The organism is Microbacterium testaceum, from assembly GCF_020781835.1.
Classification (GTDB): Bacteria; Actinomycetota; Actinomycetes; order Actinomycetales; family Microbacteriaceae; genus Microbacterium; species Microbacterium testaceum_H.
The window spans coordinates 111833-168258 of the sequence record NZ_JAJGNJ010000007.1; the positions used below are offsets into that span (position 1 = coordinate 111833).

54 protein-coding genes (2 of these 54 running past the window's edge) are annotated in these 56426 nt (G+C 69.8%); 24 read left to right on the plus strand and 30 right to left on the minus strand.

Annotated features, from left to right (window positions below; all coding sequences use genetic code 11):
- Together LL239_RS11695 and hrpA are read left to right on the plus strand one after the other, a co-directional pair.
- Positions 1-906 carry the 3' portion of a glycoside hydrolase family 3 N-terminal domain-containing protein gene (locus LL239_RS11695; protein WP_228163611.1) on the plus strand. 258 nt of this gene lie to the left of the window's left edge, so only the last 906 of its 1164 coding nucleotides appear in the window; the start codon falls outside the window, past its left edge; it ends in the stop codon at positions 904-906.
- A 23-nt stretch (positions 907-929) separates the two neighbouring features.
- Entirely contained in the window at positions 930-5033 is a 4104-nt protein-coding gene (hrpA, locus tag LL239_RS11700) for an ATP-dependent RNA helicase HrpA (RefSeq protein WP_228163612.1), read from the plus strand.
- 3 nt (positions 5034-5036) lie between these two features.
- Here the strand turns inward: hrpA and LL239_RS11705 are convergent, their stop codons facing one another.
- Positions 5037-5531, minus strand: a complete 495-nt coding sequence (locus LL239_RS11705) for a MarR family winged helix-turn-helix transcriptional regulator (protein WP_228163613.1) — start codon at positions 5529-5531, stop codon at positions 5037-5039.
- Between the two features lie 40 nt (positions 5532-5571).
- On the opposite strand from LL239_RS11705, the gene LL239_RS11710 reads away from it, so the two are divergent.
- The gene (locus LL239_RS11710) at positions 5572-6435 is read left to right on the plus strand and encodes an EamA family transporter (protein ID WP_228163614.1); all 864 of its coding nucleotides are present in this window, start codon (positions 5572-5574) and stop codon (positions 6433-6435) included.
- Positions 6436-6502: 67 nt separating this feature from the next.
- Here LL239_RS11710 and LL239_RS11715 read toward each other — a convergent pair whose 3' ends face one another.
- The 9 genes from LL239_RS11715 to LL239_RS11755 form a co-directional block, all read right to left on the minus strand.
- Positions 6503-7324: a hypothetical protein gene (locus LL239_RS11715; protein WP_228163615.1), complete on the minus strand. Its 822-nt coding sequence runs from the start codon at positions 7322-7324 to the stop codon at positions 6503-6505.
- Complete coding sequence (locus tag LL239_RS11720; RefSeq protein WP_228163616.1) at positions 7321-7986, minus strand: LuxR C-terminal-related transcriptional regulator; 666 nt, start codon at positions 7984-7986, stop codon at positions 7321-7323. The genes LL239_RS11715 and LL239_RS11720 overlap by 4 nt, the downstream gene beginning before the upstream one ends.
- On the minus strand, positions 7974-9281 hold the full coding sequence (locus LL239_RS11725; RefSeq protein WP_228163617.1) for a sensor histidine kinase: 1308 nt from the start codon (positions 9279-9281) through the stop codon (positions 7974-7976). Before LL239_RS11725 ends, LL239_RS11720 begins: the two co-directional genes overlap by 13 nt.
- A gap of 85 nt (positions 9282-9366) precedes the next feature.
- Positions 9367-10461, minus strand: coding sequence for a substrate-binding domain-containing protein (locus tag LL239_RS11730; protein WP_228163618.1), 1095 nt, complete (start codon positions 10459-10461; stop codon positions 9367-9369).
- A 71-nt stretch (positions 10462-10532) separates the two neighbouring features.
- On the minus strand, positions 10533-11798 hold the full coding sequence (gene mmsB, locus LL239_RS11735) for a multiple monosaccharide ABC transporter permease (protein ID WP_228163619.1): 1266 nt from the start codon (positions 11796-11798) through the stop codon (positions 10533-10535).
- A complete protein-coding gene (gene mmsA, locus LL239_RS11740) occupies positions 11785-13311 on the minus strand; it encodes a multiple monosaccharide ABC transporter ATP-binding protein (RefSeq protein ID WP_228163713.1) in 1527 nt (508 codons plus the stop codon). The genes mmsB and mmsA overlap by 14 nt, the downstream gene beginning before the upstream one ends.
- A gap of 142 nt (positions 13312-13453) precedes the next feature.
- Positions 13454-14557: a multiple monosaccharide ABC transporter substrate-binding protein gene (gene chvE, locus LL239_RS11745; RefSeq protein ID WP_228163714.1), complete on the minus strand. Its 1104-nt coding sequence runs from the start codon at positions 14555-14557 to the stop codon at positions 13454-13456.
- A gap of 313 nt (positions 14558-14870) precedes the next feature.
- Positions 14871-15905, minus strand: coding sequence for a LacI family DNA-binding transcriptional regulator (locus tag LL239_RS11750; protein WP_228163620.1), 1035 nt, complete (start codon positions 15903-15905; stop codon positions 14871-14873).
- Positions 15906-16091: 186 nt separating this feature from the next.
- Entirely contained in the window at positions 16092-17414 is a 1323-nt protein-coding gene (locus LL239_RS11755) for a M20/M25/M40 family metallo-hydrolase (protein ID WP_228163621.1), read from the minus strand.
- A 93-nt stretch (positions 17415-17507) separates the two neighbouring features.
- Here LL239_RS11755 and LL239_RS11760 point away from each other — a divergent pair, with 93 nt between their 5' ends.
- Positions 17508-18491 (plus strand): Gfo/Idh/MocA family protein, encoded by a 984-nt coding sequence (locus LL239_RS11760; RefSeq protein ID WP_228163622.1) that lies wholly within the window; start codon positions 17508-17510, stop codon positions 18489-18491.
- A gap of 41 nt (positions 18492-18532) precedes the next feature.
- The gene (locus tag LL239_RS11765; protein ID WP_228163623.1) at positions 18533-19396 is read left to right on the plus strand and encodes an NYN domain-containing protein; all 864 of its coding nucleotides are present in this window, start codon (positions 18533-18535) and stop codon (positions 19394-19396) included.
- 43 nt (positions 19397-19439) lie between these two features.
- Here the strand turns inward: LL239_RS11765 and LL239_RS11770 are convergent, their stop codons facing one another.
- Positions 19440-20066, minus strand: coding sequence for a hypothetical protein (locus LL239_RS11770; protein ID WP_228163624.1), 627 nt, complete (start codon positions 20064-20066; stop codon positions 19440-19442).
- Positions 20067-20070: 4 nt separating this feature from the next.
- Positions 20071-21618: an ATP-dependent DNA ligase gene (locus LL239_RS11775; protein WP_228163715.1), complete on the minus strand. Its 1548-nt coding sequence runs from the start codon at positions 21616-21618 to the stop codon at positions 20071-20073.
- Positions 21619-21794: 176 nt separating this feature from the next.
- Between LL239_RS11775 and LL239_RS11780 the strand changes: the two genes are divergently transcribed.
- Complete coding sequence (locus LL239_RS11780; protein ID WP_228163625.1) at positions 21795-23456, plus strand: RecQ family ATP-dependent DNA helicase; 1662 nt, start codon at positions 21795-21797, stop codon at positions 23454-23456.
- 36 nt (positions 23457-23492) lie between these two features.
- Here the strand turns inward: LL239_RS11780 and LL239_RS11785 are convergent, their stop codons facing one another.
- From LL239_RS11785 to LL239_RS11805, 5 genes are all read right to left on the minus strand, one after another.
- A complete protein-coding gene (locus LL239_RS11785) occupies positions 23493-23897 on the minus strand; it encodes a DoxX family protein (RefSeq protein WP_228163626.1) in 405 nt (134 codons plus the stop codon).
- A gap of 48 nt (positions 23898-23945) precedes the next feature.
- Positions 23946-24722 carry an LLM class flavin-dependent oxidoreductase gene (locus LL239_RS11790; protein WP_228163627.1) on the minus strand — a complete coding sequence of 259 codons (777 nt, stop codon included), beginning with the start codon at positions 24720-24722 and terminating at the stop codon, positions 23946-23948.
- Positions 24719-25600 carry an LLM class flavin-dependent oxidoreductase gene (locus tag LL239_RS11795; protein ID WP_228163628.1) on the minus strand — a complete coding sequence of 294 codons (882 nt, stop codon included), beginning with the start codon at positions 25598-25600 and terminating at the stop codon, positions 24719-24721. Before LL239_RS11795 ends, LL239_RS11790 begins: the two co-directional genes overlap by 4 nt.
- 233 nt (positions 25601-25833) lie before the next feature.
- Positions 25834-28362: an ATP-dependent Clp protease ATP-binding subunit gene (locus LL239_RS11800; protein WP_228163629.1), complete on the minus strand. Its 2529-nt coding sequence runs from the start codon at positions 28360-28362 to the stop codon at positions 25834-25836.
- Between the two features lie 107 nt (positions 28363-28469).
- Positions 28470-29303, minus strand: coding sequence for a hypothetical protein (locus tag LL239_RS11805; protein ID WP_228163630.1), 834 nt, complete (start codon positions 29301-29303; stop codon positions 28470-28472).
- A 59-nt stretch (positions 29304-29362) separates the two neighbouring features.
- On the opposite strand from LL239_RS11805, the gene LL239_RS11810 reads away from it, so the two are divergent.
- From LL239_RS11810 to LL239_RS11820, 3 genes are read left to right on the plus strand one after another with little or no spacing between them, the layout of a single operon-like run.
- On the plus strand, positions 29363-30127 hold the full coding sequence (locus LL239_RS11810) for an EI24 domain-containing protein (protein ID WP_228163631.1): 765 nt from the start codon (positions 29363-29365) through the stop codon (positions 30125-30127).
- A gap of 24 nt (positions 30128-30151) precedes the next feature.
- Positions 30152-30301, plus strand: coding sequence for a hypothetical protein (locus LL239_RS11815; protein ID WP_166671746.1), 150 nt, complete (start codon positions 30152-30154; stop codon positions 30299-30301).
- Between the two features lie 11 nt (positions 30302-30312).
- Entirely contained in the window at positions 30313-31413 is a 1101-nt protein-coding gene (locus LL239_RS11820) for a class I SAM-dependent methyltransferase (protein WP_228163632.1), read from the plus strand.
- Between the two features lie 471 nt (positions 31414-31884).
- Here the strand turns inward: LL239_RS11820 and LL239_RS11825 are convergent, their stop codons facing one another.
- On the minus strand, positions 31885-32349 hold the full coding sequence (locus LL239_RS11825; RefSeq protein WP_228163633.1) for a DUF3817 domain-containing protein: 465 nt from the start codon (positions 32347-32349) through the stop codon (positions 31885-31887).
- Between the two features lie 284 nt (positions 32350-32633).
- Here LL239_RS11825 and LL239_RS18050 point away from each other — a divergent pair, with 284 nt between their 5' ends.
- The 4 genes from LL239_RS18050 (at position 32634) to LL239_RS11845 (ending at position 35694) form a co-directional block, all read left to right on the plus strand.
- A complete protein-coding gene (locus tag LL239_RS18050; protein WP_228163634.1) occupies positions 32634-33656 on the plus strand; it encodes an FUSC family protein in 1023 nt (340 codons plus the stop codon).
- Positions 33657-33674: 18 nt separating this feature from the next.
- Positions 33675-34520 carry a PfkB family carbohydrate kinase gene (locus LL239_RS11835; protein WP_228163635.1) on the plus strand — a complete coding sequence of 282 codons (846 nt, stop codon included), beginning with the start codon at positions 33675-33677 and terminating at the stop codon, positions 34518-34520.
- Positions 34517-35443: a nucleoside hydrolase gene (locus LL239_RS11840; protein ID WP_228163636.1), complete on the plus strand. Its 927-nt coding sequence runs from the start codon at positions 34517-34519 to the stop codon at positions 35441-35443. The genes LL239_RS11835 and LL239_RS11840 overlap by 4 nt, the downstream gene beginning before the upstream one ends.
- Positions 35444-35517: 74 nt before the next feature.
- Entirely contained in the window at positions 35518-35694 is a 177-nt protein-coding gene (locus LL239_RS11845) for a YegP family protein (RefSeq protein WP_228163637.1), read from the plus strand.
- Positions 35695-35840: 146 nt separating this feature from the next.
- Here the strand turns inward: LL239_RS11845 and LL239_RS11850 are convergent, their stop codons facing one another.
- A complete protein-coding gene (locus tag LL239_RS11850; RefSeq protein ID WP_228163638.1) occupies positions 35841-36584 on the minus strand; it encodes a hypothetical protein in 744 nt (247 codons plus the stop codon).
- On the minus strand, positions 36578-37621 hold the full coding sequence (locus tag LL239_RS11855; RefSeq protein WP_228163639.1) for a ComEC/Rec2 family competence protein: 1044 nt from the start codon (positions 37619-37621) through the stop codon (positions 36578-36580). Before LL239_RS11855 ends, LL239_RS11850 begins: the two co-directional genes overlap by 7 nt.
- Before the next feature lie 336 nt (positions 37622-37957).
- Here LL239_RS11855 and LL239_RS11860 point away from each other — a divergent pair, with 336 nt between their 5' ends.
- Positions 37958-39247, plus strand: coding sequence for an AAA family ATPase (locus tag LL239_RS11860; protein WP_228163640.1), 1290 nt, complete (start codon positions 37958-37960; stop codon positions 39245-39247).
- A 71-nt stretch (positions 39248-39318) separates the two neighbouring features.
- A complete protein-coding gene (locus LL239_RS11865) occupies positions 39319-39921 on the plus strand; it encodes an RloB family protein (protein ID WP_228163641.1) in 603 nt (200 codons plus the stop codon).
- A 230-nt stretch (positions 39922-40151) separates the two neighbouring features.
- On the opposite strand, the gene nrdF is transcribed toward LL239_RS11865, so the two are convergent.
- Genes nrdF through nrdH form a run of 4 tightly spaced genes read right to left on the minus strand, consistent with a single transcriptional unit; the run spans position 40152 to position 43996 of the window.
- Positions 40152-41126 (minus strand): class 1b ribonucleoside-diphosphate reductase subunit beta, encoded by a 975-nt coding sequence (gene nrdF, locus LL239_RS11870; protein ID WP_228163642.1) that lies wholly within the window; start codon positions 41124-41126, stop codon positions 40152-40154.
- 32 nt (positions 41127-41158) lie between these two features.
- Positions 41159-43291, minus strand: coding sequence for a class 1b ribonucleoside-diphosphate reductase subunit alpha (gene nrdE / locus LL239_RS11875; RefSeq protein WP_374197632.1), 2133 nt, complete (start codon positions 43289-43291; stop codon positions 41159-41161).
- Positions 43292-43302: 11 nt separating this feature from the next.
- Positions 43303-43725: a class Ib ribonucleoside-diphosphate reductase assembly flavoprotein NrdI gene (gene nrdI, locus LL239_RS11880; protein ID WP_267189206.1), complete on the minus strand. Its 423-nt coding sequence runs from the start codon at positions 43723-43725 to the stop codon at positions 43303-43305.
- Positions 43726-43762: 37 nt separating this feature from the next.
- Positions 43763-43996 carry a glutaredoxin-like protein NrdH gene (gene nrdH / locus LL239_RS11885; protein WP_228163645.1) on the minus strand — a complete coding sequence of 78 codons (234 nt, stop codon included), beginning with the start codon at positions 43994-43996 and terminating at the stop codon, positions 43763-43765.
- A gap of 386 nt (positions 43997-44382) precedes the next feature.
- On the opposite strand from nrdH, the gene LL239_RS11890 reads away from it, so the two are divergent.
- Entirely contained in the window at positions 44383-45588 is a 1206-nt protein-coding gene (locus tag LL239_RS11890; RefSeq protein WP_228163646.1) for an MFS transporter, read from the plus strand.
- A 24-nt stretch (positions 45589-45612) separates the two neighbouring features.
- Here LL239_RS11890 and LL239_RS11895 read toward each other — a convergent pair whose 3' ends face one another.
- Positions 45613-46017: a pilus assembly protein CpaE gene (locus LL239_RS11895; RefSeq protein ID WP_228163647.1), complete on the minus strand. Its 405-nt coding sequence runs from the start codon at positions 46015-46017 to the stop codon at positions 45613-45615.
- A 93-nt stretch (positions 46018-46110) separates the two neighbouring features.
- Between LL239_RS11895 and LL239_RS11900 the strand changes: the two genes are divergently transcribed.
- The 6 genes from LL239_RS11900 to adhP all read left to right on the plus strand — a co-directional run bounded on the left by LL239_RS11900 (position 46111) and on the right by adhP (position 51711).
- Entirely contained in the window at positions 46111-46863 is a 753-nt protein-coding gene (locus LL239_RS11900; RefSeq protein ID WP_228163648.1) for an alpha/beta fold hydrolase, read from the plus strand.
- 57 nt (positions 46864-46920) lie between these two features.
- Positions 46921-48084: an acyl-CoA dehydrogenase family protein gene (locus LL239_RS11905; RefSeq protein ID WP_228163649.1), complete on the plus strand. Its 1164-nt coding sequence runs from the start codon at positions 46921-46923 to the stop codon at positions 48082-48084.
- The gene (locus LL239_RS11910) at positions 48084-49358 is read left to right on the plus strand and encodes a DUF445 domain-containing protein (RefSeq protein WP_228163650.1); all 1275 of its coding nucleotides are present in this window, start codon (positions 48084-48086) and stop codon (positions 49356-49358) included. Before LL239_RS11905 ends, LL239_RS11910 begins: the two co-directional genes overlap by 1 nt.
- Positions 49359-49418: 60 nt before the next feature.
- The gene (locus tag LL239_RS11915; protein WP_228163651.1) at positions 49419-49769 is read left to right on the plus strand and encodes a gamma-glutamylcyclotransferase family protein; all 351 of its coding nucleotides are present in this window, start codon (positions 49419-49421) and stop codon (positions 49767-49769) included.
- 133 nt (positions 49770-49902) lie between these two features.
- Entirely contained in the window at positions 49903-50367 is a 465-nt protein-coding gene (locus LL239_RS11920) for a SixA phosphatase family protein (protein ID WP_228163652.1), read from the plus strand.
- A 333-nt stretch (positions 50368-50700) separates the two neighbouring features.
- Positions 50701-51711, plus strand: a complete 1011-nt coding sequence (gene adhP, locus LL239_RS11925) for an alcohol dehydrogenase AdhP (protein WP_228163716.1) — start codon at positions 50701-50703, stop codon at positions 51709-51711.
- Between the two features lie 107 nt (positions 51712-51818).
- On the opposite strand, the gene LL239_RS11930 is transcribed toward adhP, so the two are convergent.
- Positions 51819-52295, minus strand: coding sequence for a YbaK/EbsC family protein (locus LL239_RS11930; protein WP_228163653.1), 477 nt, complete (start codon positions 52293-52295; stop codon positions 51819-51821).
- A 118-nt stretch (positions 52296-52413) separates the two neighbouring features.
- On the opposite strand from LL239_RS11930, the gene LL239_RS11935 reads away from it, so the two are divergent.
- The gene (locus LL239_RS11935; RefSeq protein ID WP_228163717.1) at positions 52414-53487 is read left to right on the plus strand and encodes a Glu/Leu/Phe/Val dehydrogenase family protein; all 1074 of its coding nucleotides are present in this window, start codon (positions 52414-52416) and stop codon (positions 53485-53487) included.
- Between the two features lie 56 nt (positions 53488-53543).
- Here the strand turns inward: LL239_RS11935 and LL239_RS11940 are convergent, their stop codons facing one another.
- The 4 genes from LL239_RS11940 to LL239_RS11955 form a co-directional block, all read right to left on the minus strand.
- Positions 53544-53882, minus strand: coding sequence for a histone-like nucleoid-structuring protein Lsr2 (locus LL239_RS11940; protein ID WP_228163654.1), 339 nt, complete (start codon positions 53880-53882; stop codon positions 53544-53546).
- A gap of 88 nt (positions 53883-53970) precedes the next feature.
- The gene (gene budA, locus LL239_RS11945; RefSeq protein WP_228163655.1) at positions 53971-54726 is read right to left on the minus strand and encodes an acetolactate decarboxylase; all 756 of its coding nucleotides are present in this window, start codon (positions 54724-54726) and stop codon (positions 53971-53973) included.
- 10 nt (positions 54727-54736) lie between these two features.
- Positions 54737-55267 (minus strand): histone-like nucleoid-structuring protein Lsr2, encoded by a 531-nt coding sequence (locus tag LL239_RS11950; protein ID WP_308218579.1) that lies wholly within the window; start codon positions 55265-55267, stop codon positions 54737-54739.
- Between the two features lie 129 nt (positions 55268-55396).
- Positions 55397-56242 carry a helix-turn-helix transcriptional regulator gene (locus LL239_RS11955; RefSeq protein WP_228163656.1) on the minus strand — a complete coding sequence of 282 codons (846 nt, stop codon included), beginning with the start codon at positions 56240-56242 and terminating at the stop codon, positions 55397-55399.
- 100 nt (positions 56243-56342) lie between these two features.
- On the opposite strand from LL239_RS11955, the gene LL239_RS11960 reads away from it, so the two are divergent.
- Positions 56343-56426, plus strand: partial view of an SDR family oxidoreductase gene (locus LL239_RS11960; protein WP_228163657.1) — the 5' end (the start) only. 675 nt of this gene lie beyond the right edge of the window; the window shows 84 of its 759 coding nt (coding positions 1-84); the start codon lies at positions 56343-56345; its stop codon lies off the right edge, out of view.

The following is a 56426-nucleotide window of genomic DNA, read 5'->3' on the forward strand; positions in this document are numbered from 1 at the left end:
ATCGGGGGGATCTTCCTCCACGGACGGTCGGATGCCGGCACCGAGGCGACCGCGGCCCTGGTGGGCGGGTTCACCTCGGTGGTCGCCGCCGGCCAGCCCGAGCTCTGGGTCGCCACCGACCAGGAGGGCGGCACCGTGCAGGTGCTCTCGGGGCCCGGATTCGATCGCATCCCCTCCGCCGTCGACCAGGGGCGACAGGACGACGGCACCCTCCGCGGCAACGCCGCGACGTGGGGCCGCCAGCTCGCCCAGGCGGGCGTGAACATGAACCTCGCCCCCGTCGCCGACGTCGTCACGAGCCCGGACACCGCGCAGAGCAACCCGCCGATCGGCGAACTCGCGCGCGAGTACGGCTACGACGGCGCCACCGTCGCCGCCAAGGCCGGTGCGTTCGCGCAGGGGATGCGCGACGGCGGCATCCTGCCCACCTTCAAGCACTTCCCCGGCCTCGGGCACGTGGGAGAGAACACCGACACGAACTCGGGCGTCACCGACGTCGTCGTCACCGCCGACGGTCCCGATGTCGCCGTGTACTCCCGCGTCCTGCCGCAGGGCCCGGCGGTGGTGATGCTCTCCACCGCGATCTATGCCGAGATCGACCCGACCTCGCCCGCGGCGTTCTCCCCGACGGTCGTCGGCGTCCTGCGCGACACGGTCGGCTTCGACGGCGTCGTGACCACCGATGATCTCTCGGCCGCGCGGCAGGTGCAGCCGTGGTCTCCCGCCGATCGGGCGACGCTCGCCGTGGACGCGGGGATCGACCTGCTGCTCGTCTCGGCCGACTCGTCGGTCTACCCCGCGATGCGTCAGGCCGTGCTCGCCAAGGCCCAGGGTGACCCGGTGTTCGCGGCGAAGGTGGATGCCGCGGCCCGCCGCATCATCACCGCCAAGGCCGCGATGCCCTGACGGGAGCGATACGCTGGAAGGCTGTGTCTGCCGAACCCGTCATCGTCTACCCGCCCGAGCTGCCCGTCAGCGCTGCGCGGGAGGAGATCGCGCGCGCCATCCGCGACAACCAGGTCGTCATCGTCGCCGGCGCCACCGGCTCGGGCAAGACGACGCAGCTGCCGAAGATCTGCCTCGAGCTCGGGCGGACCTCGATCGCCCACACGCAGCCGCGCCGCATCGCCGCTCGGACGATCGCCGAGCGCATCGCCGAGGAGATGCAGGTCCCGCTCGGCTCGACCGTCGGGTACAAGGTGCGCTTCACCGACAAAGTGTCGGCCGACACGCGCGTGGCGCTCGTGACCGATGGCATCCTGCTGAACGAGATCCACCGTGATCGACTGCTGCGCCGCTACGACACGATCATCGTCGACGAGGCGCACGAGCGCTCGCTCAACATCGACTTCCTGCTGGGGTATCTGCGGCGCATCCTGCCCCAGCGACCCGACCTGAAGGTGATCGTCACCTCGGCGACGATCGATCCCGAGAGCTTCGCGCGCCACTTCGCCGCTGCGCCCGCCGAACCCGACGACGAACCGGTGCCCGCACCGGTCATCGAGGTGTCGGGCCGCACGTATCCGGTCGAGATCCGCTACCGGCCGCCCGGCGGCGCGGACCGCGCTCCGGAAGACGAGGGTGATTCGGCCCCGGATGCCGGCAGATCCACGCCGCGGCCCAAGAAAGTCCGGAGCCCGGCACCGGGCACGCGCGACACCGACGACGTCGACGAGGTCGGCGCCGTCGTCGCGGCCCTGCGCGAGCTCGACCGCGAGCCCGCGGGCGATGTGCTGGTGTTCTTCCCCGGCGAGGCCGAGATCCGGGACGCCGCGGACGCCATCCGCGGGGCGTACCAGAAGGATGCCGCCCCGACCGAGGTGCTGCCCCTCTACGGACGCCTCTCGGCCGCCGAGCAGCACCGTGTGTTCGAGCGGTCGACGGTCGCCGGCGTCCGCCGCCGCGTCATCCTCGCCACCAACGTCGCCGAGACGAGCCTGACCGTCCCCGGCATCCGGTACGTGGTCGACACCGGCACCGCCCGCATCTCGCGCTACAGCAACCGCTCGAAGATCCAGCGGCTGCCGATCGAGGCCGTGTCGCAGGCCTCGGCGCAGCAGCGCTCGGGCCGGGCCGGCCGCACGTCCCCGGGCATCGCGATCCGCCTGTACTCCGAGGACGACTTCCTCCGACGCCCCGAGTACACCGAGCCCGAGATCCTGCGGACGTCCCTGGCATCCGTCATCCTCCAGATGCTCTCGCTCGGGTTCGGCGACATCCAGGCCTTCCCCTTCCTGACCCCGCCCGATTCCCGCGGTGTGAAGGCCGCGTTCGACCTCCTCGTCGAGCTCGGTGCCGTGAAGCTCCCCGGCCGCGGTGACGAACGCGGCCCGCGGCTCACCGGCATCGGCCGCGAGATCGCGCGGCTGCCGATCGACCCGCGCTTCGCGCGCATGCTCCTCGAGGCTCGGACCGCCGGCGTCCTGCCCGAGGTCATGGCCATCGTCGCCGGCATGTCGATCCAAGACGTGCGCGAACGCCCCGAGGACCGGCGCGAGGAGGCCGACCGCTTCCACGCCCGCTTCACCGACCCGACCAGCGACTTCCTGTCGCTGTTGAACCTGTGGGAGTACCTGCAGGAGAAGCAGGCCGAACTCGGCTCGAGCGCGTTCCGACGACTGTGCCGCAGCGAGCACCTCAATTACGTCCGCGTGCGCGAGTGGGTCGACGTGCACCGGCAGCTGACGTCGCTGCTCGGAGCCGGCAGCACGGGGCGCGCCGGGGCTCCCTCCCAGAACCATGTCCCACGAAGTGCTGCCTCCCGACGCTCGCGACCGCACCTTTCGGGACATGCCCCGTCAGAAGTGGGACGAGGGCCGAACGGCGCCGGCCCCGAAGGGCACGCGCAGGGCGATGCGATCCACCGCGCGATCCTGTCGGGGCTCCTCTCGCACCTCGGCATCCTGGATCCGCGCACTCTGGCCCAGGCGAAGGACCGCAAGTCACCCGGCGAGGGCCGCCCGACGAAGGGCGAGTACATCGGCGCGCGCGGCGCACGGTTCGCGATCTTCCCCGGATCCGGGCTGAAGAAGAAGCGGCCGTCCGCGGTCATGGCGGCCGAGCTCGTCGAGACCTCGCGCCTGTTCGCCCGCACCGTCGCCGCCGTCGACCCGGCGTGGGCGGAGGAGCTGGCCCCCGATCTGGTGAAGCGCTCGCTGAGCGAGCCGCACTGGTCGAAGGATGCCGGCTCGGCCGCGGCCTATGAGAAGGTCACGCTCTTCGGCGTCGAGCTCGTCGGCCGTCGACGGGTGCAGCTCGCGCGGTTCGACCGTCCGCTCGCGCGGGAGATGTTCGTGCGTCACGCGCTCGTCGAGGGCGAGTGGGACCCGTCGGTGCTCGACAAGCGCCTCACCGCGTTCCTCCGCCGCAACCAGGAACAGCGCCGGCTGCTGGAGAAGATCGAGGAGCGGGAGCGCCGCCGCGACATCCTTGTCGGCGACGAGGCCGTGTTCGCGTTCTACGATGCGCGGATCCCCGCCGACGTCACCGACGTCCGCTCGTTCGAGACCTGGTGGAAGGATGCCTCCTCGCGGACGCCGCACCTGCTGGACCTGCGCGAATCCGACCTCACCGGCGACCGCGCCCAGGGCGACGACCGCGCATTCCCCGCGCGGTGGCGCCAGGGCGACCAGACGCTCAACCTCGCCTACCGCTTCGAGCCCGGTGCCCCCGACGACGGAGTGACGGTCGTCGTCCCCCTGCCGCTGCTCGCGCAGCTGCGGCCCGATGGGTTCGACTGGCAGGTACCCGGGATGCGGGACGAACTGGTCACCGCCCTGCTGCGCGCCCTTCCCAAGACGATCCGCCGCAACGTCGTCCCCGCCGCGGACTGGGCCGAGAAGTTCTCGGCCGAACTGGCCGAGAAGGGGCCCGAGCACGCGAACGGGCTGCCGACGTCGACGCTCGTCGACGCGCTCGCGGCGCAGGTGCAGCGCGTGGCGAACCAGCGGGTGAGCGCGGCCGACTTCGAGCTCGACCGGGTGCCCGGACACCTCATGATGTCGTTCCGCGCGGTCGACCCGCGCGGGCGGGCCGTCGGTTCCGACCGCGACCTCGGCGCCCTGCAGCGCCGACTCGCCGACCGGGCGCGCTCCAGCGTCGAGTCCACGATCGAACGTCCCCGCGCCACGGCCGCCGCCCGCGTCGCCGAGGCCTCGCCCGCCTTCGCCTCCCGCACGAGACTCACGACGTGGGACCTCGACGATCTCGCCGACGTCGTCGACACTCCCGTCGCCGGCGGCGTCGTGCGCGGCTACCCGGCCCTCATCGACGAAGGCGACAGCGTGGCGCTGCGCGTCGAGGCCACCCCGGAGGACGCCGCGCGGCACACCCGCGCCGGCATCCGGCGTCTCCTGCTTCTGGCCGTCCCCTCGCCCGCGTCGTACGTGCTCGACCACCTCACCGCGAACGAGAAGCTCGCTCTCGCCGCGTCCCCGTACCAGAACGCCAAGGCGCTGATCGAGGACGCGCGCGTGGCCGTCGCCGATGACGTCCTGCTGCGGGCGGCACCGACCGGGATCGTTCGCACCCGCGCCGACTTCGCGCGCGTGCGCGACGCCTTCTCGGCGGCGTCGGTCGACCAGACCTTCCAGGCGGTGTCGCTCGCCGCGAAGATCCTGCTCGCACAGCGGGAGGTCGACCGGGCGATGAAGGATGCCTCGTCGATCACGCTGCTCGGAGCCCTGAACGACGTGCGCGGGCAGCTGAAGGGCCTGATCTTCCCCGGCTTCCTCTCACGCACCGGCATCGCGCGTCTCGCGCATCTGCCGCGCTACCTCGCGGGTGCGTTGGAGCGGGTGAGGACGCTGCCCGACAACCCCGGTCGCGATCGCCAGCGCATGACCGAGTACGAGCGCGCCGCGGTGGCCTTCGCCGAGGCCGGGGGGACGCTGCCCCTGCCCGCCGATGCTCCGGCGAACCTCGTGCAGACGCGGTGGCTCCTGGAGGAATACCGCGTGAGCCTGTTCGCCCAGCGTCTGGGCACCGCCGAGCCCGTCTCCCCGCAGCGTCTGGCCAAGGCGCTCAAGGGCTGAGGCTCACAGGCCCAGCGCCGCGCCCCACTCCCGCAGCATCGCCTCGAGCGCGCGGCGCTGCGCGGGGGCCAGGGCTGCGAGCAGTCGCTCCTCGTTCGCGATGTGGGCGGTATAGGCCTCGTCGATCACGCGACGCCCGGCGTCGGTGAGGCGGATGACGCGTCCTCGTCCGTCGTCCGCGCTCCCCGAGCGGGCGACGAGCCCGGATGCCACCAACCGGTCGACGCGCTTGGTCACGGCACCGGTGGTCACCATCGTGTGCCGGGCGAGCTCGCCGGGGGCGGCGGCGAACGGTTCCCCGGTGCGCCGGAGCGCGGCGAGGAGGTCGAACTCCCCCTCGCCGAGCCCGAAGCGGCGGTACACCGCGAGCAGCTCCTCGCGGAGGGCGTCGGCCAGCCGGTGAAGACGCCCGATCACCTGCATGGGAGAGACGTCGAGGTCGGGACGCTCGCGCTCCCATTGGGCCACGATGGCGTCGACACGGTCGGGTGCGGTCATGGCATCCACTTTATCTTCCTTGGAAGCTATTATCTCTTCCATGGAAACTACATGGCGCGCGGTCGCCGTCACCGCGGTCGCCCCGATCGCCTGGGGCGCGACGTACGTCGTCACCCGGCACCTGCTGCCCGCCGACGCCCCACTGTGGGGCGCGGCGCTGCGCGCCCTTCCGGCCGGCGTCCTCCTCTGGCTGCTCGCCCGCCGGATGCCGCGCGGCGCATGGTGGTGGAAGGCGCCGGTCCTCGGCGCGCTGAACTTCGGCGGCTTCTTCGTCCTCGTGTACGTCGCCGCGCAACTGCTTCCCTCGTCGGTGGCCGCGTCGATCATGGCGCTCGCTCCGCTCGTCCTCGCGGGTCTCGCGTGGCCACTCCTACGCCAGCGCCCGACGACGCGGTGGGCGATGGGGTCGGTCCTCGGCATCGCCGGGGTCATCCTCATCGTCGGGCTCGGGGCGGGCGCCGTCCCGCCCGCCGGGGTTGCGGCATCCGCCGTCGCCCTGATCTCCTCGTCGCTGGGCGCGATCCTCACGACTCGGTGGCGCGACGACACGCCCCTGCTCGCGACGACGTCCTGGCAGCTCACCGCCGGCGGGATCGCGTTGGCTGCGGTCGCGTCGTTCGTCGAGGGAGCTCCGCCGACGGTGGATGCCACCGGCGTCGCCGCCTACGCCGGGATCGCGGTCGTGGCCACCGCCCTCGCGTTCGTGTGCTGGTTCGCGGGGCTGCGCCTGCTGCCGGCCGGGACCGTCGGACTGATCGGACTGCTCAACCCCGTGACCGGTGTCCTGCTGGGCATCGCGGTCGGCGGCGAGTCCCTCGGTCTCGGCCAGATCGTCGGCATCGGCGCAGTGCTCACGGCCATCGCGGTGTCACGTCCTCGACGCACGCGCACGGCCACGACATGACGAGGGCCGTGACGCCCCCACGTCCCGGCCCTCGCCTCGCCCCCCTCGGGCGGTGCACGGCGTCACCTCACGTCGTGCGCAGCGTCACCGACCCGAGAGTCGCCTGCACGTCGACGCGGGGCGTCGCCGTCGGCGAGGTCCGCAGGCTGCTGTCCACCGACCCCGGACCCTCGCTCGTGAAGCGGTAGGTGTCGTCGGGGAGTGCGATGTCGGCCGAGCCCGCCGTGACCTCCACGCTCGTCCGTGTGGGCGCCGCCCCCGTCAACGACGCCGTCAGCTCACCCCCCGCCACTTCGAACGCCGCCGTCCGGGCGCCGTCGACGTCGACCGAGACGGAGCCGCCCGCGACCTCGAGGGTGAGCGCGCTCACCGCGCCGGAGAGTGTCGCGCTGCCGCCGGTCACCTGCACATCCACGTCGCCGAAGTCGCCGTCGAGGTCGAGAGTTCCCCCCGTCAGTTGCCCGCGGACATCGACATCGCGGTCGGCGAGCGCACGCGGGAGCGCGAGGGTCGCCTCCGATCCGTCGCCCCAGTCGGCGAACGAGCCACGGGGCGTCGTCACGTGCAGCGTGCTGCCCCGACGTTCGAGCCGCCAGGCGCCCACTCCGTCGCCGCTCAGTTCTGCCTCGTCGACATCGGCATAGACGATCATGAGCGCGCCCCCGGTCACATCGACGTCCAGATGCCGGACACCGTACGTGTCGCTCTGCTGGAGCGGCGCGCCCGCCTCGGCGGCGCTCGCGTTCCGGGCGGCCGAGAAGCCGCTGCTGGCGAGCGTGCCGAGGATGACGCAACCGCCGACGATGATCGTGAGGATCGAGACCGCGAGCGCGCTGGCCGAACGCCGCGGGCGGGCCGTGGTTGGGTCGGGCGGGGTCTGGACGGTCATGAGGATGCTCCGGGGGTGTCGTGGCCCAGGTGGACCAGGGCGGCGATGACGCGGCGATTGCCGGTTTCGTCCTGCTCGAGGCCGAGCTTGGTGAAGATCGCGGTGATGTGTTTCTCGACGCTGGCGGGCGAGACGAACAGCGCCTGGGCGATCGCCTGGTTCGACCGCCCCTCGGCGATGAGGGCCAGGACAGCGCGCTCCCGCTCGGTGAGCGCCTGGAGACGGTCGTCCCGGCGGCGCCGGGCGAGGAGCTGCCCCACGACCTCGGGGTCCAGGACGGTTGCGCCCTGGGCGATGCGGGCGACGGCGTCGAGGAAGTCGCGCACGTCGGCGACCCGGTCCTTCAACAGGTAGCCGAGCGAGCCCTGCCCGTCGGCGATGAGGTCGCTCGCATAGCGCTCCTCCACGTACTGCGAGAGCACCAGGACGGCGAGCCCGGGATGCCGCGAGCGCAGCGCGATCGCCGCACGGATGCCCTCGTCGGTCCACGTGGGTGGCAGACGCACGTCGAGGATGCACAGGTCGGGGGCGGTCTCGGCGACCGCGGCCTCCAGACCCGACGCGTCGGACAGGGCGGCGGCGACGTCGTGGCCGTCATCGGCGAGCAGCCGAACGAGCCCCTCGCGCAGCAGGACGGAGTCCTCGCAGATCACGATGCGCACGGGACCGTCACCTCCACCCCGGTCGGGCCGCCCTGCGGACTGTCGATGCGCACGGTTCCCCCGGCTGCCGTGACTCGGTTCACGATGCCGTCGAGGCCGCCGCCGGGCACGACGCGTGCGCCACCCAGACCGTCGTCCTCGACGCGAGCCCACAACGATCCGTCGTCGCGCACCCGGACGTCCACGCGGCAGGCGCCGGCCCTCGAGTGCTTGGCCGCGTTGGTCAGTGCCTCCGCGATCGAGAAGTACACCGCGGCCTCGGCGGGGCGGCTGCAGCGGCGCGGCAGACGCACGTCGAGGGTCACGGGGATGTGCGATCGGGACGCGAGCGCCGAGAGGGCGGCATCCAGTCCCCGATCCTCCAGGACGGAGGCGTGGATGCCACGCGCCAATTGCCGCAGTTCGGTGATCGCCGACTTGGTCGAGGCGTGCGCCTCGGCGACGAGGGCCTTCGCCGTCTCGGGGTCGTCGTCGATCTTCGTCTGCGCCAGCCCCAGCGTCATGCCGATCGAGACGAGACGCGGCTGGACGCCGTCGTGGAGGTCGCGCTCGATACGGGTCCGCTCCACCTCGGCGGCGCGGACGGCACCCGCGCGTCGCGTGTCGGAGGTGCGCGCCTGCTCCTCCAGCTGCGCCTCGCGGGACGGCACGAGGATCGCCCGCGCCAGGACTCCGTGCAGGAGCCCCAGCCCGATGATCGCTCCGGTGGCGACGACGGCGACGAGCGCGCCGATGAGGGGTGCGCCGATGCCCTCGAGCGGCACGAGCCCGAACAGACGCGTGTGCGCCCACCCGAAGATCGGACTGACCAGGAGCACCAGGCCCCACGACACCGCACCGACCAGCACGAGGGTGACCAGTCCGAGGACGGTGGAGACGGTGAAGGATGCCACCGCTCGCCACTGACGAGGGTCGATCGCCTGCAGCCAGATCGTGTGCAGCACGCCGACGAATCCGGGCTTGGGACTGCGGCGCACCCGCAGGGCCGGAAGGTCGAAGCCGTAGAGGCCGTCCAGTCGCGCCTGCTCGAACCATGCGACGCCGAACAAGGCGTAGACGAGGCCGGCGAGCAGTACGACACCGATCAGGACCGCGAACAGCAGGCCCACGCCCGCGCCGAACAGACCGAAGAGGCCGCCGAAGACGGCTGGTCCGACGACGCCGAGCGCGGCGAGCTGGGCGATGGCGCCGGCCACCCGACCGGGGGAAGAGATCCGCACGCCGGGGTGCGGCAGCGCACCCGCGGATGCGGGGAGCGTCGGTGGCGGAGGAGGAAGGACGGATGCCGTGGTCATGTGTCCCACGGTAGGACGCCGCCGCGCGCGGGGTCAGCCGGGCAGCCCGCCGCTTTGTTCGGGTTTTCCCGAAAGCGCCGTGCCGTCAGAGATCCTCGGCGCGCAGCCATCCCGTCTCGAGGAACACCGCCTGCACGGCATCCCGATCGACGGTGGTCGGGGTCGGGGCGAGGCTCGGGACGGGCGTGTCCCCGGCGAGAGCGGCGGCCACGGCGTCGGCGATCGAGCCGGCCCACGAGCGGGTGTCGACGAACACGGTCGCCGCGACGGCACCGTCCCGGAGCGCACGCACCGTCGTGGTGTCTCCCCCCGATGCGACCAGGACGGGGGGCACGCGCGCGCTGGGCTCCGTAGCCGGGTCGGGGGATGCCGTCGGGCTCGGCGACGCCGTGGCCCGAGGATCAGGCGTCGTGACCGCGGTCACTGCGCCGCGGCTGACCGCGTCGTCGAGGGCGAGCATCGCCGTCGGCGGCTCGTCTTCGGAGCCGCCGAGCAGGGTCCGGATGCGATCCTCTGCGGCGCTCTCGACCTCGCCGGCACCACCGGTCACCGCGGCGCTCGCAAGATCGGCACCCGAGACGATCCGCACGGAGCCGGAGGCCGCCGCCGGTGCGAGCACCTCGAGGGCGGCCTCGTGCCGCGCAGCGGACTCCGGGTCGTCGGCGGGACCCGCGACGACGGCGATCGTCGGCGGGGTGAGTGCGGTTTCGACGTCGAGCGCTTCGAGCAGGGCCTCGGCCTGCGCTCGACCGACGACGGCGGGGTCCGCGGCCATCACGACCCCGGCCCCGCCGACGTCGCGGCCCGCGGGGATGAGCGGCACTGCGGACGCGGCCGCCGCCTCCCGCGCGCGTTCGAGCGCTTCCCCGGCCACTGGCACCAGGACGACGGCGTCCTCGCCCTTGGTCAGCATGTTCTGCACCTGCGCCCCCTGCGTGCGGGCGTCGTCCGCGGCGAACTGCAGGTCGACCCGGTACCCCCGCGCACGCAGTTGCTCACCGACCGCGTCGCCCAGCCGCGTCCACGCGAGATCGGCGGAGGCGGGAAGGCTCACGCCGATGACACCGGCGCCGTCGCTCGTCCGGATCGTGCGCGCGGTGCCGGGAGCGCAGCCGGTCAGAGCCATCGCGGCGACGACGAGGATCGCGAAGGCGAGGCGTGCGGGACGACAGGGGGTCACCCGTTCCATCCTGCCCCAGACACGACGGACGCCCCGCCGCACGAGGCGACGGGGCGTCCGCAGACGGTGGATCAGCCGCGGCTGCGGTTCTTGTTCCACACGTCGAAGGCCACGGCGAGCAGCAGCACGAGGCCCTTGATGAACTGCTGCACGTCGGTCGAGATGCCCATGAGCGACATGCCGTTGTTGAGCACACCCATGACCAGACCACCGGCGATCGCGCCGACCACGCGGCCGACACCACCCTGGACGGCGGCACCACCGATGAACGAGGCGGCGATGGCATCCAGTTCGAACAGGTTTCCGGCGCCGGGACCGGCCGAGTTCAGACGGCCCGTGAAGACGATGCCGGCGAGGGCCGCCAGCACGCCCATGTTCACGAACAGCAGGAAGTCGACGCGACGGGTGTTGATGCCCGACAGCTTCGCGGCGGTGCGGTTGCCACCGATCGCGTAGATGTGGCGCCCGAAGACGCTGCGGCTCATGACCGTCGAGTACCCGATGATCAGCACGGCGAGGACGACCAGCACGATCGGCGTTCCGCGCGAACCGGGCGCGACGCCCAGGAGGTAGGTCAGGTACGCGATGAGCGCGCCGCCGCCGATGATCTTGAACAGGAACCACACGCGGGGCTCGTTCTGCAGCTCGAGCGCCGCGCGCTTGGCGCGCTGGCGCACCTGCGAGAAGACGAACAGCACGAGGGTCAGCGCACCGAGGGCGACGGTGATCCACTCGGCCGGCGAGCTCGCGGCCGGGAACAGGTCGGGGAACAGGTAGCCGCCGCCGAGCTGACGGTACTCGGTGGGGAACGGCGTGATCTGGGTGTTGCCGAGCGTCATCTGCGTGAGACCGCGGAACAGGAGCATGCCGGCCAGGGTCACGATGAACGCCGGGATGCCGACGTAGGCCACCCAGAACCCCTGCCACATGCCGACCACCGCGCCGAGCACGAGGGAGAGCAGGATGCCGAGCCACCAGGGCATTCCCCACTGCACGATGAGCACGCCCGAGACGGCGCCGACGAACGCCGCCACCGAGCCGACCGACAGGTCGATGTGCCCGGCGATGATGATCATCACCATTCCGATCGCGAGGATCAGGATGTAGCTGTTCTGGACGATGATGTTCGACACGTTGCCCGCGGTGAGCAGTCGTCCGCCGGTGAGGGCTTGGAACAGCAGCACGATCACGATCAGCGCGATGAAGATGCCGATCTCGCGCAGGCGCGACGTGAAGAACTGGACGATGCCCACTCCCCCGTTGGCCGCACCGCCGACCGGTCCACGCGGCGTGCCGCCCGGACCCGCCTGGGTCGCCGTGTTGTTAAGCGCTGACATGGTCGGCTTCCTTCTCCTTCGTCATGAGCACCATGAGGGCCTCGGGTGTGGCCTGCTCGATGGGCAGCTGGCCGGTGATGTGACCCTCGCTGAGGGTGTAGATGCGATCGCAGATGCCGAGCAGCTCGGGAAGCTCAGACGAGATCACGAGCACCCCCTTGCCCTGCGCCGCGAGGGAATTGATGATCGTGTAGATCTCGTACTTGGCACCGACGTCGATACCGCGGGTGGGCTCGTCGAGGATCAGCACCTCGGGGTCGGAGTACAGCCACTGCGACAGCACGACCTTCTGCTGGTTGCCGCCGGAGAGCTTGCCGACGACGACATCGACCGTCGGGGCCTTGATGTTCATCGACTTGCGGTACCGGTTGGCCACCAGGTATTCCTCGTCGCCGTCGACCCATCCGCCCTTGGCGAGCTTTCGCATGCCGGCGAGCGAGATGTTGCGCTTGATGGTGTCGATGAGGTTGAGCCCGGCGCCCTTGCGGTCCTCCGTGACGTAGGCCAGACCGCTGCGGATCGCCGCGGGCACCGAGGACGTGTCGGCCTTCTGCCCGCGGATGTAGACGTTGCCCGAGATGCGCGAGCCGAAGCTCCGGCCGAACACGCTCATCGCCAGCTCCGTACGGCCCGCACCCATGAGGCCGGCGATGCCGACGACCTCGCCGGCGCGCACGTTCAGGTTCGCCTCGTGGATGACGACGCGGCTTCCATCCGTGGGGTGGTGCACCGTCCAGTCCTCGATGCGCAGCACCTCTTCGCCGATCTCGACGTCGCGGTCCGGGTACCGGTTCTCGAGCTCGCGGCCGACCATGCCGCGGATGATGCGGTCCTCGCTCGTGCCGCCGGTGGCCACGTCCAGCGTCTCGATGGTGCGACCGTCGCGGATGATGGTGACCTCATCGGCGATCGCGCGGATCTCGTTGAGCTTGTGGCTGATGATGATCGACGTGATCCCCTGCCCCTTGAGGTGGCGGATCAGGTCGAGCAGGTGTTCGGAGTCGTCGTCGTTGAGCGCGGCCGTGGGCTCGTCGAGGATGAGGAGCTTGACGTCCTTCGACAGCGCCTTGGCGATCTCGACGAGCTGCTGCTTGCCCACGCCGATCTCGTTGACCGGCACGTCGGGGCTGTCGCCCAGACCCACGCGGGCCAGGAGCTTGGATGCCTCGCGGTTGGTGGCATCCCAGTCGATGAGGCCGCGGTGGGTGATCTCGTTGCCGAGGAAGATGTTCTCCGCGATCGAGAGGTAGGGGCTGAGGGCCAGCTCCTGGTGGATGATGACGATGCCGGCCGCTTCGCTGTCGCGGATGTCCTTGAACTCGACGGTCTTGCCGTCGAAGACGATCTCACCGCGGTAGTCGCCCGCGGGATAGACGCCGCTGAGCACCTTCATGAGAGTGGACTTCCCGGCGCCGTTCTCGCCGCAGATGGCGTGCACCGTTCCGCGGTCGACGGTCAGCGACACGTCCGCCAGGGCGATGACGCCGGGGAACTCCTTGGTGATCGAGCGCATCTCGAGGATGGTGCTCACGAGGTCCTCCTTGCAGGACCGGCTCGCAGGCCGGTTGGGGATGAGGGAACAGGGGCCTCCGCCGCGACCGAGCGGGCGGTCGCGGCGGAGGCGATGCGGGAGGGCCGAGACCCTCCCGCGGGGATCACTTCAGGTCGTCGGCGCTGTAGTAGCCGCTGTCGACGAGGACCTCTTCGTAGTTGTCCTTCGTGACGATCGTCGACTCGAGCAGGTACGAGGGGACGACCTTCTCGCCGTTGTCGTACGTCTCGGTGTCGTTGACCTCGGGCTCCTCGCCCTTGCGGATCTCGTCGACCATGGTCACGGCCTGCTTGGCCAGCTCACGCGTGTCCTTGAAGATCGTCGAGTACTGCTCACCGGCGATGATCGACTTGATCGAGCCGACCTCGGCGTCCTGACCGGTGATGACCGGCAGCGCGTCGGCCGCGTAGCCGCCCGAGGTCAGGGCCGAGATGATGCCGATCGACAGGCCGTCGTACGGCGAGAGCACACCGTCGAGCTTGGTGTCGCCGATGACCGTGAGGATGTTCTCCATGCGCTCCTGCGCGGTCTCGGGCAGCCAGCGCAGGATCGCGGCCTGACCGAAGTCCGTCTGGCCCGACGGGACCGTGATGACGCCCGAGTCGATGTAGGGCTGGAGGGTCTCCATGGCGCCGTTCCAGAAGAACGTGGCGTTGTTGTCGTCGGGGCTACCGGCGAACAGCTCGACGTTGAACGGACCGGTCGCGCCGGTCTCGTTGCCCTCGGCATCGAGGATGCCCAGGCCCGTGAGCAGCGACGTCGCCTGCTGCACGCCCACCTGGAAGTTGTCGAACGTGGTGTAGTAGTCGACGTTCTCGGTGCCGTTGATGAGGCGGTCGTATGCGATGACCGGGATCTCCGCATCGGCGGCCTGCTGCAGCACGTCGGTGAGGGTGGTGCCGTCGATCGAGGCGATGATCAGGGCCTTGGCGCCCGAGGTGATCATGTTCTCGATCTGCGAGACCTGGGTGGGGATGTCGTCGTTGGCGTACTGCAGGTCGACCTCGTAGCCGAGCTCCTCCAGCTGCGACTTGACGTTGTCGCCGTCGGCGATCCACCGCTCCGACTGCTGGGTGGGCATCGCGACGCCGATGATGCCGCCGGCCTCGTCCGAGTCGCCGCTACCGCCGCCGGTGCGGTCGCCCGAGCAGCCCGCGAGACCGATGCCGAGCGCGAGGACGCCCGCTCCCGCGACCGCCTTGAGCATGCTGTGCTTCTTCACTCTGGTTCCCTTCGTTGGGTTGGATGTCACGGCCTCTCCGCACGGAGCCACCGCTGCAGCGCGGACGGCACGCCGGCACGCGTCCGTCGGGGCGAAACGAGGCCGGCCGGGCGAAGCGGGGTAGCGCATCGTTCGAAACGTCTTCGTCTCGACGGAGTCGCTCCGCAGCGAGTCCCGTCGGCGTTGTGTGGCGGTTATGTGACCGTTCACATTGTGTGTGCGATGGTACATCGCTCCGCGCCGCCGCTGTCAAGTCCCCCTGCGTTCAGCGACCAGCCGTTGCCAAACCGTGACGTGATCAGCGACTCGGCGGCGCGGTGGAGGACCGCACGATCAAGCGAAGGTGGTCGGGCTCGGGCATGGGCTCACCGTCGTGCGAGACTCCCAGGTCAGCGAACAGATCCCAGACGGCACGCTGACCGATGCCGGTGAAGTCCTGGCGCACCGTCGTCAGCGGCGGCCACAGGTGCGCGGCCTCCGGGACATCGTCGAAGCCGACCACCGAAATGTCCTCGGGAACCGATCTGCCGATGGCCCGCACCGCGTGCATGAACCCCAGAGCCATGTGATCATTGCCCGCGAAGACCGCCGTCGCATCCTCCGTGCGCAGGAGCTCGAGGCCCGCTTCGAACCCGAACTGCGCCGTCCAGTCCCCCAGCACCGGGGGGCGCGGTGCGAGGTCCTGCGCGTCCATCTCCGCGAGGTAGCCGCGCATGCGGTGGTCGGCTTCGATCCAGTCGCGCGGACCCGCGATGTGCAGGATGCGGGAGTGCCCGAGTTCGACGAGGTGCCGGACGGCGGCGCGGGCCCCCGCGACCTGGTCGTTGAATGTCGCGGTCGGGGTCGCCGGTCCCGTCGACGAGACGATGCGCACGGGCACGGGCAGCTTCATCTCGTCGAGGATGGGCACGACCCGGGTCTGCGGCGCGACGGCGATGAGCCCCTCGATGGACTGCGCGACGAGGTGGTCGATCGATGCCCGCACATCGTCGGGGGCACTGGTGCCGAGGTTCGTCAGGGTCAGTCGGTAGCCGGCCCGGCGGGCCGCCGACTCCACCGCCTGCACCATCGCGGAGACGCCGTGGGTCGTCGTGCGCGGCCCCAGCACGCCGATGAGACGGGTACGGCTGGTGGCCAGAGCACGGGCCGCCTGATTCGGCACGAACTTCAGCTCCGCGATCGCTTGGCGCACCCGGGCCGCCGTCTCGGGGCGCAGCTGAGGACTATTGTTGATGACGCGGGAGACGGTCTGGTACGACACCCCGGCCAGGCGTGCGACGTCGCGAATACTCGGAGCCCTGGTCGCGGCATCCGGGATGTCGGTCTCGCTCATGGATCTCGCTTCTTCGCGTCGCCGATCGCGTCGTGACCGGTCACAAGAGAATAGCCGAAGCGCCGTGCCGCCAGCCGCGCACCCGTCCCGAGGCCGCGTCCGCCGTGTGTAGCCGCCGTCCGTCGCCCGCGGCCCGCCGTCCCTCGCCGAGACGGGAACCGGGGGACGACGTGCCACGTCGGAGGGTCAGGATGCCAGCAGGGCGCGGTAGAAGCGGATGCCGCGCAGCCACACCTCCACGCGGATGCGCTCGTCGGGCCCGTGCAGCGCGTCGCGTTCGGCCCGTGCGAGGTGGAACGGGGTGAACCGGTAGACGTGGTCGGTGAGACCGGTGTAGAACCGACTGTCGCTCGCCCCGAGCTGCAGGTATGGCAGCGTCACGACGTCGTCGCCGAGCGTCTCTCCGACCGCCGCCGCCAGACGTCGCCACGCCGGTCCCTGCCACGGCGACACCGGCGACGGGTCGCCCCCGTGGCGCAACTGGATGTCGATGTCCGGATCGGAGACGGCGCGGCGCAGGTGGATCGCGGCATCCGACACCGTGTCGCCCGTGAGCAGCCGCACGTTGACCGTCGCGCGGGCGGTCGTCGCCAGGACGTTGTCGCCCGGCGACCCCTCGAGGCGCGTGACCACGGCGGTCGTGCGGACGAGGGCGTTGGTCTCGGGACCGAGCAGGGCGAACGCGGCGGTGAGCACCGGGGCCGTCACCTCCGCGCGGCGGAACACCGTGCGCAGGGGCTCGGGCGCGTGGCCGGCGGCGGTCGCGAGCATCGCGTGCACCGGCGGGACGAGGCGACGCCGGAACGGTCTCCGGCGTACGCGTTCGATCGCGCGGGCCAGGCGCGCCGTGGCGGGGAAACGCGGCGGTGTGGAGGCGTGGCCCCCCGCTTCGCGCGCGATGAGCTCGAAGGTGGCCGTGCCGCGCTCGGCGACGCCGATCATCGCCGTCGGCGCCGCGACGCCGGGCAGCGCGCCCTCGACGACGGCGCCGCCCTCGTCGAGCACGAGGGCGGGTCGCACGCCGCGCTCGGCGAGGACCGCCGCCATCGCCCGGGCGCCCTCGCCGAGCGTCTCCTCGTCGTGGCCGAACGCGAGCCACACGTCGGCGCGCGGAACGACCCCCTCGGCCAGAGCCTGCTCGACGGCCTCGAGGATCGCGACGAGCGCGCCCTTGTCGTCGATCGCGCCGCGGGCGTACAGCGTCGCATCGGCGCCCGTCCCCTCCACGGTGGCGGCGAACGGATCCCGCGTCCAGGGCTGACCGGTGGTGTCGACGACGTCCTGATGGGCCAGCAGCACCAGGGGCTCGGCGCCGGAACCGCCCCTCCACCGGTACAGCAGCGCGTGCCCTGCGACGATCTCCCGCTCCAGATGCGTGTGGACGAGCGGGTACAGGCGCTCCAACGCGGCGCGGAAGTCTGCGAAACGCGCCGTGTCGGTACGCGACGGGTCGACGTGCGACACGGTCGGGATGGCCAGAAGCTCGCGGAATCGCTCGACGGGCGTCATGACGCGAGCCTACGCGGCACAGCATCCGTCCCTTTCGCTTCGCGCGGCGTCCGGTGTGGCCGCGGACCCCACCCGCGCCGATACGGTGGAGCCATGACCGGACTGCACTGGGGCATCCTCGCAACGGGCGGCATCGCGCACGCCTTCACCTCCGACCTGCGCACCGCGGGCCTTGACGTCACCGCGGTCGGGTCGCGCTCGATCGAGAACGCTCGGGCGTTCGCCGACGAGTACGACATCCCGCACGCCCACGGCTCGTACGAGGACCTGGTGGCCGACCCCGACGTCGACATCGTGTACATCGCCACCCCCCACCCCGGGCACGTGAACAACGCGCTGCTCGCGCTCGATCACGGCAAGCACGTCCTCGTCGAGAAGCCGTTCACCCTCAACGCCGACGAGGCCGCGGCCATCCGCGACCGCGCGGCCGAGAAGGGGCTGCTGGCCATGGAGGCCATGTGGACGCGTTACCTGCCGCACATGGTGCGCATCCGCGAGATCCTCGCCGCCGGCACACTGGGCGAGATCCGCGTGGTCTCGGTCGACCACACCCAGAGGATCTCCACCGACCCTCGGCACCGGCTCAACGCCCTCGAACTCGGCGGAGGCGCACTGCTCGACCTGGGGATCTACCCCATCTCGTTCGCGGTGGACATCCTCGGCGTGCCGGAGCGCATCACGGCGTTCGCGCGCCTCTCGGATGCCGGCAGCGACGCCGAGGTCGCCACGGTGTTCGCGCACCCCGGCGGCGCCCTGTCGACCACCGTGTCGTCGTCGCGGGCTGCGGGGGCGAACGTCGCGCAGATCGTCGGCACCGAGGCACGGATCGAGATTGACCGGGTCTGGTACACCCCGACGACCTTCCGCGTCGTCGGCCCCGACGGCAGCGTCCTCGAAGAGTTCGACGGTGCCGTCGACGGTCGCGGCATGCAGTACCAGGCTCTCGCGGCCGAACGTCTGGCGGCCGAGGGCGCGACCTCGAGCGACGTGCTGTCGATCGAGGACACCGTGGCGATCATGGGCGTGCTCGACGAGGTCCGCCGACAGATCGGTGTCGTCTATCCCTCGGAGCGCTGAGCGGGCTACCCGCGGGACGCCCCGCGCGAGAGACTGGAGGCATGCCGGATACCCAGACCGCCCGTGTCGCCGTCTATCTCGACTTCGACAACATCGTGATGTCCTGGTACGACCGTGTGCACGGTCGCAACGCCTACTCGCGGGACCGGCAGAAGATCGCCGAGAACCCGATGGACCCCGAGATCGCCGAGCGACTCACGAAGGCGACGATCGACGTCGGCGCGATCATCGACTACGCGGCCTCGTTCGGCACGCTGGTGCTCACGCGCGCGTATGCGGACTGGTCGGCGCCCGTTAACTCCGAGTATCGGTCGCAACTCGTGGCCCGCGCCGTCGACCTCGTGCAGCTGTTTCCCGCTGCGGCATACGCCAAGAACGGCGCGGACATCCGCCTCGCGGTGGATGCCGTCGAGGACATGTTCCGCCTGCCCGACCTGTCGCATGTGGTGATCGTCGCCGGTGACAGTGACTACGTGCCGCTGGCTCAGCGGTGCAAGCGCCTGGGTCGCTACGTGGTGGGCGTCGGGGTCGCCGGGTCGACGGCGAAGTCCCTCGCCTCGGCGTGCGACCGTTTCGACAACTACGACGCCCTCCCCGGCATCCCGAAGCTCGCCGACACGAAAAAGGAGTCCGCACCCACGCGGCCGCGAGCCCGCAAGCGGTCGCAGGACCCCGCAGTGAACCTGCTCGAACGAGCTATGCAGCTCGAGGGCGAGCGCGCCGACGGCGAGTGGCTGCACGCGTCGGCGGTCAAAGACCTGATGAAGCGGCTCGACCCTTCGTTCAGCGAGAAGGCTCTCGGATTCCGCAGTTTCTCCGACTTCCTGAAGGCCCAGACCGAGCAGGTCGAGGTCGACGAGGACTCCAACATCGTGCAGGTGCGGGCGGTCGCGCGCGCTGCCTGACGGGCCCTCCGCCGATACCCATCCGGTCGGTGGGGGATCCAGGTCAGCGGCGCTCGGCGCCGGGAGCAACGTGCGCGAGGACGCTGCCCCACACCGCCGAAAGCGTCACGTGAGAGTTGATCGTGTCGAGGTCATCGGCGTCGATCACTTCGACCCGAGCGCGCGGAATGCGCCGGGCGTACCACTCCGCGTCGTGGGCACCGGCCGGGCCGTCGCCGCCGACGACGACGAGCGTGTCGGCGACCACCCCGTCGAGCAGAGGGGTGTGCAGGTCTCGACTCAGCGGATCTGACGGGCTCTCGACGCCCACGATCGCGAGCCGGTCGACGACCGCACCCATCGCGGCAGCGAGGTGGATCGCGATCGGTCCGGCCGAGCGTTCGCCGACGAGACCCACCGTCGCGTCGGGCGCTTCGCGCGCGAGCAGGTCGCGCAGCGCGCCGACCGTGAGACCTGCGGGGGTCTGCCCGCCGAAGGCGGGCGGGTCGTCGAGCTCGGGGGCGTCCAGGCCGACCGCGACAATCCGCACGTCGTAGCCCGACGTCACGCGCACGTCCGGGTCGATCGTCGAGACGTCTCCGGTGCGCAGAACGAGCACGGCGCGCGGCGCACCGGGCGTCCCGAAGCTGCGGTACTCCAGCTCTCCGTCCAACCAGGGGACACGGCTCATCGGGTCATCCTTCCTCGGGCATCACGTCGGCGCCGCGCAGGAGGTCGCGCAGTGTGTCGATCGTGTCGGCCTCGTTCGCCGGTTTGTCGGGGCGGTAGGCCTTCACGCGGGCGAAGCGCAGGGCGACCCCGCCGGGGTAGCGCGTCGACCGTTGCACGCCGTCGATGGCGATCTCGACCACCGTGTCGGGAGCGACGCGGATGCCGCCCGGAATCGCGCCGATGCCGCGCTCCGTGAAGTGCGCCGTCTGCCACCGCAGCAGCTCGTCGGTCAGCCCCTTGAACGTCTTTCCCACCATGACGAAACCGCCGGGCTCGCCGAAGGTCCCTTCGGGGTCCCGCGCGCCCAGATGGAGGTTCGAGAGCCAGCCCGCGCGGCGTCCGGACCCGCCTTCGACGCCGAGCACGACGAGATCGAACGTGTGCACGGGCTTGACCTTGAGCCAGCTCTTCCCCCGGCGCCCTGCCGTGTAGGGGGCGTCGACGCCCTTCACCATGACCCCTTCGTGACCGGCACGAAGGGCGCCCCGAGAGAACTCCTCCGCCTCGAGGGGGTCTTCCGTCACGATCGAGGGGATCCGCAACTCGGGGGCGATGCGGTCCAACTCTGCGCGGCGCACCGCCAACGGCTCGTCGATCATGTCGCGACCGTCGACGTGCAGGACGTCGAAGAACCACGGACGCAGCGCGATCGCGCGCGCCGTCTCGGCCCCGAAGCGGGCCATCGTGTCCTGGAACGGCCGCGGCGCCCCGTCGTCGTCGAGCGACAGCGTCTCGCCGTCGAGGATCACGTCGGCCACGGGCAACGCCCGGACCGCCTCGACGATCTCGGGCACCCGGTGCGTCACATCCGCGAGCGTGCGCGTGAACACCCGCACGTCGTCACCGCGCCGGTGCACCTGGACGCGCGCCCCGTCGAGCTTGTACTCGACCGATGCCGGGCCCGCGATCGCGAGCGCGTCCGCGACGGAGGCGGCGGTCGAGGCCAGCATGGGCTGCACTCCCCTGCCGACGACCAGACCGACGGATGCCAGCTGCTCGGCCGTACCGGTGAGAGCCACCGCCGCGGTCTCGCCCAGATCTCCCGAGAGCATCGCCGCGCGTCGGACGAGCGTTCCGTCGCGCCCCCCAGCCCGGGCCACGGCGTCCAGCAGCACGCCCTCGAGCGCCCCGGTGCGCAGTTCGCCGGTCATGATGCGCACCAGAAGGCCCCACTCGTCGGCCGTCGCGCGCGCGGCGAGGTCGTCGAGCACCGCCACGCGCGCCGCCGCCGAGCCGCCTCCGGAGATCTCGATCAGGCGCGAGAACGCCGCGTCGACGTCGGCGACGCTCAAGGTCATGGAGTCGGCGTGCGTCCCGCCGCGCGCCGCGAGCGTGCGCCAGCCGACGCCGAGACGCCCCTGGCGCGGCGCGGCCGTCAGCAGCCCCACTGCCGGAACGATCTCGTCGGCGCTCAATCGGCCGAGCACGTCGGCGAGCGCGTCCACCTTCGCCAGGCGCGAGCGGGTGGCGGCCACCGACGCGAGCGCGACTTGCAGATCACCGAAGAGCATGTCGGCATCCTGGCATCCCCTTCCGACATCGTCGGCCCGCTTGCGCCCGGCGATCTCGAATGCCACGGCGCTCCGCCGCGGCACGCCGTGACCACACGGCGCCCCCGCTCCGCAACCCCCGCATGCCGGCGATGACGGTGTCGTGTGCTGGAAGTCTTCCCCAGGAACGAGGTCCCGTGAACGCTCCCGCCACCGCCGAACAGTCCGCCCGCACCGCCCGCGAGGCCTTCGGATGGGACGCCCTGCTCCCGGGGCAGGCCGAAGCGATCGACGCCGTCGTCGCCGGGCGCGACACCCTCGTCGTCTTCCCCACGGGCGCGGGCAAGTCGGCCGTCTACCAGATCGCCGGGTACGAACTGGGGGGAGTGACGGTGGTGATCTCACCGCTGTTGGCGTTGCAGCGCGACCAGATCGCGTCGATCGACGCCGCCCCCGACGCTCCCGCGGCGGTGGCCCTGAACTCGCGCACGGGAGCCCGGGCGCGCGCCGCCGCGTGGGCCGCGATCGAGAGCGGCGAGCCGGTCTACGCCTTCCTCGCCCCCGAACAGCTCGCCAACCCCGAGGTCTTCGAGCGCGTGAAGAAGGCCGATGTCCGCCTCGTCGTCGTCGACGAGGCCCACTGCGTGTCCGCGTGGGGGTTCGACTTCCGCCCGGAGTACGCGCGGATCGGCGACGCCGTCGACGCGCTGGGGCACCCTCCCGTGCTGGCGCTGACCGCCACGGCATCCGGTCCCGTCCGTGACGACATCGTCGCGAGTCTCGGGATGCGCGATCCGCACCTCGAGGTGCGCGGCATGGACCGGCCCGAGATCCACCTGTCCGTCCGTCGCCACGAGCACGACGCCGACAAGCGCCGAGCCGTGCTCGAGGACGTGGTGGATGCCGACGGCCCGACGCTGCTGTACGTCGCCACGCGCAAGGAGACCGACGCCTACGCCGCGGAACTCGCCGAGCGCGGGCGTCGCGCCGCCGCGTACCACGGCGGCATGGCGCAGAGGAGGCGAGACGAGGTGCACGCCGCGTGGAGCGCGGGCGAGCTGGACGTCGTCGTCGCGACATCGGCGTTCGGCATGGGCGTGGACAAGGCGGACGTGCGACGGGTCGTGCACGCGGATGTCACGGAGTCTCTGGATGCCTACGCGCAGGAGATCGGCCGAGCCGCTCGGGACGGTCAGCCCGCCCGCGCCGTGTTGCACTATCGCGCTGAGGACTTCTCGCTCCGCTCGTTCTTCGCGGGCGGTCGCAGCAGGCGCGCGGACGTCGCCGGCGTTTGGGATGCGCTGCTTCGCAGCGACGCGCCGCTGAAGGCGAAGGACCTCGCCGAAACCGGCGGCCGCTCGACCCGTGCGATCGGACGGGTGCTCACCCAGCTGGTGGCCTGCGGACTCGCCGTGTCCGGCCCGCACGGGGTCTCGACGTCATCGCGCGCGTCAGCCGGAGACGCCGTCGCCGCCGTCCGCGAACGCGACGACGCGGAGGAGAGGATCCGCGCCTCGCGCATCGAGATCATGCGCGGCTACGCCGAGACCCTCCAGTGTCGGCGCCGTGCTCTGCTGGAGTACTTCGGGGTCGAGGCGGCCGAGCACTGCGGCGCCTGCGACCGGTGCGACGCCGCGGCCGCCCCCGGAGCCGGAGATGCCGCCGCCGAGCGCGCGGCAGGACCCGAGGATGACCGGCTGCGCGTCGACTCCGTCGTGGAGCACCACGAGTGGGGAGCCGGCACGGTCATGGCCGTCGAAGACGACCGCCTCACCGTGTTCTTCCCGGACCACGGCTACAAAGTGCTGGCGCGCGCGGCATTCGACAGCGGCATCCTCGAGCTCGGAGACGCCGCGTAGCGGAGCGGGCATCCGGCGACACCCGGCTTCCTCAGGTCACTCGCGCGTCGACCACCACGCCCAGGCGACGAGCGGCGCCTGCAGGAACAGCCGACCGAACCTCGCGCGGTCGGTGCGCAAGCCGGGAGCCGCCCGACCGGTGCGCCACTGGTGCACGTTGCCCGGGAACACCGCGACGAAGAACGCGCCGATCGCAGCCCCGACGCGTCGCCGCTCCCTCGGCAGCGCGACGAGTGCGAAGCCGAGCAGCACTTCGGCGGCCCCGGACGCCACGACGATGGCGTCCTTGTCGGTGCGCAGCAGCCGCGTCGCCCAGTCCGGGACGACGATGCGGTACCCGCGGCGGCCCCACGTCACGTGGCTGACGCCGGCGCCGACCAGCAGCAGCGCCAGCACCCCGCGCGCGACGGAACGGACGGAGAGACCTCGACGTCGTGGCATCCGGTCAGTCTGCCAGGCGGGCCGACGGCCGGGGGCCGTCGGCCCCCATCACAGCGGTGTCGGACCGGTTCGTCGCACGAACTCGATGTACGCCGCAGCCGTGTCGTCCGGGACGATCGCGCGCAGGACGACCTCGTCGACGGCCGCCGTGTACGCCTCCAGCGCATCGCCCAGCTCGGTGACGTCGCGGATCGTCGTGTCGGCGGCATCCACCCCCATCCGCGCGAAGTTCGCGGCGTAGTTCGGGAACGAGGCGTACCGGGCGGTTTCGGCAGCGAGCCTCTCGCGTGCGGCGTCGACGATCGCCGTGCGCACGTAGACCGCGACGTGGCTGTCGGCGTCGACCCCGTGCAGCGCCTCGGCCTGAGCCGCTGCCTCCGTCGGCGGCACCCAGTTCAGCAGCACCCCCTCGGCCCGTGCAGCGCCGAGTCGACGCATCTTCGGGCCCAGCGCCCCCACGAGTACCCGCGGGACGCCCGCGTCGTGCAGCACCGCGATCGCGTCGCGCACGCGCGCGAGCGCCCCCGCTTTCGCCATGCCCGACCCGATGCCGACGGTGAGCCGGTCGAGGGGCACGGCGAGGGATGCCACCTCCGCGGCGATCTCGCTCGCCGGGCGGCGATCCACAGGGATGACGCCCGTTGCCAGGCGCAGCGTCGACGTCACACCCGCTGCGGCGGCCAGAGCCGCGAGCGCGTCGCCGTCGGGCGTGTCGTTGATCCACAGCGTATGGAAACCCGCCGCTTCCACGGACGGTGCGATCTGCGCGACGGCGTCGGGACCGAGCGACCCCGCGAGGCCGATCGAGACGGTGCCGCGGCTCATGAGACCCCTCCCCCGGCGGGGATCTCGGCGGCGACCTGGCCGACCGCCGAGAAGAACGCGTGCAGGTCGACATCGTCCGTGGGCAGGAGCACCACGTCGTCCACTCCGGCGGCCTGGAAACGCGCGACGCCCTCGGCGACCTCGGCGACCGATCCCGTCAGCGCGCGATCGGCGGCATCCGGCCGGTCCTCCAGCGCCGCGGCGACCCGTTCGGGCCCGCCGGGGCCGAAGGCGGTCAGGACGTACGCGACGACGTCGGGGCTGCCCTCTCGTCCGGCAGCGGCCCGACCGGCGCGCACGGTTCGCACGGCCTCGGCGACCTCGTCGACCGTGTGGCGGCTGTCGAGGATCACACCGTCGGCGACGCCACCCGCCAGGTGCAGCGTCTTCGGACCCTCGGCCGCCGCGTACACCCGAGGCACGACGGCCGGCGGCCAGTCGAGCGACACCTCGCGCAGCCGCACGTAGCGCCCCTCGGTGCTCACGGATTCGCCGGCCAGCAGTGCACGCAGGGCCGGCAGCTGCTCCTGCATCAGCGTCAGCGGCGACGCGGCCTTGGCGCCGACCTGCCGCATCCAGTCCTGCACGCCGTGCCCGAATCCGGGCAGCAGGCGCCCGGGGAACATGCGCGCGAGCGTGGCGACCTCCATCGCCGACGCGGCCACGTTGCGCAGCGGCAACGGGGCGATGCCGACGCCCACGCGCACGTGGTCGGTCGCAGCGAGCGCCACCGCAGCGGCAGCCCACGCCGACGACCGGAAGCAGTCCTCCCACAGCCACAGCTCGGGCACCCCCTCCCCCTCGGCCACGCGCGCGGCCTCGCGCAGTTCCTCGGGCGGGTGCGGATACGGGCTGAAGATCGTGCCGACGCGACTCATGCCCCTACTCTGCCGTGCCCCGCCGACATCGAGGGCAGCCGCAACGACGCGGGCGCCGATGCACGTGGTCCGGCGCGTGCCGAACTCCGGAGAAGTCGGCGTCGGCAGCCTCTACGTCCTCACCACGGCCGCGAACGGAGGAAACACTCCGGAGTTCGGCACGCGCCGCACGCCGCCCGGGACAGCAGAACGCCCCCGGGACCCGAAGGTCCCGGGGGCGGCTCCCCGACGTGTCAGGCGGCGAGCACCTCGACGGCCACCCGCACCACGAACCCGGAGTCCGTGGCATCCACCGTCACCGCTCCGCCGTCGACGAGGTCGCCCGCGACGAACAGATCGGCGATGCGGTCGTCGATCTCGCGCTGGATGACCCGGCGCAGCGGCCGGGCACCGTACTCGGGCTCGTACCCGACCTCGGCGAGGCGGTCGACCGCGGCATCCGTGATCTCGAGCGTCACCTCGCGCGACGCCAGCCGCTTCGAGGTGCGCTCGAGCAGCAGCCGGACGATGTCGCGCAGCTGCTCCTTCTCGAGCTTGCGGAACATCACGATGTCGTCGATGCGGTTGAGGAACTCGGGCCGCATCGCCTCGCGGAGCTTGCCCATGACGCGGTCGCGCAGGTCGGCGTCGTCGAACTCGCGCCCGGTCGTGGTGAACCCGATGGCCCCGGAGCGGGATGCCAGGTACTCGCTGCCAAGGTTCGAGGTCATCACGATGACGGCGTTGCGGAAGTCGACCGTGCGCCCCTGTCCGTCGGTCAGGCGCCCGTCGTCGAGCACCTGCAGCAGCAGCGTGAAGACGTCGGGGTGGGCCTTCTCGATCTCGTCGAACAGCACGACGGAGTAGGGGTTGCGACGTACGCGCTCGGTGAGCTGTCCGGCCTCGTCGTAGCCGACGTATCCCGGAGGGGCACCGATGAGGCGCGACACGGTGTGCCGTTCGCCGAACTCGCTCATGTCGAAGCGGATCACCGCGGAGTCGTCGTCGAACAGCGACCCGGCGAGCGCCTTGGCCAACTCGGTCTTGCCCACGCCGGTGGGGCCGAGGAACAGGAACGATCCGACCGGTCGACCCTCGTCGCCCATGCCCGTGCGGTTGCGGCGCACGGCCTTGGCCACCGCGGTGACCGCGGCATCCTGGCCGATGACCCGCGCGTGCAGGTCGTCCTCCAGGTGGGCGAGGCGTCCGCGCTCGGACGCGGTCAGGCGCGATACCGGGATGCCGGTGGCCCGGCTGATCATGGCGGCGATCTCGGGCTCGTCGACCACCGCGTCGGGACGCGGGCCGGCCGTCGCGTTCTCGAGCCGGGCCTGCACGTCGGCGATCTCGTCGCGGATGCGGGAGGCCTCCTCGTAGTGCTCGGCCGAGACGGCGGCGTTCTTGTCGGCCTCGAGGGTTGCCAGACGCTCCACGAGGGCGGGCACGTCCACCGTGGACCCCAGCCGCAGACGCAGCCGGGCACCGGCCTGGTCGATCAGGTCGATCGCCTTGTCCGGCAGCACGCGGTCGGGCAGGTACCGGTCGCCGAGTTCCACGGCGGCGCGCAGGGCGTCGTCGGTGTACGTGACGGCGTGGTGGTCCTCGTACGCCGCACGCAGGCCGCGGAGGATCTCGATGGCATCCGTGATCGACGGCTCACCGACGCGCACGGGCTGCAGACGGCGCTCCAGGGCGGGGTCCTTCTCGATCGTGCGGTATTCCTTGAGGGTCGTCGCACCGATGAGGTGCACTTCGCCCCGGGCCAGGCGCGGCTTCAGGATGTTCCCGGCATCCATCGCGCCCTCGCCACCGGCTCCGGCGCCCACGATCGTGTGCACCTCGTCGATGAACACGACGAGCTTGCCGGACTGCGCCGCGATCTCGTCCATGGTCTGGGTGAGACGCTCCTCGAAGTCGCCGCGGTAGCGGGCGCCGGAGAGCATCGCGGCCAGGTCGATCGAGACCACGCGCGTGTCGCGCAGCTGCTCGGGCACACTGTCCTCGACGATCGCGCGAGCGAGGCCCTCGACGACGGCGGTCTTGCCGACCCCGGCCTCGCCGATGAGCACGGGGTTGTTCTTCGTGCGGCGGCTGAGGATCTCGATCGTCTGCTCGATCTCGTCGGCGCGACCGATGACCGGGTCGAGGCGTCCCTCCCGCGCCAGCGCGGTGAGGTCGGTGCCGAAACGATCGAGGTTCGGGGTCGCGGATGCCGTCTGCTCGGGCGCGGGGGTCTGCTCGCCCCCGACGACGGTCTCCCGCACGCCCTGCGTCAGGGCCTCGGCGGTCACGCCGGCCTGCGCGAGGATCTGCCCGGCCGGGGCATCCTGCGCCAGAACGAGCGCGAAAAACAGGTGGTCGGGGTCGACGTAGGTGGACCCGGCGGCCCGGGCGACCTGGAAGGCGTGGAAGAGCGCACGCTGGACCGATCCCGCCACGACGGCTCCGTCGACGTCGGCGGCGGGACCGGCGGCCGGCAGGCGGCTCTCGGCGGCGCGGGCGATCGCGGCGGGGTCGGCCCCGAGCCGTGCGACGGCCTCGCGCGCGGGCGACTGCCGGACGAGCACGTGCAGGACGTGCAGCGCGTCGAGCTCCCGCTGGCCGCGGCCGAGGGCGTAGCGACCGGCGTCCTGCAGCGCCTCTTGCGTGCGGGCGCTCAGGAACCGGCTGAGGTCGATCGAGCGTTCGGCGCGGGCCCGCTCACCGGCGAGGTAGCGCGCGAGGAACTCGTCGAAGGACTGGGCGCCGTTGTCCCCGGCGCCGGGGGTGACATCTTCGGGCAATTCCGTCTCCTGTGATACGTGAGTGGAGTCGACTCAAGTTTGCGACTTGAGTGGCTGCGTATCAAGTTCAACGACGGGGTTCCGAGGATATTCCCGGCGATCATCCGTCACGCCCGCAGCCGCGGATCCGGCTCGTTCCACAACTCCACGGTCTGCAGGACCCAGAACACCGCGAACAGCACGAGCGCCGCGGACTCACCGAGGAAGATCCACGGCACGGACCGCGTGACATCCGTTCCCCCGAGGGCCAGCACCAGCATCGCGCCGAGCCCGGCGAGCACGATCAGGATGCCGATCGCCACCGCCGCGTACGCCGGCCCGAACCGGCGCGGAGTGCGCTGCGGCCGCCACGCCGCGAGCGCCGCCACCGCGCCGACGAGGAGGAAGAACCCCACCGCGGCGGTGTTGTGCGCGAACGTGAGGAAGCCTGAGGGGACGAGGACGGCCCACCCCGCCAGACCGCCCGCGACGACCGCGACCGCGACGGCGGTGACGACGACCCCGCGGGTCAGCGTCCCCTGCATGATCGACAGCACTACTGCCGCGACGAGTCCGACGAGGACGACGGATGCCACCGCGATGCCGTTGTTGACCACAATGGGTAAGACCGCCGGCGGGACGCATTGTCCCGCCACGCCGCACACGTCCGCCGTGACGGTCGTGGGGATGACGGCGATGACGAGAGCCAGCACCGCAGCGACATCGAGCAGCACCTGTTCGATGCTGTGCCCGGACAGCGCGACGAACGCCGCCGCGACCACGAAGAGTCCCGCGACGAACATCGGTCCCGCCGGCGTGTAGTACGCCGCGCTGAGCGAGGGCAGCGGCCCGCCGACGATCGACTGCACCCCGACCGCGACGGCCAGGAGCAGCGTCGCGCCGAGGATCGTCAGCCGGACGTACCGGTAGGTGCGCTGCGTCGAGGTGGTGCGGATGCGCATGCGCACATCCTGGCAGCGCCCTCCGACGTTGCCGAGCGCCGCTCTGCGACAATTCCGTGATGCGTGAGTTCCTGCACGGCGCCCGGATGCTCCTCCGCGGCCTCGGCCAGTGGCGCCGTTCCCCCGGCGCGATGGCGCTCGGGCTGATCCCCGGATTCCTCGTCGGACTCGTCTTCGGCGCGGCCTTGGTCGGCTGGGCGGTGCTCTTGAGCAACGTCGTCGACGACTGGACCCCGTTCGCGAACGACTGGGATCCGCTGTGGGCGACGGTCCTGCGCACGGCGATCGGCGTGGCGTCCTTCGGGGCGGTCGCGTTCCTCGCGATCGTCTCCTTCACGGCGGTCACCCTCGCCGTCGGCGAGCCGTTCTACGACCGCATCTGGCGGGCGACCGAACGGAGCGCCACGGGTCGGATCCCCGAGGCCGACTACGGCTTCTGGCGCGCCGCGGGGGACGCCGTCCGCCTCATCGCCCGGGGCGCGCTCGCCGCCGTCGCCGCGTGGCTGCTCGGCCTCATCCCGTTCGTCGGCGGCGTGCTCGGCTTCGTCGTGGGCCTGCTGCTGACGGGATGGCTGCTCGCCGACGAGCTGACCTCGCGCGCGTTGTCCGCGCGGGGTCTGGACCGCCGCGCCCGCCGCGCCGTGCTGCGCGAGAACCGCGCCCGCGCTCTCGGCTTCGGCGTCGCGACGCAGCTGTGCTTCCTGATTCCGCTCGGAGCGGTCGCGGTCATGCCCGCCGCGGTGGCCGGGAGCACGTTGTGGACGCATTCCGCCCTGCGCGAGACGGACGCCGACGCGGACCGGGCGCCCGGCGCGGCACGCTAACCTGGAGCGACCGAAGGGATCCCCATGTTCATCGTCTCGCTCATCCTGTTCGTCGGCGGCATGCTGCTCACCGGCCTTTCCTTCTCGCTCGCCGCGCCGGCGCTGTTCTTCGCCCTCGGCATCCTGCTGGTCGCCGCCTCCCTCGCGTTGCCCTTCCACTTCGGCACCCGCTGATCCCCCACTCGGTGCCCTTCTCGCTCGACGATCTCCGCCGCTGGCCCGACCTCGAGGGTCCCGACCTGGTGGCGGCGGATGCCGCCGACCGCCTGATCCTCGACGAGTCCGAGGTCGCCCGGGCTGACGTTCCCGCGGGCGGCCTCGTCGTCATCGACGACGCCTACGGAGCATTGACGCTCGGCGCCGCCACGGCTGGGGCACGTGGCATCCGAGTCCACCAGGACTCCCTCACCGGCCAGCGCGCGCTCATCGCCAACGCCGACCGTGCCGAGCTCGCCGGCACTTTCGTGCCTCACGACCTGGATGCCGACCTCGTCCGCGACGCGCGCGTCGTCCTGCTGCGTCTCCCCCGCGCTCTGCGCGCACTCGATGACATCGCCGGGCTCATCGCCGCGCACGCGCACCCCGACGTGGTGGTGTTCGCCGGCGGCCGCATCAAGCACATGACCGTCGCGATGAACGACGTCCTTCGCGCACGCTTCGCCCGCGTCGATGTCACGCACGCACGGCAGAAGTCGCGGGTGCTCGTCGCCCGCGGACCCCACGACGGCGCCGACCCGCAGCCCGAGGCCGCGACGGTCGACGGCCTCGAGGTCCGGGCCTTCGGCGGTGCCTTTGCGGGAGCGTCGATCGACATCGGCACGCGGCTCCTGCTCGCGCACCTCCCCGACCCGACCGACGGTGCCATCGACTTTGCGTGCGGCACCGGGGTGGTGGCCGCGGCGTGGGCGACGCGGCATCCCTCGGTCCGGATCGTGGCAACCGACCGGTCCGCCGTCGCAGTGGCGTCCGCGCGCGCAACCGCCCGGGCGAACGGCGTCGCCGACCGGGTCGACGTGATCCGCGACGACCTGCTCTCCTCGCGACCGGACGCCAGCGCCGCGCTCATCGCCCTGAATCCCCCGTTCCACACGGGCGGCGCGATCACCGAGGGCATGGCGCCGCGCATGTTCGCCGACGCGGCCCGAGTTCTCGCGCCCGACGGGGAGCTGTGGACCGTGTGGAACTCCGCGCTGCAGTACCGCCCGGCGCTCGAGCGCCTCGTCGGCCCGACGCGTCAGATCGCCCGCGACCGCAAGTTCACGGTCACCGCGTCGATGCGGCGCTGAGCGTCACCCTGATCGGCGGTGCACTGCAGTCGGTCCCGCGCTGCACCCCTCGTCCCACTTCTGACGCCCCTCGTCCCACTTCTGCCGGCGCATGTCCCACAAATGGTCCTCCCGAGCAACCACAGGCAGCCACTTCTGGGACACACCCCTCACCCCGACACCCACCCACGCACCCCCGTCCCACTTCTGCCGGCGCATGTCCCACAAATGGTGCTCACGGGCAACCACGGGCAGCCACTTCTGGGACATACCCCTCACCCCGGCACCCACCTGACGCCCCTCGTCCCACTTCTGCCGGCGCATGTCCCACAAATGGTCCTCACGAGCAACCACAGGCAGCCACTTCTGGGACACATCCCTCACCCCGACACCCACCCACGCACCCTCGTCTCACTTCTGCCGGCGCATGTCCCACAAATGGTCCTCAGGAGCAACCCCAGGCAGCCACTTCTGGGACATGCTCCCCGATCGTCAGCCCTTGCCACCCGGCGGGCCGACGACCAGCAGCACCACGAAGATGAGCGCGACCGCGAGCAGGATCAGGATGCCGAGCACCCACGGCCGCCGCAGGAAGAACCGCAGCGCGCGGTCGAGGGGCCGCTGATCGCGCGGGTCGTCGCCGGCGTCGAGCCGCCATGCGCCGCGCAACCGGCCGGTGCGCTGGAGCCACATCTCGGTCGGGATCGTGGCATACGGGATGACGGCACTGACGACGGCGACGGCCGTGGGACCGAGCCCCCACCGTTGATTCAGCGCGACGAGCACCGCCGTCGCGCCGTAGGCGAGGAACACGAACCCGTGGATGCCACCCCCGACCGTCACCGCGATCGACAGGTCGGCGGTGGCCCGCAGGACGAGTCCGGCAATGAGCAGGGTCCACGAGATCGCCTCGGCGATCGCGAGCGTACGAAACAGGGTCAGGGGCGTGCGGAACACGTCTCTCCTCGTTCGGGTGCGGGGCTTTCCACCCTAGAGAAGCACCGCGCTCCTCACCGGCCGCACTCTTCGATGTCGAGGCAGCCCCGCGTCACTCGATGGGCTCGTCGTCGTGGTCGAGGGACGGGTCGGAGTTCTCCCCCTCCGCCGCGGTCGAGGTGTCGGGCTCGGGGCCGGGTTCGATGGGCGGCTTCGCGCGATCGGCATCCATGGTCCTAGCCCACCACACCTCCTCGACGACAGCGGCGGCATGAACCGGCGAGCACTCGACGTAGGCTGAAGGGGTGGCGGAATCCCGGGGACGTGTCTGGACCGGGGTCATCCGCATCGGCCCGCACGGCGGAGCCCACCGGGTCGCGGCCCGAGCCGCGCTCAGCGTCGGCATCCCGCTGCTCGTGCTTCTGCTGATCGATCGACTGGACCTCAGCGTGTACGCCTCGTTCGGCGCCTTCGCCGCGCTGTACGGACGCCTCGATCCGCCGCGGACGCGCGTCCGGATGCAGGCGACGGCCGGTGGCATCCTCGTGTTGTCGATGCTCTTGGGCACGCTGTTGTCGGCGCTGGCGTCGCCAGCCCTGGCGAGCGTGGTCGTCATCGCCGCGCTCGCCGCCGCGGTGACGCTTGCCGCCTACCGTGCGCAATGGCATCCGCCCGGCGCCCTCTTCGCGGTGTTCGCGGCCGGTGCCTGCGCGAGCTTCCCCGCCGCGGCCGCGACGTTCTCTCTCGCGCTGCTGGTCGGGCTGAGCAGTGTGCTGTGGAGCCTGCTCGTCACGACCGTGTTCGTCCTCGCGCGGCGGGGCTCGTGGCGGATGCCGACGCGTCAGTCGCCGCCGATCGGAGCCGTCGCGTGGGAGATGACGGCGACCGTCGGCGTCGCCGCGCTCCTCGCGGGCGTCGCGGGGGCACTGCTGGTCGGCACCCACTGGTACTGGGCGATGGTCGGTGCGGTCGCGGCGGTCGGCGGAGCCCACGTCACCGCGCGGCTGATCCGCGGTATGCAGCGCCTCGTCGGAACGCTCGTGGGTGTGCTCATCGCCGCGGGGCTGCTGGCCCTGCAGCTGCCGCCGTGGGCTGTCGTGATCGTCGCAGTCGTGATGCAGGTCGGCGCCGAATTGTTCGTCGGGCGCAACTACGGCATCGCGATGCTGTTCATCACACCGCTCGCCCTACTGATGATCTCGCTCGCCTCGCCCGCGGCGCCCGACATGCTGCTGCGCGATCGCGTCCTCGAGACCGTGATCGGTGTCGCCGTCGGCACGGTCGTGGCGATCGTCTCGGCGGCGTTGCGGCGCCGCTCCCCCGCCTGAACCCGAAGGAGACCCGTGATGCCGGAGCCCACCCGAGTCGCCCTCACCGTCGTCGGCGCGATCAACGTCGATCTGACCGCCCGCGTGCATCGCGCCCCCGGGCCGGGCGAGACCGTCGCGGACGGTGTCCTGCAGCGCGGGCCGGGCGGCAAGGGCGCGAATCAGGCCGTTGCGGCCGCGCGTCTCGGGGCCGAGGTGCGCCTGGTGGGCGCGGTGGGAGACGACCTCGACGGGCGCGGTGTCCGCGAGCAGCTGGCATCCGTCGGCGTCGACGCATCGACGGTGCAGACGTCGGACGCCGCCACCGGTACCGCCCTCATCGTCGTCGACGCCACCGGCGAGAACTCGATCGTCGTGTGCGCCGGAGCGAACGCCGAGATCGACGCTGACGCCCTCGGGATCACCCCCGGCTCCGCGGTGCTCGCGCAGTTGGAGGTGTCGGATGCCGTGGTCTCGGCCGCCGCGGAAGCCGCCGGGTTCTTCGCCCTCAACGCCGCCCCCGCGCGTCCGCTCCCGCCGGGTGTGCTCGAGCGCGCCGACCTCGTCATCGTGAACGAGACGGAGTACGCCCAGCTTCCCGAGGCGCACGACGCTCCCCTGCTCTGCGTGACGCTCGGGGCAGAGGGCGCCCGCCTGTACCGGCACGGCGAGCTACTCGCCTTCGCCGCGGGCGTCGCCACGACGGTGCGCAACACGGTCGGTGCGGGCGATGCGTTCTGCGCCGCGCTCGTCGTGGGCCTGCTGCGCGGCGACGCCGAGGACGTCGCGCTCGCACGCGCCTGCGCCGTCGGAGCCGCCGCCGTCGCGGACGACGCGTCGCAGCCCGCCCTTCAGCCCCTCGACGCCTACGAGGCTTCGGCATGACCCGGCGCCCGATCCTCGTCGACTGCGACACCGGCATCGACGACGCCCTCGCGCTGGCGTACCTCGTCGCCGAGCCCGCGGTCGAGATCGTCGGCGTGACGACGGTCTCCGGGAACACGGATGCCGACCGCGCCGCAGCCAACACGCTGTCGCTGTTCCAGCTCGCCGGGGTTCACGACATCCCCGTCGCCATCGGTGCGCACCACTTCCGCGGGCGCGACTACGCCGGCGGAGCGCCGCACGTGCACGGCGAGGACGGCGTGGGCGGGATCGGGCTGGCCGCCGCGTCGCGCGAGCCCGATACCCGCGCCGCCGTCGAGCTCATCGACCACCTCGCCCGCCGGCATCCGGATCTCACCGTCCTGGCGCTCGGCCCGCTGACGAACCTCGCCGCCTATGCCGAGGCACCGGGCGTCGCGTCGTTCGACCGGCTCGTCGTCATGGGCGGGGCCTTCGGTCACTCGGGCAACGTGACCGCCTGGGCCGAGGCGAACATCCACAACGACCCCGAGTCCGCCGCCGTCGTGTTCGCGCAGGACTGGGACGCCACCCTCGTCCCCCTCGACGTCACGATGACGCAGACCCTGGATGCCACCGACCTCGTGCGGCTCGAAGCGATCCCGGGAGCCGTCCCCCAGGCGCTGGCCGCGATGCTGCCGGCGTACCTCGACTTCTACGAGAGCCGTGTCTTCCCCGACCGCCGCTGCGCGCTGCATGACCCTCTCGCCGCGATGGTCGCGGCGGGCGCCTTGCGCGGCGTGAGCGTCGCCTCCGGGCAAGTCGAGGTGCGGCTCACCGGCGGCGAGCGCGGCCGTACGGTGTCGTCGCGCGCGTCCTCGACGCAGCGGTGGGTGCGCGGGATGGAGGGTTCGGCCGTCGAGGTGCTGCTCGGGCGGCTCGAGGAGCGGGAGTGGCCGGGCTGACGCCAGCATTGCGACCCGCTGCCCTGTGAGGCCATGATGTCCCCGTTCACAGGAACTCCAACGGGGGAGGAACCATGGCAGGCAAGTACGAGCTGTACACCGACAAGGCGGGCAAGTACCGCTTCCGGCTGAAGGCCCCGAACGGTCAGGTCATCGCGTCCAGCGAGGCCTACGAGTCCAAGGCATCCGCGCAGAACGGCATCGCGTCGGTGAAGGCGAATGCCGACTCGGAGACGGTTGACCTAACCTGAGCGGCGGAACGACGACGGGCCCCGCGCGGTCACTCGCGCGGGGCCCGTCATCACAACCGGATCAGAAGTCCCAGTCGTCGTCCTCGGTGGCCTCGGCCTTGCCGATGACGTACGACGAACCCGAGCCCTCGATGACATTGTGTCCGTCAGCTTCTGCCCGGCTTGGCTGCCACCGGAGCGGCAAGCGTTGTCGCGGCATCAAGGACAGTGAAGAAGCGATCTGCGAAGACCTCTGCTTGCTCCCGCACCCAGCTCTGCCGGGCTACCAACACCCACAGTGCAGTCACGAGCACCTGGACGAGCAGAATAGGCACGACCACAAGCCAACTGAGCAAGCCGACACATGCCACGCTCACAGCAATACCCAACGCCACGGCAGACACGACCAGCCCAAATGGCTTTAGCGCGAAGAGGTTTCGCCGGAACCCATAGCTCGTGTTTTCGCTCTGCAGCAGGTCCGTTCCAGCTTCCGCCGCGCTTCGCAGCAGGGCGAGGGCTGTTCGCACAGCCTGGGCAATTGCCTCGTCTGCACCACGCGGGTCAGCCTCCTGCTCGGCGAATCCGGGGAGTTTACGCCCGGTGAAGGCCTCCAGCTGAAGTCGGCGACGACGCACCTCAGTGTCGGCGCCCGCCACCGCCCGCAACGCGCGCGTTGTTGGCATCCCGCCCCACTGCCCCGCGAGCTCGCGCTCGATCTTCCGCCCACGAGACCTCGCGATTTCGCTCGCTACAACGCCAAAGAGCAAAGAAGCTGTCGCCGGCCCCACGGACCCGAGAAGCGCGCTGAGTTCGATGGTGCTGAGCATAAGCATGAGCACGGGCACGGTGACGAGGGCTGCGGGAAGCCAGCGGGCCTTCAGCGTGTACGAGTCGAAGTGCCCACCTACCATTCGCCCTCCTCAAGAGGGGGGACGGGCGTAGCGGGTCCCCAGCCCGCGCGGTTAGTAGCTCCGTAGCAGAGAGTGGTTCCTTCAGTCACATTTACAGTGGCACCTCGTCGCCCGAGCGCGTTGGTGACCTTGGGCGAAGGGTGTTTCTCGGACAGTTTCGCGCTGCTGATGACGGCCAACGTGCTGCCGTATGCCTCCCCTTTGCGTCCCAGAATGCGGTTCAGCACGGTAGGCCCCACATTGCGGTGGCTTCCGTGGTGAGGTGCCTGCAACAGGTCAAGCGGATAGTCCGAGAAGGTGCCGACGATCCGCTCGTACTCATCTGCTGCGTGATCGAGCGACGGGATACCCGCATCTCCAGTGAACAGGAGCCGCTTCCCGTCCGCCTGAACGAGGGTGATCACAGACCCCTTGTTGCGGGCAGACGTCTCGTCAGCGTCGGAGAGCGTTTCGACGGGGAACGCGCTGAGCACGCGCTCAAGGACCTTCTTTCCTGTGGCGAGCATCTGCGAGCCGAACGAGCCCCGAGCGGACAGTTCGACGGCCCCGGTGACCGCGGACACGTCTCCGGCCAGTTGCTCTTCGTAGAAGGCCACCGTCGGGCCCAGAACGCGCACGGCTCCATCGAACCGGACGACCCCGGTAAACGGCTCGGTGATAGGAATGCTCTTCCTCACCGCCAGGTCGTACAACTCCACGATCCTCTCGAAGTTCGAGATTTCCGCCGCCTGACGGTTGTACTTCCACGGCAGGTGCATCATCAGCTCACCGACCTCGCAGTTCTCGAGGACCTTCACGAGCCCGTTGATGTGGTCACCATCCGGATGGGTCGAGATGACCAGGTCCACTCGCTTGGTGCCGTAGTACTGTTCGATGTGCGCTGCCAGGTCCTCACCGACCGCGCCGAATCCACCGTCGATCACAACAACGACAGGCTCGTCGCGACTCGGCGTGGTGATCCTCATACAGATGGCGTCACCGCTCTTGGTAGAGCCACCTTCTTCTGCCTCCACCGGCAGGAAGTCCACTTCGTACATTTTTCTCCTCTAGTTCGGTACGTTCGCTCGCACGTGCGTCCTTGAGCGGGTCGAACCTGGACTCGCCCAGGCACGGGGCACACGTTCCCCGTCTAGAGTTGAGGTGTCCACCAAGACATCAACCCCGATCTACCGAGGTGCTCAACCGCCGCCGGTAGGTCGGGGTCTCTGCATCTGCGGTCACTCCGCGACTTGTGGTCGGTTTGAGCTCGCTAAATGCAATTTTAGCGCGAAAACCGCCTCGAAACCGGCTGTTTGTCCGCCGTAGGTAAAGAAATCGCTAGTTTTCTGCAAAGATTGGATCGAGGACACCCCCACGGCCTCCAAGGAGCCATCGTGTTGATAGATTTCACCGTCGCCAACTTCCGTTCGATCCGTGACCGACAGAGCCTGACCCTTGACAGGTCAGCTCGCGGGACGAGGGAGGCCCGGGAGGCAGGGTGGCGCCGCCCGGACATACTTCCGGTTAGCGTCATCTACGGCGGCAACGCCGCTGGCAAGACGTCGCTCATCGACGCGGTCGGCTATCTCATCTCAGCCGTGGAGAACAGCTACGCCAGCTGGAAGCCCCGGGGGGGGACCGGACGACGCGAGCCCTTCCGACTCGACCGTGCACATTCGAATCAGCCGACCGAGGTCGATGTCGAGTTCGTGGCCGGAGATGGTCTGGAGTACCGGTATGGCTTCGCGATTGACGACGAAAGAGTGGTGAGCGAGTACCTTCATGTGTTCCGGACTCGCCGCCGAAGCGTACTCTTCGAACGCGAACTGGATGACTACAAGTTCGGCGACTCGTTCAGAGGCCCAGCCTCCCTGCTGCGCGGCACCACCCGTCCAAATGCGTTGTTCCTTTCTGCCGCGGCGGCTGCGGGCCTCGACGCAACCGAGGCAGCGCACGCTTGGATCACCGAGACACTTGCGGTTTATGCCGCCACCGACTACAGAGCAGAGCATCACCATGTGAAGCAGAGGATGAGCGAGGATCCGGGTTATCGTGCGCACATGACCGCTTTGATGGAGTCGGCCGGCCTGGGCGTGGTCGGCCTCGATGTAAAGCGCCACGAGCTACCCTCTGAAGAACGTGCGCGAATTCGGAAGCTTCTAGAAGCGCAGAATGAGCTCAACAACATCGACGAAATCCTCCGCACCATCGAGTCGGAAATAGTCCTCCGCCATCGCGGGGAGGACATGGACGTGGACCTCCCCTTTGACGCCGAATCTGACGGTACACACGCACTTCTATCTTTCGGCTCGTTGACCTACCGAGCACTCGAGCAAGGCACGGTGTGCGTTGTCGATGAGATAGACACGAGCCTCCATCCACTGCTAGTGCGCGAACTGGTGGCAGTCTTTACGGACCCGCGAATCAACGTGCATCAAGCTCAACTGATATTCACAACTCACGATGTGTCACTATTGGGCGCCGGTACGCCTATCGACCGGGAGTCGGTTTGGGTTGCGGAAAAGTCGCATACCGGTGCCACTAGTCTGTACCCACTAACCGAATACGGAACCCCACGCAAGGAAGAAAACCTGGAGCGCGGATACATGACGGGCCGATTCGGAGGACTGCCCAACCTGTCCATCGCCAACACCTTCCTCGCCCTCGTCACCTCCGGCGACTAGTGGGAGCCCGCTCGCCGCGTGGCGGGAGGTCGCATTCGCGATCCGCGCGCCGGCCGCATCGTAGGATCCTCGTGGTCTGTGGCGGACGCGTCCTAGAAGCGGCATATTTAGCCTATGTCGCGGCGAAACTTCGGACCCCCGGTTTGAGGGTCGAGATTGCGCCGTCTGGAACGGACCCGGTCTCACTGGTCCGCGAAGCAATTCGACTACGCGACAAAGAGAATCGCGACGCGAGATCCGCGAACGACACCCGCAACGTCTTCGATACCGTTTGGGTAATGTTGGACGTGGACGGGTTCGTCGACCGCATCGCGGCCGCACTCCTACTCGCTGAGCGGAACGATATTCGCTGTGCGGTTTCGAATCCCAGTTTCGAGATCTGGCTGCTCTGGCACAAGGTCGATGCTGACTTACATCTCAGTCGTGTCGAGGCCTTCAGATGGGCGGAAAGATGCGGGATAGTTCAAGCCTCGATCCCCAAGAGCATCCAGACTCACGCATTGACTGGCCAGTTCAACAAGGCCCGAGATCGAGCCGTGCTCACCGACACGATGCATTCCAGGGAAGGAAGAACGAATCCGCAAAACAATCCCAGCTCCGACGTCCACATCTTGATAGACGAGATAGTTCGAGGCGCCGCCCTTGCACGAACCGAAGAAGATTTAATGCTCTAAACGAGTGACAACAACTGCAACCGAGGAAAAAGCCGCGCCCGACCCAAAATGGCTTCGCAATCTGTGACCACACAGCCTTATAGCGACGAGGTCGGTCATTTGCGCGATCGAACCAGGCTGCGATATCTGTTGGAGCCATCGGATGTCACGCGAAAATCGATCAGAACGTCCTAGCATAATGCGAAGGGCCCCGCGCGATCACTCGCGCGGGGCCTCTCGTCACAACCGGATCAGAAGTCCCAGTCGTCATCCTCCGTCGCCTCGGCCTTGCCGATGACGTACGAGGAACCCGACCCGCTGAAGAAGTCGTGGTTCTCGTCGGCGTTGGGTGACAGGGCCGACAGGATCGCCGGGTTCACGTTCGTCACCGACGACGGGAACATCGCCTCGTAGCCGAGGTTCATCAGCGCCTTGTTGGCGTTGTAGTGCAGGAACTTCTTCACGTCCTCGCTCAGGCCCACCGAGTCGTACAGGCTCTGCGTGTAGTGCACCTCGTTGTCGTACAGCTCGTACAGCAGCGAGAACGTGTAGTCCTTGATCTCGTCACGGCGCGCCTGGTCGACCTGCTCCAGCCCACGCTGGAACTTGTAGCCGATGTAGTAGCCGTGCACGGCCTCGTCGCGGATGATGAGGCGGATCAGGTCGGCCGTGTTGGTGAGCTTGGCGCGGCTCGACCAGTGCATCGGCAGGTAGAAGCCCGAGTAGAACAGGAACGACTCCAGCAGGGTCGAGGCGACCTTGCGCTTGAGCGGGTCGTCGCCACGGTAGTAGTCCATGACGATGTGCGCCTTCTTCTGAAGGAACTCGTTCTCGGTCGACCAGCGGAAGGCCTCGTCGATCTCCTTCGTCGAGCACAGCGTCGAGAAGATGGACGAGTAGCTCTTGGCGTGCACCGACTCCATGAACGCGATGTTGGTGTACACCGCCTCCTCGTGCGGCGTGATCGCGTCGGGGATCAGCGAGACCGCGCCGACGGTGCCCTGGATCGTGTCGAGCAGCGTCAGACCCGTGAACACGCGCATCGTCAACGTCTGCTCGTCGAGGGTGAGCGTGTTCCACGACTGGATGTCGTTGGACAGCGGCACCTTCTCGGGCAGCCAGAAGTTGTTCACGAGACGGTTCCAGACCTCGAGGTCCTTCTCGTCCTGGATGCGGTTCCAGTTGATGGCCTGAACGTGGTTCAGCAGCTGCAGCTTCTCAGCCATGGTGTCCTCAATAAGAAATCGTGATCAGCGGATCAGAGCATGCACGAGACGCACTCGGTCATGTCGGTGCCTTCGAGCGCCAGCTGACGGAGGCGGATGTAGTAGATCGTCTTGATGCCCTTCTTCCACGCGTAGATCTGGGCCTTGTTGATGTCGCGGGTGGTGACGGTGTCCTTGAAGAACAGCGTCAGCGACAGGCCCTGGTCCACGTGCTGCGTGGCAGCGGCGTACGTGTCGATGACCTTCTCGTAGCCGATCTCGTACGCGTCCTGGTAGTACTCCAGGTTGTCGTTCGTCATGAACGGCGCCGGGTAGTAGACGCGACCGAGCTTGCCTTCCTTGCGGATCTCGATCTTCGACGCGATCGGGTGGATCGAGCTCGTCGAGTTGTTGATGTACGAGATCGAGCCGGTGGGCGGGACGGCCTGCAGGTTCTGGTTGTAGATGCCGTACTGCTGGACGGATGCCTTGAGCTCGCGCCAGTCGTCCTGCGTGGGGATCGGGATGCCGGCGAACAGCTCCTTCACCTTGGCGGTCTGCGGCTCCCACACCTGGTCGGTGTACTTGTCGAAGAACGCGCCCGACGCGTAGGTCGAGTCGGCGAAGCCGTCGAAGGACGTCCCGCGCTCGATCGAGAGTCGGTTGGACGCCCGCAGTGCGTGGTAGAGCACCGTGTAGAAGTAGATGTTCGTGAAGTCGATGCCCTCTTCGGAGCCGTAGTGCACGTGCTCGCGAGCGAGGTAGCCGTGCAGGTTCATCTGGCCGAGGCCGATCGCGTGCGAACGGTCGTTGCCGTCCTCGATCGAGCGGACCGAGGCGATGTGGCTCTGGTCGCTCACCGCGGTGAGGGCGCGGATCGCGGTCTCGACGGTGAGGCCCAGGTCGCGACCGTCCATCGCCAGCGCGATGTTCATCGACCCGAGGTTGCACGAGATGTCCTTGCCGATCTCGGCGTAGGAGAGGTCTTCGTTGTAGGTCGTCGGGGTGTTGACCTGCAGGATCTCCGAGCACAGGTTGGACATGTTGATCCGACCCTTGATCGGGTTGGCCTTGTTCACCGTGTCCTCGAACATGATGTACGGGTAGCCCGACTCGAACTGGATCTCGGCGAGGGTCTGGAAGAACTCGCGCGCGTTGATCTTCGTCTTCTTGATGCGCGGGTCGTCGACCATCTCGCGGTACTTCTCGGTCACCGAGATGTCGCCGAACGGCTTTCCGTAGACGCGCTCGACGTCGTACGGCGAGAAGAGGTACATGTCCTCGCCGTTCTTGGCGAGCTCGAACGTGACGTCGGGGATGACGACACCCAGCGACAGCGTCTTGATGCGGATCTTCTCGTCGGCGTTCTCACGCTTGGTGTCGAGGAAGCGCAGGATGTCGGGGTGGTGCGCGTTGAGGTACACGGCACCGGCGCCCTGGCGGGCTCCGAGCTGGTTGGCGTAGCTGAAGCTGTCTTCGAGGAGCTTCATCACGGGGATGATGCCCGAGGACTGGTTCTCGATCTGCTTGATCGGGGCGCCGGACTCGCGGATGTTCGACAGCAGCAGGGCGACGCCGCCGCCGCGCTTGGACAGCTGCAGCGCCGAGTTGATGCCGCGGGCGATGGACTCCATGTTGTCTTCGATGCGGAGCAGGAAGCACGAGACGAGCTCGCCGCGCTGCGCCTTGCCGGCGTTGAGGAACGTCGGGGTGGCCGGCTGGAACCGGCCGGAGATGATCTCGTCGACGAGCTGGACCGCGAGGCGCTGGTCGCCGTCGGCGAGCGCGAGGGCGGTCATGACGACACGGTCCTCGAAGCGCTCGAGGTAGCGCTTGCCGTCGAAGGTCTTCAGCGTGTAGCTCGTGTAGTACTTGAAGGCGCCGAGGAAGGTCTCGAAGCGGAACTTCTTGCCGTAGGCGCGGTCGTTGAGCTCCTGGATGAACTCGAGCGAGTACTTCTCGAGCACCTTGGGCTCGTAGTACTCCTTCTCGACCAGGTAGTCCAGGCGCTCCTTCAGGGAGTGGAAGAACACCGTGTTCTGGTTGACGTGCTGCAGGAAGTACTCCCGCGCGGCGCGCTTGTCGGCGTCGAACTGGATCTTGCCGTCGGCGTCGTACAGGTTCAGCATCGCGTTGAGGGCGTGGTAATCCAGCCCCTCGAATCGCGCCTCGGTCTTGAAGTCCACGTCGCTCAGCCCTACTTCCACCACTGTTCCAATCCTTCGGTGACGCGCTCGACGTCTTCTGGTGTGCCGAATACTTCGATGCGATACAAGTGCGGCACGGAACACTTGCGGCTGATGACGTCTCCGGCGAGCCCGAAGGCGTCGCCGAAATTGGTGTTTCCCGCGGAGATCACTCCACGGATGTGACGTCGGTTGCGCTCCTCGTTGAGGAAGCGGATGACCTGCTTGGGAACGGCGCCCTTCTCGACGCCACGACCGACGCCCCCGCCGTAGGTGGGGGTGACCAGGACATAGGGTTCGTCGACGTGGAGCGGCGGATCGGTCGGTCGCAGGGGGATGCGGACGGCCCGCTTGCCGAGCTTCTCGATGAAACGTGCGGTGTTGCCCGACAAGCTCGAGAAGTAGACAAGCAGCGGAGCCTCGGTCTCCGACATGACAGCGCTCACGAGAACCCTCTGAGCCCGTCGGGGATCAGGCCAGGCGCGAGGCCAGCTCGTCGATCTTGTCGGGGCGGAAGCCCGACCAGTGGTCCTCGTCGGTGATGACGACGGGGGCCTGGAGGTACCCGAGCGACTTGACCTGCTCGAGGGCCGCGGGGTCCTCGGTCACGTCGAGCACGCTGTACTCGATGCCCTTCGAGTCGAGTGCGCGGTACGTCGCGTTGCACTGGACGCAGGACGGCTTGGTGTAGACCGTGATCGCCATTTCGTTCTCTCTCTCCCCTGGAAAATCGTCGTCCGACCGCTCGGGGGCGGGCCGGGAGCTCAATACTACATATGGGGACGGACATCGGGTGGAACCACAAGGGGTAGTAGTTACATCGATGTGATTTTCCACCGCTCTCCCCATGTACAACACAGGTTGTCCACGATTTCATCCACAGGTCGCCGACCTTTTTCGACCGCGTCGAGGCCCGCCGTTCCGCGGAATCTGCGCCTCCTTCCGGCATCCGTCCACAGTTCGGACCGTAGACGGGGGTTCCGACATCGCACAGGGGGTGGATATCCGGCTTCGGCGTGTCGCGGCGTGTCGCAGCAGGGTGCGACCACGCCCACGCCTCCGGTGTCGGAGGCACCGGGTAGCGTGGTGCGGTGGCCGGCTACCGCGTACTCCTCAGAACCCCGGGCGTGGGGCGCATCATCGCGGCTCAGCTGACGGCTCGTTTCCCCAACGGCATGATCAGCCTCGCCGTTCTGCTCCACATCGAGCACATCACCGGCTCCTACGGCGCCGCCGGTCTGGTCCTGGCCGCCACGAGCGTGGGGCAGGCCATCGCCGGCCCCGTCACCAGCCGGTGGATGGGCCGCTGGGGCATGCGGCGCGTCCTGACCGTCACGCTGCTGGTGTGCGCGGCCGCCATCGCCGCCATCGCCCTGCTCGTCGTCCCTCTGCCGGTGTACATGGCGCTCGGACTCGTCGGCGGTCTGTCCACTCCCCCGGTCCAGTCGGCCGTCCGCACGATCTACCCGAAGATGGTCAACTCCTCGCAGTTGACGCCGCTGTACTCGCTGGATGCCTCCCTGCAGGAGATCATCTGGGTTCTCGCGCCGGTGCTCATCACCCTCGTGGCCACGCAGGTGGGCACGGTGCCTGCGCTCCTCCTCATCGTGGTGATCCTGCTCGGCGGTGGTGCGTGGTTCATCCTCAGCCCCGAGGTGGGGCGTGTCCGCATCCCGCGCAGCCGTCGCGCGCTCGGGACGGTCCTGCGCAAGCCGCCGGTCATCCTCGCGACCGCCACGGGGTTCCTCCTCATCGGCGCGTGCGCGGCCGTCGAAGCCGGCGTGGTGGCCACGTTCGACCACGGCGGCCTCGAGGCCGGCCTCGTGCTGGCGGTCTTCGCCATCGGCAGCCTCAGCGGCGGCCTGGCCTTCGGACACATCCCGATCGGGCCGTGGGCGATGGCGCGACGCCTCGCCATCGTCACCGTCGGCCTGAGCCTCACCATCGTGTCGCTGAACGCCTGGTGGCTCGGCGGGACGCTGCTCCTCGCGGGTGCGGGCATCGCTCCGGCGCTGGCCGTGATGTTCGCGATGACGTCGGCGAGCGTGAGGTTCAGCGAAACCGCGGAAGCGTACGGCTGGATCGGAACCGGTCAGCTCATCGGCGCGGCCGCCGGATCAGCCGTGGCCGGTTTCCTCGTCGACGGCGTCGGCCCGCAGGGCGCCTACGTCGCCGGCGCGGGGTTCGCCGCGGCGGGGCTGCTCGTGTCGGCGCTGTTCGTCCGCGGCTTCCCCGACCTACGCCACCGCGACGCGAGCCCGATCCCCGACACGGAACCGGTGCACACGATCACCTGACCGCCACGAGCGACGCAGTGCGCCTCAGTGCAGCCGGCGCAGCAGTTCCAGCACGGCGAGCGCGTAGGCGTCGGCGGGCTCGGGGTGATCGAACACGAGCGTCACACCGCCGACCGAGATCTCGACCTCGTGCGTGTCGGACAGTCGGCGCAACGACCGGAACGCCGATCGCAGCATCTCGCGCAGCTGCGCCTCCGACGGCAGCCACAGCGCGTCCTCGGTGGCGACGGAGTCCAGCGCCCATTCCGTGGTGCCGTTGAACGCGAGGATGCGCCCGGTCGGATACTCCCGCGGCTCGACGGTCATCTCGCTGACCGTGAAGACGTCGGCCTCGAACTCCGGCTCGTTCAACTGGAACCGGTCACCCGAGCGCGGATGCCACACCAGCCCGGCCTCGCGCAACGCAAGGGCCATCTCGGTCGAGATCATGGCATCCATTCTGCGGTGGGGCGGACGACGCCGGGCCGCCGCACACGCACGTGACCGGCAGAGGCGCCCGCACGCACCCGACAGAATGGGGGCATGCCCGCTTCCGTGACCCTCCCGCGCCTGGCGTGGGGCGCCCCCGACCGTCCTGCCGTCCTCCTCGCTCACGGCCTCGGCTCCGACGCGGCGTTGATGTGGCGGTTCGGCTCCGCGCTCGCCGATGCCGGATGGCACGCCGTGGCGGTAGACCTGCGCGGCCACGGCGACGCGCCGCGCGCACTCGACTACACGCTCGCCGCCTACGCCGCCGATCTGGCCGCGACGCGTCCCCCGCACGGCGAGGCGTGGGGCGCCGTCGTCGGTCACTCGCTCGGCGGTGCCGCGGTCACCCTCGCCGCCGCCGGCGACCCGGCATGGGCGCGCCGCATCGTCCTCGTCGACCCGGCGATCCAGCTCGCTGACGGTGACCGCGAGATCGTGCGGGCGAGCCAGGAGCAGGCGTTCGCCGACCCGACGGTCGCCGCTGTTCGCGCTCAGCACCCCGATTGGCATCCCATCGACGTGGAACTGAAGGCGCGGGCGACCCAGCGCGCGAGCCGCTGGGCCGTCGAGCAGACGAGCCTGCAGAACACGACGTGGGATGTGCGCATCGAGGCCGTCGCGCTCACTGTGCCGACGCACATCATCGGGGCAGACCCGGCGGTGCACTCGATCTTCACCGGAGCACTCGCCGACGAGGTGCTGCAGAACCCGGCGGTCACCATGACGGTGGTGACCGGTGCCGGACACTCGCCGCACCGCGATCGTCCCGACGAGACGGTCGCCGCGCTGCTCGCCGCCCTCGACTGAGGGCGGCATCCGAACTCGGCGGCCGCGATGTCGAAGCGGAGGACCAGAATGGATGCCATGCCCTCCGCGTTCGATCCCGATCGGTTCCTCCCCGACGACCTGCTCGCGCGCCTGCGCGAGCGCGCAGCCGTGCACGACCGCGAGAACACCTTCCCGCAGGACGATCTCGACGATCTGCGCGCAGCGGGATACCTCGGCATCCTGGCCCCGTCCGAGATGGGTGGTGCGGGGCTGTCGCTCGCCGATGCGGCAGTGCTGCAGCAGCGCCTCGCCGGTGCGGCCCCGGCGACCGCCCTCGCGGTGAACATGCACCTGGTATGGACCGGTGTCGCCAAAGTGATGCACGACCGGGGCCTCGATGACCTCGGGTTCGTGCTGCGTGGCGCGGCGGCGGGCGAGGTCTTCGCCTTCGGCATCAGCGAGGCCGGGAACGATTTGGTGCTGTTCGGCAGCGACACCGAGGCAGCGCCCGACGGCGACGGGGGCTACCGCTTCACCGGGACGAAGATCTTCACCTCGCTGTCGCCGGTGTGGGACCACCTCGGCGTGCACGGCCTGGACACGACGTCTCCGGATGGGCCGAAGATGGTGTTCGCGTTCCTCGACCGCGACGAGCGCGTCGTGTCCCGCGACGACTGGAACACCCTCGGCATGCGCGGCACGCAGAGCCGCACCACCGAGCTTCACGGGGCCCATGCGTCCGCGGACCGCGTCGTACGGCGGCTCGATCCGGGACCGCAGCCCGATCCGCTCGTCTTCGGCATCTTCGCGGTGTTCGAGATCCTGCTCGCTTCGGTGTACACGGGCATCGCCCGCCGCGCGCTGGATCTCGCGGTCGACACCGCCCGCGCGCGCCGATCGAAGAAGACAGGCGCGAGCTACGCGGCCGACCCCGACATCCGCTGGCGCATCGCCGACATGGCGCTCGCCTACGACGCGCTCCCGCCGCAGATCGCCGCTCTCAGCGATGACGTGGACGCGCGCGTCGATCACGGCGCCCGCTGGTTCTCGCTCCTGGCCGGCCTCAAGCACCGCGCCGTGAGCGCCGCGAAGACCGTGGTCGATGAGGCGATGCTGGTGGGAGGCGGGTCGTCGTACTTCGCCCACACCGAGCTCAGCAGGCTCTACCGCGATGTGCTGGCCGGGCAGTTCCACCCGTCCGACCCCGAATCCGCGCACTCGGCTCTGGCCGCGGCGTGGCTCGGACCGGTCGACGCCTGATGGCGCGCACACCGACGGCGCTGCTGAGCCCCGCCGACCAGGAGCGGCGACGCGCGCTGCGCCGGATGAAGGGCGTAGCACTGGGCGCTCTGCTCGGAATGGCCGTCGTGTTCGGTGTGGCCTTCGCCCTCCAGCGCGAGGTCGAGTGGCTGCAATACGTCCGCGCCGCTGCCGAGGGCGGCATGGTGGGCGCCCTTGCGGACTGGTTCGCCGTCACCGCGCTGTTCCGCCACCCCCTCGGGCTGCCCATCCCCCACACCGCGATCATCCCCCGACGTAAAGACGAGATCGGCCAGCAGCTCGGGGAGTTCGTCGAGACCAATTTCCTCGAGAGCGACGTCGTCCGCAGGAAGCTCGAGGCGACACCCCTGGCAGCCCGGGCCGGCGCGTGGCTGGCCGACCCGGCGCACGCCGAACGGCTCGCGGCAGAAGGGGCGACCCTCGCCTCAAGCGTGCTCCGCGCTCTCAGCGACGACGACGTGCAGGGCCTCATCGAAGACCTCGCCCGCGAGCATCTGCTCGCGCCGGACTGGGGCCCGTCGGTCGGCGGATGGCTGGAACACGTCGTCGACGCCGGCGCTCACCACGGCGCGGTCGATCTCGCGCTCGACAACATCTCGGCGTGGCTGGGCAACAATCGCGAGATGTTCCAGGGCCTCGTTTCGCGAAGGCTGCCCTCGTGGGTACCGGGGCTCGCCCAGCGGCTGGTCGACGACACCGTCTACCGCGAGGCCGTCGGGTTCGTCGACGCCGTCCGCGCCGACCCGCACCACCAGGCCCGTGCGGCGATCGACGAGTACCTCTCTCGCCTCGCGGACAACCTGCAGCACGATGCCGCGACGCGGATGCGCCTGGAAGAGGCGAAGGCATCCGTCTTCGACAGCCCCCGCGTCCGAGGGCTCGCCGCCGAAGCGTGGAACACCGCCAAGGCCGGCCTGCTGCGCTCTCTCGCCGACTCCGACAGCGCCCTGCGCCGACGGGCGTCCGTGGCTCTCGCCGACATCGGTCGGCGGCTGCAGACCGAGGAGTCTCTGCAGCGCCGCGTCGACGGCTGGGTCACCGATGCCGCCGTCTTCCTCGTCGGGCGGTACCGCCACGACATCGCGTCGATCATCACCGACACGGTGGAGCGATGGGATGCCGAGGAGACCACGGAGAAGATCGAGCTGATGGTCGGACGCGATCTGCAGTACATCCGGTTGAACGGGACGATCGTCGGCGCCCTGGCGGGTCTGGCGATCTTCACCGTCGCGCACTTCGCGTGGGGCTCATGACGGATCGACTCTCGGGGACGCACTCGCGCGCGCGGACACGGAGGTCGGTACCCTGAGCGCGTGAGCTTCGGTCCGGGGACGGAGTCCCTCTTCGCGTACGGAACACTGCAGCTGCCGGAAGTGCAACTGGACACCTTCGGTCGCGTCATCCCCGGGCAGGATGACGTGCTCCACGGCTACCGCGTCGAGTGGGCCGAGGTCGATGACGACCGGGCGGCGCAGTCATCCGGGTCGGGGGCGCACCGCGTCCTCCGGCGGACCGACGACCCACGGGATCACGTCTTCGGTCGCGTCCTGGCGCTCACCCCGGAGGAGCTCGACGCGGCCGACGAGTACGAGGTGTCACTGTATCGCCGGGTCTCGGTATCCCTGTCCAGCGGTCGCCGGGCGTGGGTCTACGTCGGCGGGTGATCCCTGGCACAGACACGCCGTCCGCGCCACCCTCCTCCTGCGGGCGTCGGCGTCGATATTCTCGTCTCGGATGCCGGCTCGACCCTCCCGCGCTTCGCGTCCGATTCCTCGATGGCAGCGAAGCGGAGAGACGATGATCCAACTGATCCTGGCGCGGCACGCCAAATCGGACTGGGCCGCCGAGGGGTTGGACGACCACGATCGCCCGCTCAACGATCGCGGCCGTCGCGACGCACCCGCGATGGCGCGGTCGGTCCTGCGACGCGGGGTGCGCCCGGAGGTGCTGCTCTCGAGCACGGCCCTGCGGGCGAAGACCACAGCGGAGGCATTCGGCGAGGAGTTCGAGGTCGATGTGACCGAGCGCGCCGAGCTCTATCTGGCCGGGGCCGACGCTCTGCTCGATGCGGCGCGCAGCAGCGCAGCCCGCGAGGTCATGGTGGTCGCACATGACCCCGGAATGAGCGCGCTCGTGTCGCGCCTTGCCGAGCGTGACGTGCGCATGGTCACGTCGGCGGTGGCGATCTTCACGTGGCACGACGGCGACTGGACCGATGTGGGGTCCACCCCGCCCGACGAGTTCGAGCTGCTCACGCCCTGACACCTCCCTCGCCCGCACCCGCGCACCCCCCTCCCGCCCCCATCCCCCCGGTCGAGTGTCCAAGACACGCCGTTCCGACGGTCGACTGAACGGCGTGTCGTGGACACTCGGAACGCACGGGGTTGAGACCGCGGCACACACGGACTGCGTGGCGACGGGGCGCCGCACGCAACCGCGTGCAACCCCCGCCGTCATAGCGTGCCGTCACCGGGCGGATCCGCCCGGCGGATGTCGGAGCCCGCGGCGCGGCATCCGGTCCACGAGACGGAGGATTGACTCGCAATGCATATCCAGACCGCTGTCCACCCCGCGCACGAGGACGTGCGCACCACCATGCGAGCCGCTGTCGTGGTCGCCCACGACAAGCCGCTCGTCGTCACCGAGGTGCCGGTCCCGACGCCCGGACCGACGCAAGCCCTGGTGCAGCTGATCACCAGTGGCGTGTGCCACACCGACCTGCACGCGGCCCGCGGTGACTGGCCCGTCGCGCCCAAGAGCGACCTCATCCCCGGGCACGAGGGGTACGGCCGGGTCGTCGCCGTCGGCGACCAGGTCACCGAACTGCAGGTCGGCGACCTGGTCGGCAATGCCTGGCTGTGGAGCGCCTGCGGCACCTGCCAGTACTGCCGCACAGGATGGGAGACGCTGTGCCCCGATCAGGAGAACGGCGGGTACTCCGTCGACGGCAGCTTCGGCGAGTACATGCTGGTCGAGGAGCGGTTCGCTGCGCGCATTCCGGACGGTGCCGATCCCCTCGAGGTCGCCCCGATCCTCTGCGCGGGGGTCACGGTCTACAAGGGCCTGAAGATGACCGACGTCAAACCGGGGCAGTGGGTCACCATCTCGGGGATCGGCGGGCTCGGGCACATCGCCGTGCAGTACGCCCGCGCCATGGGCATGCGCGTGGCGGCGGTCGACGTCGACCCCGCCAAGCTCGATCTCGCTCGCCGTCACGGTGCCGAGGTGACCGTCGACGCCTCCGTCGACGACCCCGGTGAGGTCATCCAGCGTGAGACCGGCGGAACGCACGGCGTGCTGGTGACGGCTGTGCACCCGCGCGCCTTCGGTCAGGCGCTCGCCGTGACGCGCCGCGGCGCCACGATCGTCTTCAACGGCCTCCCCCCGGGAGACTTCCCCGCGAACATCTTCGACATCGTGCTTCGGGCGATCACGATCCGCGGTTCCATCGTCGGAACCCGGCAGGACATGGAGGAGGCCCTCGACTTCTACGCACGCGGCGCGATCCACCCCACCGTGTCCCCCGCGACCATCGACGACATCAATGACGTCTTCGAGCGCATGGAGCGCGGACAGATCGACGGACGGATCGTGCTGAAGTTCTGATCTGTTCCACGTCGAGCGTCCAAGACACGCCGTCTCGCCGACGAGCGAGCGGCGTGTCTTGGACACTCGCGTCCGAGCGACAGCGCGGACGGATCAGTCAGGGGGGGTCAGTCGACCTTGGCGATCGTGCCGGCGGTCAGGCGCACGAGGTCGTCGAACGTGAGCGGGAACACGGTGTGCGGCGTTCCTCCGGCCGCCCAGATCCGGGAAAAGTCCGCGAGGTCCTCGTCCACGATCGTCGTCAGGGGCGTTGGATGCCCGGTCGGCGCGACGCCCCCGATAGGCTGTCCGGTCGCCGCGAGCACCTGATCCGGCGTCGCCCGACGGATGCCACCGCGCCCCAGCCGCTCGGCCAGCGCCGCCGTGTCGACGCGATGCGCGCCGCTGGTCATCACCAGGAGGGGCTCGTCGTCGCTCCAGAACACGAGGCTGTTCGCGATCGCGCCGACCTCGATGCCCAGGGCCGCCGCGGCGAGCGCCGCCGTCGAGGCGGCGTCGGGAAGGACGACGATCTCCCCCGCGATCCCGGCGCGCTCCAACGCGGCGGCGACGAGACGACTGCGTGCGGGAAGGGGCGCGTTCATCGCGCCATCATAGAGCGCTCGCTCCCGCGGCCACCGCGAGTCAGAATGGGAGTGGATGCCGCAAAGCCGCGGCGTCTACGACAGTGCCGCCCACAAGGCGACCGACCAAAGGATCGCGATGACCAACGCCCTTCCCCTGCCCGATTTCGCCCACGAGCGCGTGGAGGTGGTGACGGGACGCCGCAGCGGCCTGTTCATCGCCGTCGCGTTGCACTCCTCTGCGCTGGGCTCCGCCCTCGGCGGAGCGCGTCTGTGGACCTATCCGCACTGGAGCGATGCCCTCGGCGACGCTCTGCGGCTCTCGGCCGCGATGACGTTGAAGAACGCCGCGGCCGGACTCGACGCCGGCGGCGGCAAGTCGGTCATCGGCCTCCCGGAGGGCACGATCCTCGACGCCGAGCGACGCCGCGCGGCCTTCCTCGACCTGGGTGACGCCGTCGAGAGCCTGGGCGGGCTCTACCGCACGGCGGAGGACGTCGGCTCCACCACCGAGGACATGCTCGTGGTGAGCGAGCGCACGTCGCACGTCGTCGGGCTTCCCGACGCCGTCGGCGGTTCGGGCGAGCCCGCCGGGCCCACCAGTCTGGGTGTTTACGCATCGATCATCGCGACCCTGGATCGCGTCGTCGGCTCCGGTGATGTCCGTGATCGCCGTGTGACCGTGGCGGGTCTGGGGCAGGTGGGCGGTCGCCTCGCGGAGCGTCTCGCCGCGGAGGGCGCCGTGCTGACGGTCACCGATGTGAATCCCGCGAAGCGCGCCCTCGCCGCCGAGCTGGATGCCGCGTGGGTCGAGCCCAGCGAGGCGCATCTCGTGCCGGCCGACGTGTTCGTCCCCGCGGGGATCGGCGGCGTCCTCACCGACGATGTCATCGACGCCCTCGACGCTCGGGCCGTCTGCGGGCCCGCGAACAACCCGCTCGCCGACCGCTCCGGCGCCGACCGCCTGGCCGCGCGCGGCGTGCTCTATGCGCCTGACTTCGTCGTGAACGCCGGCGGCGTGATCTACCTCGACCTCGAGGCCAAGCATCTGGGTTCGCGCGAGACGATCATGGGTCGCGTGGCCGGCATCGGCGACACCCTGCGCCGTGTCTTCGACGAGGCCGACGCGCGCGGCGTCACGCCGCTGGCCGCCGCCGAGGGCCTGGCCGCGGAGCGACTGCGGATGGGCGTCGGCTCCACCGCTCTGGTCTGACCCCGCAGACGCGAAGGAGCCCCGGATGCCATGGCATCCGGGGCTCCTTCCGGGCGTCAATGAGCGGCGTCGTATGCTTCGAGCACCGTCGCGGAAATACGCCCGCGCGAGTTGATGGAATAGCCGTTCGCCTCGGCCCAGGTGCGCACGTCGCCGAGATCGCGGGGAGAGCTGGAACGGGCTCTGGTCGCTCGACGGGGATTCGCCGAAGCGGATCCCAGAGCCCGGCCGGCCGACACGAAGGGTTCGAACGCCGCGCGAAGCTTCGTCGCATTATCGGCCGATAGATCGATTTCGTACGCGCGCCCCTCGACCGAAAAGTGAATCGTGGTCCCGTCATCGATGATCGACCCGTCGAGATCGTCGATGAGTTGCGTAATCTGCTTCTTCGCCATGTCGGCGATTGTACGTCGCCCACATGAGCATATTCCGTGAGAACGAGGGTACTTCACCCGCTTAATAACCTCACTGAGGGGGCCTGAATCATTCGGCAAAGGAGGGGCGAGCGCGGCCTTCGATCGCCGTGATTCGATGGTCCTCGTCGTGCGTGAGTTCTGTCGACAGAAATTCTTCGTCGAGCGGAAGCCGTAGCGAGAACTGCGCAAATGCCGCGACGCGGAGAACAGCCTCACCGACCCGGACGTCGAGGACGTGACCGCCGATTGCGCGATCATCACTGAGGAAATGCAGGTGGAGCGCCGCGACCGTGATGCCCTGGTAGATCCGAGGCATCCAGAAGCCGACGATCACGCCCGCGCGCTCGACGGTCTCCGTCTCGACTTGTTCGGCCGCCACTTCCGCGAGAGGACGCAAGGGTGGGACCTGACGCGCCGTGACCCTGGTCCGTACCCGTGCCATGACTCCATCGATCCGCACGACGTGGAAAAGGTTGCGGCTCCGCAGTCTTCGCTCGACCGTCGCCGTCAACGCCTCGAAGTCGGCGTCCACGATCCGCTCTCCCACGCTCGAGCCGAAGAAGCAGACATCGGCGAACGGCAGAGTCTCCTCATCGCGCATGCGCCGCGGAGCGGCATCGACCGTGCACTCGAACGCCTCCCCGTCGATGAGGAGAACCTCGCCGCCGAGCCCCTCACAGCACCCGATCCCGGTATCGCCCGACTGACGGAGCTCGGAAACCGATATTCCCGAGGAGTAGACACCGCCCATCAGGGCATCGAGCACGGCGAACTGCGTCACCGCACCGGGAAGCAAAGGGGTTCGGCGTTCCCCTGAGGGCATGACGTCGTCTTCAGGAATTGGCGGCGCCGTAGGCCTCGAGCACGGAAGCGGGAACCCGACCGCGATCGCTCACCGTGTGCCCATTCGCACGTGCCCATTCGCGCACAGCGGCGAGATCGATGCCGCTCGAGCGACGCGAGGAACCCGCACGCCGCGGAGCCGAGTTCGACCGACCGACGGGGCGGGCGGCGTCGACGAACGGCGCGACGGCCGCGTAGAACTTGTCCGCATTGCGATCGGAGAGATCGATTTCGTAGGAGCGACCCTCGACCGAGAACGTGATGTGCTTTCCGTCGCCCTCTTCGAGGACGGTTGCGTCGAGGTCATCGACGAGATGCGTGATGTGTTTAATGGCCATGATGATCAATCGTACACCGCATTCGAATTCGAGCAGAGGCACTTTGAAGATGTGATAAAGCAGTGTGGCAGCGCTCCGCAGCAATAGGACGTGCAGACAGATAGCACTTGGCGTTCGTTCCTGGAGCGCCCCGGACGACGAGAGTGTCTCGCGAATCTTTTCCGCGCGAATTCGATGGAGCAATGCTCGCCGATACCGACGAACTCCAGTTCCGGCTCGCCAGGTCCCGTCGACGCGCGCGACCGGATCTGCAACGCGACCTCCGTGTGACGCCGGATGCCGCGCCTCTCCCCGGTCGCGGCATCCCTCGTCTCACCCCGCGGTGAAGCGCTGGACACCCAGCACGTCGAGCAGACGGATCTTCTCCTCCGCCTCGCTGCGCGGCTCCGGGGTGAGGACGAGAAGTGCTTGACCGCGATCCTCCGTGAAGAGCACCTGGCAATCGACCTCGATATCGCCCAGTTCGCGATGCACGAGCACCTTGTGGTCGGCGAAGCGCTGCGCGACCTCCTGACGTTCCCACAGGAGTCGGAACTCGTCGCTGCGTCGCAGGAGTTCGGCGACGAGCTCGCCCGCGGTGGAGGCCACGCCGAGCTGGCCGTAAGCCGCGCGGAGGCCGGCGACGATCGCGCGCGCCTGGCGTCCGCGATCATGCGCCGGATAGAGCTCGCGGTCCGTGTGCGGCGGCACGAACCACCGCCACGCCTCGAAGCGCTCCCACCCTCGCGCCCCCACATGGTCGCCGAGCAGCGCGATGCCGAGCGCGTTCTGGGCGAGGGTCTCGCCCAGGTGCGAGATGACGAGTGCCGGTGTGTCGGACAGGCGAGCGAAGACGCGCTGGAGGGCGGGGCTCACGTGATCGGCACGGCCGAACCGGTCGGGCACGGCATGGCCGGCGAGCCGGAAGAGGTAGTCGCGCTCATCGTTGGTCAAGCGCAGCGCCCGCGCCAGGGAGGCGAGCACGGCGGGGCTGGGCTGCGGCCCCCGCTGCTGTTCCAAACGCGTGTAGTAGTCCACAGACATCGCCGCGGCCGCCGCGACCTCCTCTCGCCGGAGGCCGACCGTCCGGCGCCGCGGCCCGTCGGTCAACCCGACGTCCGCGGGGCGCAGCGCCTCGCGACGCGCGCGAAGGAACTCCGCCATGCCGCTCCTGTCCATGACCCCATCCTGCGGCCTTGCCCGACCGGCATCCAGGGACCGCGGATCCCCCGACGACGGGGACCTGGATGCCGACCGTCCGGCCCCGAAGACTGGCGGCATGAACATCACCGGAAACACCGTCTTCATCCCCGGCGCCACGAGCGGGATCGGTCTGGCCCTCGCCGAGCGGCTCCACGCCGCG

What these genes read in the sequence shown, in the direction of transcription:
- LL239_RS11705 (WP_228163613.1), bottom strand. Translation starts at nt 5,531, where the DNA reads ATGACCGCACCCGACCGTGTCGACGCCATCGTGGCCCAATGGGAGCGC.
- LL239_RS11710 (WP_228163614.1), top strand. Translation starts at nt 5,572, where the DNA reads ATGGAAACTACATGGCGCGCGGTCGCCGTCACCGCGGTCGCCCCGATC.
- LL239_RS11715 (WP_228163615.1), bottom strand. Translation starts at nt 7,324, where the DNA reads ATGACCGTCCAGACCCCGCCCGACCCAACCACGGCCCGCCCGCGGCGT.
- LL239_RS11725 (WP_228163617.1), bottom strand. Translation starts at nt 9,281, where the DNA reads ATGACCACGGCATCCGTCCTTCCTCCTCCGCCACCGACGCTCCCCGCA.
- mmsB (WP_228163619.1), bottom strand. Translation starts at nt 11,798, where the DNA reads ATGTCAGCGCTTAACAACACGGCGACCCAGGCGGGTCCGGGCGGCACG.
- mmsA (WP_228163713.1), bottom strand. Translation starts at nt 13,311, where the DNA reads ATGCGCTCGATCACCAAGGAGTTCCCCGGCGTCATCGCCCTGGCGGAC.
- chvE (WP_228163714.1), bottom strand. Translation starts at nt 14,557, where the DNA reads ATGCTCAAGGCGGTCGCGGGAGCGGGCGTCCTCGCGCTCGGCATCGGT.
- LL239_RS11750 (WP_228163620.1), bottom strand. Translation starts at nt 15,905, where the DNA reads ATGAGCGAGACCGACATCCCGGATGCCGCGACCAGGGCTCCGAGTATT.
- LL239_RS11755 (WP_228163621.1), bottom strand. Translation starts at nt 17,414, where the DNA reads ATGACGCCCGTCGAGCGATTCCGCGAGCTTCTGGCCATCCCGACCGTG.
- LL239_RS11760 (WP_228163622.1), top strand. Translation starts at nt 17,508, where the DNA reads ATGACCGGACTGCACTGGGGCATCCTCGCAACGGGCGGCATCGCGCAC.
- LL239_RS11765 (WP_228163623.1), top strand. Translation starts at nt 18,533, where the DNA reads ATGCCGGATACCCAGACCGCCCGTGTCGCCGTCTATCTCGACTTCGAC.
- LL239_RS11770 (WP_228163624.1), bottom strand. Translation starts at nt 20,066, where the DNA reads ATGAGCCGTGTCCCCTGGTTGGACGGAGAGCTGGAGTACCGCAGCTTC.
- LL239_RS11775 (WP_228163715.1), bottom strand. Translation starts at nt 21,618, where the DNA reads ATGCTCTTCGGTGATCTGCAAGTCGCGCTCGCGTCGGTGGCCGCCACC.
- LL239_RS11785 (WP_228163626.1), bottom strand. Translation starts at nt 23,897, where the DNA reads ATGCCACGACGTCGAGGTCTCTCCGTCCGTTCCGTCGCGCGCGGGGTG.
- LL239_RS11790 (WP_228163627.1), bottom strand. Translation starts at nt 24,722, where the DNA reads ATGAGCCGCGGCACCGTCTCGATCGGCCTCGCGGGGTCGCTCGGTCCC.
- LL239_RS11795 (WP_228163628.1), bottom strand. Translation starts at nt 25,600, where the DNA reads ATGAGTCGCGTCGGCACGATCTTCAGCCCGTATCCGCACCCGCCCGAG.
- LL239_RS11805 (WP_228163630.1), bottom strand. Translation starts at nt 29,303, where the DNA reads ATGCGCATCCGCACCACCTCGACGCAGCGCACCTACCGGTACGTCCGG.
- LL239_RS11810 (WP_228163631.1), top strand. Translation starts at nt 29,363, where the DNA reads ATGCGTGAGTTCCTGCACGGCGCCCGGATGCTCCTCCGCGGCCTCGGC.
- LL239_RS11815 (WP_166671746.1), top strand. Translation starts at nt 30,152, where the DNA reads ATGTTCATCGTCTCGCTCATCCTGTTCGTCGGCGGCATGCTGCTCACC.
- LL239_RS11835 (WP_228163635.1), top strand. Translation starts at nt 33,675, where the DNA reads ATGCCGGAGCCCACCCGAGTCGCCCTCACCGTCGTCGGCGCGATCAAC.
- LL239_RS11840 (WP_228163636.1), top strand. Translation starts at nt 34,517, where the DNA reads ATGACCCGGCGCCCGATCCTCGTCGACTGCGACACCGGCATCGACGAC.
- LL239_RS11845 (WP_228163637.1), top strand. Translation starts at nt 35,518, where the DNA reads ATGGCAGGCAAGTACGAGCTGTACACCGACAAGGCGGGCAAGTACCGC.
- LL239_RS11850 (WP_228163638.1), bottom strand. Translation starts at nt 36,584, where the DNA reads ATGGTAGGTGGGCACTTCGACTCGTACACGCTGAAGGCCCGCTGGCTT.
- LL239_RS11855 (WP_228163639.1), bottom strand. Translation starts at nt 37,621, where the DNA reads ATGTACGAAGTGGACTTCCTGCCGGTGGAGGCAGAAGAAGGTGGCTCT.
- nrdF (WP_228163642.1), bottom strand. Translation starts at nt 41,126, where the DNA reads ATGGCTGAGAAGCTGCAGCTGCTGAACCACGTTCAGGCCATCAACTGG.
- nrdI (WP_267189206.1), bottom strand. Translation starts at nt 43,725, where the DNA reads ATGTCGGAGACCGAGGCTCCGCTGCTTGTCTACTTCTCGAGCTTGTCG.
- nrdH (WP_228163645.1), bottom strand. Translation starts at nt 43,996, where the DNA reads ATGGCGATCACGGTCTACACCAAGCCGTCCTGCGTCCAGTGCAACGCG.
- LL239_RS11895 (WP_228163647.1), bottom strand. Translation starts at nt 46,017, where the DNA reads ATGATCTCGACCGAGATGGCCCTTGCGTTGCGCGAGGCCGGGCTGGTG.
- LL239_RS11900 (WP_228163648.1), top strand. Translation starts at nt 46,111, where the DNA reads ATGCCCGCTTCCGTGACCCTCCCGCGCCTGGCGTGGGGCGCCCCCGAC.
- LL239_RS11905 (WP_228163649.1), top strand. Translation starts at nt 46,921, where the DNA reads ATGCCCTCCGCGTTCGATCCCGATCGGTTCCTCCCCGACGACCTGCTC.
- LL239_RS11910 (WP_228163650.1), top strand. Translation starts at nt 48,084, where the DNA reads ATGGCGCGCACACCGACGGCGCTGCTGAGCCCCGCCGACCAGGAGCGG.
- LL239_RS11920 (WP_228163652.1), top strand. Translation starts at nt 49,903, where the DNA reads ATGATCCAACTGATCCTGGCGCGGCACGCCAAATCGGACTGGGCCGCC.
- adhP (WP_228163716.1), top strand. Translation starts at nt 50,701, where the DNA reads ATGCGAGCCGCTGTCGTGGTCGCCCACGACAAGCCGCTCGTCGTCACC.
- LL239_RS11930 (WP_228163653.1), bottom strand. Translation starts at nt 52,295, where the DNA reads ATGAACGCGCCCCTTCCCGCACGCAGTCGTCTCGTCGCCGCCGCGTTG.
- LL239_RS11935 (WP_228163717.1), top strand. Translation starts at nt 52,414, where the DNA reads ATGACCAACGCCCTTCCCCTGCCCGATTTCGCCCACGAGCGCGTGGAG.
- LL239_RS11940 (WP_228163654.1), bottom strand. Translation starts at nt 53,882, where the DNA reads ATGGCGAAGAAGCAGATTACGCAACTCATCGACGATCTCGACGGGTCG.
- budA (WP_228163655.1), bottom strand. Translation starts at nt 54,726, where the DNA reads ATGCCCTCAGGGGAACGCCGAACCCCTTTGCTTCCCGGTGCGGTGACG.
- LL239_RS11955 (WP_228163656.1), bottom strand. Translation starts at nt 56,242, where the DNA reads ATGGACAGGAGCGGCATGGCGGAGTTCCTTCGCGCGCGTCGCGAGGCG.